This window comes from Ruegeria sp. YTSC199 (assembly GCF_059609725.1).
This window is the reverse complement of the sequence record NZ_JBXWMF010000034.1, coordinates 1-53969: the sequence shown is the minus strand read 5'-3', so window position 1 is coordinate 53969 and position 53969 is coordinate 1. Positions and strand designations below refer to the sequence as shown.

66 protein-coding genes, 1 tRNA gene and 1 pseudogene (1 of these 68 running past the window's edge) are annotated in these 53969 nt (G+C 57.8%); 52 read left to right on the top strand and 16 right to left on the bottom strand.

Annotated elements, in window-relative coordinates:
- From AC2FEE_RS22870 to AC2FEE_RS22795, 16 genes are all read left to right on the top strand, one after another.
- Positions 1-460, top strand: partial view of a cation:proton antiporter domain-containing protein gene (locus AC2FEE_RS22870; protein WP_496867729.1) — the final stretch only. Its footprint begins 785 nt before the window's first position; only the last 460 of its 1245 coding nucleotides appear in the window; the start codon falls outside the window, past its left edge; it ends in the stop codon at positions 458-460.
- A gap of 191 nt (positions 461-651) precedes the next feature.
- Positions 652-1299, top strand: coding sequence for a hypothetical protein (locus AC2FEE_RS22865; RefSeq protein ID WP_496867727.1), 648 nt, complete (start codon positions 652-654; stop codon positions 1297-1299).
- A 198-nt stretch (positions 1300-1497) separates the two neighbouring features.
- Positions 1498-1812 (top strand): 30S ribosomal protein S10, encoded by a 315-nt coding sequence (rpsJ, locus tag AC2FEE_RS22860; RefSeq protein ID WP_008756422.1) that lies wholly within the window; start codon positions 1498-1500, stop codon positions 1810-1812.
- Between the two features lie 18 nt (positions 1813-1830).
- Positions 1831-2556, top strand: a complete 726-nt coding sequence (rplC, locus tag AC2FEE_RS22855) for a 50S ribosomal protein L3 (protein WP_170561482.1) — start codon at positions 1831-1833, stop codon at positions 2554-2556.
- The gene (rplD, locus tag AC2FEE_RS22850) at positions 2553-3170 is read left to right on the top strand and encodes a 50S ribosomal protein L4 (RefSeq protein ID WP_010437039.1); all 618 of its coding nucleotides are present in this window, start codon (positions 2553-2555) and stop codon (positions 3168-3170) included. Before rplC ends, rplD begins: the two co-directional genes overlap by 4 nt.
- A complete protein-coding gene (locus AC2FEE_RS22845) occupies positions 3167-3463 on the top strand; it encodes a 50S ribosomal protein L23 (RefSeq protein WP_058272362.1) in 297 nt (98 codons plus the stop codon). Before rplD ends, AC2FEE_RS22845 begins: the two co-directional genes overlap by 4 nt.
- Positions 3464-3634: 171 nt before the next feature.
- Complete coding sequence (locus AC2FEE_RS22840) at positions 3635-4303, top strand: class I SAM-dependent methyltransferase (RefSeq protein WP_496867725.1); 669 nt, start codon at positions 3635-3637, stop codon at positions 4301-4303.
- Positions 4300-5220, top strand: a complete 921-nt coding sequence (locus AC2FEE_RS22835; RefSeq protein ID WP_496867723.1) for a LicD family protein — start codon at positions 4300-4302, stop codon at positions 5218-5220. Before AC2FEE_RS22840 ends, AC2FEE_RS22835 begins: the two co-directional genes overlap by 4 nt.
- A gap of 312 nt (positions 5221-5532) precedes the next feature.
- Positions 5533-6375, top strand: a complete 843-nt coding sequence (gene rplB / locus AC2FEE_RS22830) for a 50S ribosomal protein L2 (protein ID WP_496867721.1) — start codon at positions 5533-5535, stop codon at positions 6373-6375.
- 3 nt (positions 6376-6378) lie between these two features.
- Positions 6379-6657 (top strand): 30S ribosomal protein S19, encoded by a 279-nt coding sequence (gene rpsS / locus AC2FEE_RS22825; RefSeq protein ID WP_005980699.1) that lies wholly within the window; start codon positions 6379-6381, stop codon positions 6655-6657.
- Between the two features lie 3 nt (positions 6658-6660).
- Positions 6661-7041, top strand: a complete 381-nt coding sequence (rplV, locus tag AC2FEE_RS22820) for a 50S ribosomal protein L22 (protein ID WP_039538267.1) — start codon at positions 6661-6663, stop codon at positions 7039-7041.
- A complete protein-coding gene (rpsC, locus tag AC2FEE_RS22815) occupies positions 7041-7751 on the top strand; it encodes a 30S ribosomal protein S3 (RefSeq protein ID WP_170419366.1) in 711 nt (236 codons plus the stop codon). Before rplV ends, rpsC begins: the two co-directional genes overlap by 1 nt.
- A gap of 12 nt (positions 7752-7763) precedes the next feature.
- On the top strand, positions 7764-8177 hold the full coding sequence (gene rplP, locus AC2FEE_RS22810; protein ID WP_113791489.1) for a 50S ribosomal protein L16: 414 nt from the start codon (positions 7764-7766) through the stop codon (positions 8175-8177).
- A 164-nt stretch (positions 8178-8341) separates the two neighbouring features.
- A complete protein-coding gene (locus AC2FEE_RS22805; RefSeq protein WP_496867718.1) occupies positions 8342-8890 on the top strand; it encodes an amino acid synthesis family protein in 549 nt (182 codons plus the stop codon).
- Between the two features lie 49 nt (positions 8891-8939).
- Positions 8940-9560 carry a 2OG-Fe(II) oxygenase family protein gene (locus tag AC2FEE_RS22800; RefSeq protein ID WP_496867716.1) on the top strand — a complete coding sequence of 207 codons (621 nt, stop codon included), beginning with the start codon at positions 8940-8942 and terminating at the stop codon, positions 9558-9560.
- A 206-nt stretch (positions 9561-9766) separates the two neighbouring features.
- Entirely contained in the window at positions 9767-9973 is a 207-nt protein-coding gene (locus tag AC2FEE_RS22795) for a cold-shock protein (protein WP_010437077.1), read from the top strand.
- A gap of 26 nt (positions 9974-9999) precedes the next feature.
- Here the strand turns inward: AC2FEE_RS22795 and AC2FEE_RS22790 are convergent, their stop codons facing one another.
- The gene (locus AC2FEE_RS22790; RefSeq protein ID WP_496867714.1) at positions 10000-10443 is read right to left on the bottom strand and encodes a GFA family protein; all 444 of its coding nucleotides are present in this window, start codon (positions 10441-10443) and stop codon (positions 10000-10002) included.
- A gap of 341 nt (positions 10444-10784) precedes the next feature.
- Here AC2FEE_RS22790 and rpmC point away from each other — a divergent pair, with 341 nt between their 5' ends.
- The 11 genes from rpmC to rpmD all read left to right on the top strand — a co-directional run bounded on the left by rpmC (position 10785) and on the right by rpmD (position 15064).
- Positions 10785-10991 carry a 50S ribosomal protein L29 gene (gene rpmC / locus AC2FEE_RS22785; RefSeq protein ID WP_010437082.1) on the top strand — a complete coding sequence of 69 codons (207 nt, stop codon included), beginning with the start codon at positions 10785-10787 and terminating at the stop codon, positions 10989-10991.
- Between the two features lie 4 nt (positions 10992-10995).
- The gene (gene rpsQ, locus AC2FEE_RS22780) at positions 10996-11226 is read left to right on the top strand and encodes a 30S ribosomal protein S17 (RefSeq protein WP_039538279.1); all 231 of its coding nucleotides are present in this window, start codon (positions 10996-10998) and stop codon (positions 11224-11226) included.
- A gap of 76 nt (positions 11227-11302) precedes the next feature.
- A complete protein-coding gene (gene rplN / locus AC2FEE_RS22775) occupies positions 11303-11671 on the top strand; it encodes a 50S ribosomal protein L14 (RefSeq protein ID WP_039523372.1) in 369 nt (122 codons plus the stop codon).
- Positions 11672-11673: 2 nt separating this feature from the next.
- Positions 11674-11985: a 50S ribosomal protein L24 gene (rplX, locus tag AC2FEE_RS22770; RefSeq protein WP_010437096.1), complete on the top strand. Its 312-nt coding sequence runs from the start codon at positions 11674-11676 to the stop codon at positions 11983-11985.
- Positions 11978-12538, top strand: a complete 561-nt coding sequence (gene rplE, locus AC2FEE_RS22765) for a 50S ribosomal protein L5 (RefSeq protein ID WP_496867712.1) — start codon at positions 11978-11980, stop codon at positions 12536-12538. The genes rplX and rplE overlap by 8 nt, the downstream gene beginning before the upstream one ends.
- A gap of 19 nt (positions 12539-12557) precedes the next feature.
- A complete protein-coding gene (gene rpsN, locus AC2FEE_RS22760; protein ID WP_010437098.1) occupies positions 12558-12863 on the top strand; it encodes a 30S ribosomal protein S14 in 306 nt (101 codons plus the stop codon).
- 13 nt (positions 12864-12876) lie between these two features.
- Positions 12877-13269, top strand: coding sequence for a 30S ribosomal protein S8 (gene rpsH / locus AC2FEE_RS22755; RefSeq protein WP_496867710.1), 393 nt, complete (start codon positions 12877-12879; stop codon positions 13267-13269).
- 11 nt (positions 13270-13280) lie between these two features.
- Positions 13281-13814 (top strand): 50S ribosomal protein L6, encoded by a 534-nt coding sequence (gene rplF, locus AC2FEE_RS22750; RefSeq protein WP_010437101.1) that lies wholly within the window; start codon positions 13281-13283, stop codon positions 13812-13814.
- A gap of 11 nt (positions 13815-13825) precedes the next feature.
- A complete protein-coding gene (gene rplR / locus AC2FEE_RS22745; RefSeq protein WP_010437103.1) occupies positions 13826-14185 on the top strand; it encodes a 50S ribosomal protein L18 in 360 nt (119 codons plus the stop codon).
- A gap of 114 nt (positions 14186-14299) precedes the next feature.
- Positions 14300-14863, top strand: a complete 564-nt coding sequence (gene rpsE / locus AC2FEE_RS22740) for a 30S ribosomal protein S5 (protein ID WP_496867708.1) — start codon at positions 14300-14302, stop codon at positions 14861-14863.
- 12 nt (positions 14864-14875) lie between these two features.
- Complete coding sequence (rpmD, locus tag AC2FEE_RS22735) at positions 14876-15064, top strand: 50S ribosomal protein L30 (protein ID WP_058283504.1); 189 nt, start codon at positions 14876-14878, stop codon at positions 15062-15064.
- 151 nt (positions 15065-15215) lie between these two features.
- Here the strand turns inward: rpmD and AC2FEE_RS22730 are convergent, their stop codons facing one another.
- A complete protein-coding gene (locus AC2FEE_RS22730; RefSeq protein ID WP_496867706.1) occupies positions 15216-16454 on the bottom strand; it encodes an NADH:flavin oxidoreductase/NADH oxidase family protein in 1239 nt (412 codons plus the stop codon).
- Positions 16455-16834: 380 nt separating this feature from the next.
- On the opposite strand from AC2FEE_RS22730, the gene AC2FEE_RS22725 reads away from it, so the two are divergent.
- The 19 genes from AC2FEE_RS22725 (at position 16835) to AC2FEE_RS22635 (ending at position 34774) form a co-directional block, all read left to right on the top strand.
- Positions 16835-17050, top strand: coding sequence for a DUF1127 domain-containing protein (locus AC2FEE_RS22725; protein WP_496867704.1), 216 nt, complete (start codon positions 16835-16837; stop codon positions 17048-17050).
- Between the two features lie 177 nt (positions 17051-17227).
- Complete coding sequence (locus tag AC2FEE_RS22720) at positions 17228-18085, top strand: hypothetical protein (protein ID WP_496867702.1); 858 nt, start codon at positions 17228-17230, stop codon at positions 18083-18085.
- Positions 18086-18230: 145 nt separating this feature from the next.
- Positions 18231-18704 (top strand): 50S ribosomal protein L15, encoded by a 474-nt coding sequence (gene rplO / locus AC2FEE_RS22715; RefSeq protein ID WP_170387765.1) that lies wholly within the window; start codon positions 18231-18233, stop codon positions 18702-18704.
- Between the two features lie 109 nt (positions 18705-18813).
- Positions 18814-20178, top strand: a complete 1365-nt coding sequence (gene secY, locus AC2FEE_RS22710) for a preprotein translocase subunit SecY (RefSeq protein WP_496867700.1) — start codon at positions 18814-18816, stop codon at positions 20176-20178.
- Positions 20175-20819 (top strand): adenylate kinase, encoded by a 645-nt coding sequence (locus AC2FEE_RS22705; RefSeq protein ID WP_496867698.1) that lies wholly within the window; start codon positions 20175-20177, stop codon positions 20817-20819. Before secY ends, AC2FEE_RS22705 begins: the two co-directional genes overlap by 4 nt.
- A 201-nt stretch (positions 20820-21020) precedes the next feature.
- Positions 21021-21389, top strand: coding sequence for a 30S ribosomal protein S13 (gene rpsM, locus AC2FEE_RS22700; protein WP_008757392.1), 369 nt, complete (start codon positions 21021-21023; stop codon positions 21387-21389).
- A 15-nt stretch (positions 21390-21404) separates the two neighbouring features.
- Positions 21405-21794 (top strand): 30S ribosomal protein S11, encoded by a 390-nt coding sequence (gene rpsK, locus AC2FEE_RS22695; protein ID WP_058283499.1) that lies wholly within the window; start codon positions 21405-21407, stop codon positions 21792-21794.
- A 114-nt stretch (positions 21795-21908) separates the two neighbouring features.
- Positions 21909-22925, top strand: a complete 1017-nt coding sequence (locus AC2FEE_RS22690; RefSeq protein ID WP_068340717.1) for a DNA-directed RNA polymerase subunit alpha — start codon at positions 21909-21911, stop codon at positions 22923-22925.
- A 118-nt stretch (positions 22926-23043) separates the two neighbouring features.
- Positions 23044-23466: a 50S ribosomal protein L17 gene (gene rplQ, locus AC2FEE_RS22685; protein ID WP_039970431.1), complete on the top strand. Its 423-nt coding sequence runs from the start codon at positions 23044-23046 to the stop codon at positions 23464-23466.
- A gap of 155 nt (positions 23467-23621) precedes the next feature.
- Positions 23622-24677 carry a TauD/TfdA family dioxygenase gene (locus tag AC2FEE_RS22680; RefSeq protein ID WP_496867696.1) on the top strand — a complete coding sequence of 352 codons (1056 nt, stop codon included), beginning with the start codon at positions 23622-23624 and terminating at the stop codon, positions 24675-24677.
- A gap of 79 nt (positions 24678-24756) precedes the next feature.
- Positions 24757-26145: a trypsin-like peptidase domain-containing protein gene (locus AC2FEE_RS22675; protein ID WP_496867731.1), complete on the top strand. Its 1389-nt coding sequence runs from the start codon at positions 24757-24759 to the stop codon at positions 26143-26145.
- A gap of 3 nt (positions 26146-26148) precedes the next feature.
- Entirely contained in the window at positions 26149-27462 is a 1314-nt protein-coding gene (locus tag AC2FEE_RS22670; RefSeq protein WP_496867694.1) for a replication-associated recombination protein A, read from the top strand.
- 106 nt (positions 27463-27568) lie between these two features.
- Positions 27569-28612: an RluA family pseudouridine synthase gene (locus AC2FEE_RS22665; protein WP_496867692.1), complete on the top strand. Its 1044-nt coding sequence runs from the start codon at positions 27569-27571 to the stop codon at positions 28610-28612.
- The gene (locus AC2FEE_RS22660) at positions 28609-29280 is read left to right on the top strand and encodes an HAD-IA family hydrolase (RefSeq protein ID WP_496867690.1); all 672 of its coding nucleotides are present in this window, start codon (positions 28609-28611) and stop codon (positions 29278-29280) included. The genes AC2FEE_RS22665 and AC2FEE_RS22660 overlap by 4 nt, the downstream gene beginning before the upstream one ends.
- 4 nt (positions 29281-29284) lie before the next feature.
- Positions 29285-29992: an ATP12 family chaperone protein gene (locus tag AC2FEE_RS22655; RefSeq protein ID WP_496867689.1), complete on the top strand. Its 708-nt coding sequence runs from the start codon at positions 29285-29287 to the stop codon at positions 29990-29992.
- A 207-nt stretch (positions 29993-30199) separates the two neighbouring features.
- Entirely contained in the window at positions 30200-31216 is a 1017-nt protein-coding gene (locus AC2FEE_RS22650) for an amino acid ABC transporter substrate-binding protein (RefSeq protein ID WP_496867687.1), read from the top strand.
- Positions 31217-31344: 128 nt separating this feature from the next.
- A complete protein-coding gene (locus AC2FEE_RS22645) occupies positions 31345-32613 on the top strand; it encodes an amino acid ABC transporter permease (RefSeq protein WP_496867686.1) in 1269 nt (422 codons plus the stop codon).
- A 1-nt stretch (position 32614) separates the two neighbouring features.
- Positions 32615-33970, top strand: a complete 1356-nt coding sequence (locus AC2FEE_RS22640) for an amino acid ABC transporter permease (RefSeq protein WP_496867685.1) — start codon at positions 32615-32617, stop codon at positions 33968-33970.
- A 12-nt stretch (positions 33971-33982) separates the two neighbouring features.
- Positions 33983-34774, top strand: coding sequence for an amino acid ABC transporter ATP-binding protein (locus AC2FEE_RS22635; RefSeq protein ID WP_302477163.1), 792 nt, complete (start codon positions 33983-33985; stop codon positions 34772-34774).
- A 45-nt stretch (positions 34775-34819) separates the two neighbouring features.
- Here the strand turns inward: AC2FEE_RS22635 and AC2FEE_RS22630 are convergent, their stop codons facing one another.
- From AC2FEE_RS22630 to argB, 3 genes are read right to left on the bottom strand one after another with little or no spacing between them, the layout of a single operon-like run.
- A complete protein-coding gene (locus AC2FEE_RS22630) occupies positions 34820-35317 on the bottom strand; it encodes a SixA phosphatase family protein (protein ID WP_496867683.1) in 498 nt (165 codons plus the stop codon).
- Entirely contained in the window at positions 35314-35991 is a 678-nt protein-coding gene (locus AC2FEE_RS22625) for a ferredoxin (protein ID WP_496867681.1), read from the bottom strand. The genes AC2FEE_RS22630 and AC2FEE_RS22625 overlap by 4 nt, the downstream gene beginning before the upstream one ends.
- A gap of 19 nt (positions 35992-36010) precedes the next feature.
- The gene (gene argB, locus AC2FEE_RS22620; RefSeq protein WP_496867680.1) at positions 36011-36874 is read right to left on the bottom strand and encodes an acetylglutamate kinase; all 864 of its coding nucleotides are present in this window, start codon (positions 36872-36874) and stop codon (positions 36011-36013) included.
- 170 nt (positions 36875-37044) lie between these two features.
- Here argB and AC2FEE_RS22615 point away from each other — a divergent pair.
- Positions 37045-37445 (top strand): annotated as a pseudogene (locus AC2FEE_RS22615) (SDR family oxidoreductase).
- A gap of 72 nt (positions 37446-37517) precedes the next feature.
- Here AC2FEE_RS22615 and AC2FEE_RS22610 read toward each other — a convergent pair.
- The 11 genes from AC2FEE_RS22610 to rpmH form a co-directional block, all read right to left on the bottom strand.
- Positions 37518-38921 carry a PepSY-associated TM helix domain-containing protein gene (locus AC2FEE_RS22610; protein WP_496867678.1) on the bottom strand — a complete coding sequence of 468 codons (1404 nt, stop codon included), beginning with the start codon at positions 38919-38921 and terminating at the stop codon, positions 37518-37520.
- 67 nt (positions 38922-38988) lie between these two features.
- Complete coding sequence (locus AC2FEE_RS22605) at positions 38989-39357, bottom strand: DUF2946 family protein (RefSeq protein ID WP_496867676.1); 369 nt, start codon at positions 39355-39357, stop codon at positions 38989-38991.
- Positions 39354-40007, bottom strand: coding sequence for a ribosome biogenesis GTP-binding protein YihA/YsxC (yihA, locus tag AC2FEE_RS22600; RefSeq protein WP_496867675.1), 654 nt, complete (start codon positions 40005-40007; stop codon positions 39354-39356). Before yihA ends, AC2FEE_RS22605 begins: the two co-directional genes overlap by 4 nt.
- A complete protein-coding gene (locus AC2FEE_RS22595; protein WP_496867673.1) occupies positions 40004-40741 on the bottom strand; it encodes an MOSC domain-containing protein in 738 nt (245 codons plus the stop codon). The genes yihA and AC2FEE_RS22595 overlap by 4 nt, the downstream gene beginning before the upstream one ends.
- Positions 40738-42567, bottom strand: coding sequence for a membrane protein insertase YidC (gene yidC, locus AC2FEE_RS22590; protein WP_496867672.1), 1830 nt, complete (start codon positions 42565-42567; stop codon positions 40738-40740). Before yidC ends, AC2FEE_RS22595 begins: the two co-directional genes overlap by 4 nt.
- A 123-nt stretch (positions 42568-42690) precedes the next feature.
- Positions 42691-44235 carry a putative bifunctional diguanylate cyclase/phosphodiesterase gene (locus AC2FEE_RS22585; protein WP_496867670.1) on the bottom strand — a complete coding sequence of 515 codons (1545 nt, stop codon included), beginning with the start codon at positions 44233-44235 and terminating at the stop codon, positions 42691-42693.
- A 72-nt stretch (positions 44236-44307) separates the two neighbouring features.
- Positions 44308-45201, bottom strand: a complete 894-nt coding sequence (gene ttcA, locus AC2FEE_RS22580; protein WP_496867669.1) for a tRNA 2-thiocytidine(32) synthetase TtcA — start codon at positions 45199-45201, stop codon at positions 44308-44310.
- Positions 45202-45245: 44 nt separating this feature from the next.
- Positions 45246-46862 carry an acyl-CoA dehydrogenase family protein gene (locus AC2FEE_RS22575; protein ID WP_496867667.1) on the bottom strand — a complete coding sequence of 539 codons (1617 nt, stop codon included), beginning with the start codon at positions 46860-46862 and terminating at the stop codon, positions 45246-45248.
- A gap of 67 nt (positions 46863-46929) precedes the next feature.
- A complete protein-coding gene (gene yidD, locus AC2FEE_RS22570; RefSeq protein ID WP_496867666.1) occupies positions 46930-47172 on the bottom strand; it encodes a membrane protein insertion efficiency factor YidD in 243 nt (80 codons plus the stop codon).
- Positions 47169-47594 carry a ribonuclease P protein component gene (gene rnpA, locus AC2FEE_RS22565; protein ID WP_496867664.1) on the bottom strand — a complete coding sequence of 142 codons (426 nt, stop codon included), beginning with the start codon at positions 47592-47594 and terminating at the stop codon, positions 47169-47171. The genes yidD and rnpA overlap by 4 nt, the downstream gene beginning before the upstream one ends.
- 25 nt (positions 47595-47619) lie before the next feature.
- On the bottom strand, positions 47620-47754 hold the full coding sequence (gene rpmH, locus AC2FEE_RS22560; protein WP_005980833.1) for a 50S ribosomal protein L34: 135 nt from the start codon (positions 47752-47754) through the stop codon (positions 47620-47622).
- 297 nt (positions 47755-48051) lie between these two features.
- On the opposite strand from rpmH, the gene AC2FEE_RS22555 reads away from it, so the two are divergent.
- The 5 genes from AC2FEE_RS22555 (at position 48052) to AC2FEE_RS22535 (ending at position 53934) form a co-directional block, all read left to right on the top strand.
- Positions 48052-48783, top strand: a complete 732-nt coding sequence (locus AC2FEE_RS22555; protein WP_496867663.1) for a TVP38/TMEM64 family protein — start codon at positions 48052-48054, stop codon at positions 48781-48783.
- A 4-nt stretch (positions 48784-48787) separates the two neighbouring features.
- Positions 48788-50206, top strand: a complete 1419-nt coding sequence (locus AC2FEE_RS22550; RefSeq protein WP_496867661.1) for a dihydrolipoyl dehydrogenase family protein — start codon at positions 48788-48790, stop codon at positions 50204-50206.
- A gap of 18 nt (positions 50207-50224) precedes the next feature.
- Entirely contained in the window at positions 50225-51607 is a 1383-nt protein-coding gene (locus tag AC2FEE_RS22545) for a sensor histidine kinase (RefSeq protein WP_496867659.1), read from the top strand.
- Between the two features lie 64 nt (positions 51608-51671).
- Positions 51672-51748, top strand: a tRNA-Arg gene (locus AC2FEE_RS22540).
- Between the two features lie 452 nt (positions 51749-52200).
- A complete protein-coding gene (locus AC2FEE_RS22535) occupies positions 52201-53934 on the top strand; it encodes an AAA family ATPase (RefSeq protein WP_496867658.1) in 1734 nt (577 codons plus the stop codon).
- The last annotated feature ends 35 nt before the right edge of the window (positions 53935-53969 follow it).

Below are 53969 nucleotides of genomic sequence, written 5' to 3'. Positions count from 1 at the left end.
GTTGGGAGCGTTTATTGCGGGTGTGGTATTGGCCAACAGCGAATATCGCAATGCGCTGGAAAAAGAGATCACCCCGTTCAAGGGTTTGTTTCTGGGGTTGTTTTTTGTCAGCGTCGGAGCCTCGGTGAATTTCCGATTGATGGTTGATAACATAGGGCTGGTTGTCTCGCTGACCCTTGGCGTGATGGCTATTAAGGCCGTGGTTCTTTTTGGGCTTGGCCGATTGTTTGGTGTGACTGGTGCGAACAATTGGCTGTTTGCGCTGGGGATGGCGCAGGCTGGAGAGTTCGGGTTTGTGTTGCTGTCTTTCTCGGTCGCAACCCATGTGCTGAGCGCTGATCTCGCAAACACGCTGATTATTGTCGTAGCGCTGTCGATGGTACTGACGCCGTTGGCCTTTGTGTTTTATGACAAGGTCATTGCGCCCCGATATGCGTCCAAAGAACCGGCGGAGAGCTAACAGTGAGCCATTGGCGCGGAATTTATTCGAAGGATCTCCACTAATTTGCGGTCGGTGGGCGATGGCGCTATTTGATTGATAGCAACTTTCAAAGTTAGATATTAAAGCGCGGCAATTACCTAATGAGCAGAGTCCCAACTTTTAATGAGCGATCCTTGGCCTTAGCTATTCTCCCTTGGTTGGCACAGGAGATGTCTTGGCGTTTGAAGGACAGCTCACCGGGGCCCACACTCTTGCATCACGGGGCACAATCCAATTTTGAACATGGCTTTTGTGCCTTTACTCGTACAGGGTTAATGCGCTCTGAGGGTATCTACGGATTGCTTACCTGGGAAGCCGGTCAGAGCATTGAGCTGCCAACAGATTATCGACGTGATGATCTTGACGAACTGCTAGAAGCTTTCGCTTGTCATTCGCACTACGCCGACGAGTTTGCCGACCATTACGTGTCGGTGGTTCCTAAAGGCAACTCAACGACAAGAATATGCGAGGCCTTTTGTTCTTGCGATTACATGGAAAGGACTTCCCGTGGCTGGGCTTGGACGGACGCATTCGGGCCTTGGTTGGTGTATGAACACTGTTGGAGTTTGTCAGAGTATGAAGTTGCAGATGATGAAAGTATCGCCGCTGCACTCGTAAATCTGCCAGTACAGACGTTGGAAATACTGAAAGGAAGAATGTGCTCGTTTGAGTCAGACTTCCTCAGAATTCTGTTTGCTCAGTGCCGGAACGGCGTTTGGTCAGAAGACAACGAGTGGCGAACGGTACCCTCAGATGATTGGGACATGAATTTGGCCGCTGGTCTTTACGAGGGACTACAAAAGCCCGGTTACAGTTGAAGCGCACTTCTTTGGTGGCAATCGGGTTGCCAAGGACAGCTATTTCCCCCTTGCCAAACCCCACGCACCCCTGTATTTCGCGCGAGTTCTCAATAAGAACATCAAGGCGGGGTGATTCCCGCCTTTTGGGTTCGATGAGGGTTGGCGATGCGCGCTTGTCCTCCTCTCAACCTCAACGCCTGATAAAAGGCTGTTATTATGCAAAGCCAAAATATCCGTATTCGGCTGAAGGCATTTGACTATCGCGTTCTGGATGCCAGCACGCAAGAGATCGTCAACACTGCCAAGCGGACCGGCGCGAACGTGCGCGGCCCGATCCCGCTGCCGAACAAGATTGAGAAGTTCACGGTTCTCCGTGGCCCTCACGTTGACAAGAAATCCCGCGACCAGTTCGAGATCCGCACGCACAAGCGTCTGCTCGACATCGTTGATCCGACCCCCCAGACCGTTGACGCGCTGATGAAGCTCGACCTCGCTGCTGGTGTGGACGTCGAGATCAAGCTGCAGTCGTAAGATCGGAGGGTATTATTCATGCGCTCTGGTATTATCGCAAAAAAAGTTGGCATGACCCGCCTGTTCATGGAAGACGGCAAGCAGATTCCTGTGACCGTTCTTCACCTGGACGGCCTACAGGTCGTTGCACAGCGTACCGCTGACAAAGACGGCTACACCGCCGTTCAGCTGGGCGCAGGTGCTGCCAAGGCAAAACGCACCTCGAAGGCCATGCGCGGTCACTATGCCGCTGCAAAGGTCGAGCCCAAGCGTAAGCTGGCCGAGTTCCGCGTCTCTGAAGATGGCCTGATCGATGTGGGCGCCGAGATTTCGGCAGAACACTTCCTGGAAGGTCAGAAAGTTGACGTTTCTGGTACCTCGATCGGTAAAGGCTTTGCCGGTGCAATGAAGCGCCACAACTTTGGTGGTCTTCGCGCCTCGCACGGTGTTTCGATCAGCCACCGTTCGCACGGTTCGACCGGTCAGTGTCAGGACCCGGGCAAGGTTTTCAAAGGCAAGAAGATGGCCGGTCACATGGGTGCCGCCCGTGTAACCACCCAGAACCTGGAAGTCGTCAAAACCGACGCCGACCGTGGTCTGGTCTTCATCAAAGGCGCCGTTCCCGGACCGAAATCGGGCTGGGTCACCGTCAAGGACGCCGTCAAGAAGAAAGCACCGGAAGGCCTGCCTTTCCCGGCTGCTGTGAAATCGGCTGCAACCGAAGCACCTGCGGAAGAAGCTCCCGCGGAAGGTGGTGAAGCATGAAACTTGATGTAATCAAACTGGACGGCGGCAAAGCCGGCAACATCGAGCTGGATGCAGACCTGTTCGGCCTCGAGCCGCGCGCGGACATCCTGCACCGTGTGGTCCGTTGGCAGCGCAACAACGCGCAAGCCGGCACCCACAAGGTCAAGACCCGCTCGGAAACCAGCTACTCGACCAAGAAGATCTATCGCCAAAAGGGCACCGGTGGCGCACGCCATGGTGACCGTAACGCGCCGATCTTCCGCGGTGGTGGTATCTACAAAGGCCCCGTGGTGCGTTCGCATGGTCATGACCTGCCGAAGAAGTTCCGCAAGCTTGGCCTGCGCCACGCTCTGTCGGCCAAAGCCAAGGCAGGTGAACTGGTCGTGATCGAGAACGCCGAAGCCGAAGGCAAGACCGCGGCTCTGGCCAAACAGGTTGCAAACCTGGGCTGGAAACGTGCTCTGGTCATCGACGGCGCAACCGTGAACGAAGGGTTCCTGAAAGCGTCCAAGAACATCGAAGGTCTGGATATCCTGCCGTCGATGGGCGCAAACGTCTATGACATCCTCAAGCGTGACACCCTGGTGCTCACCAAAGCGGCTGTCGAAGCACTGGAGGCTCGTCTGAAATGAGCGCGAAGGCAGAACACTACGACGTGATCCGCAAGCCGATCATCACCGAAAAGTCGACCATGGCGTCCGAAAATGGCGCGATTGTCTTTGAAGTGGCGATCGACAGCAACAAACCGCAGATCAAAGAAGCGGTTGAATCGCTGTTTGGTGTCAAGGTGAAGGCGGTGAACACCACCATCACCAAAGGCAAGGTAAAGCGGTTCCGCGGCCAGTTGGGCAAGCGGAAAGACGTCAAAAAAGCATATGTGACCCTGGAAGAGGGTAACACCATCGACGTGAGCACCGGTCTCTGATCGGACTCGTCTTTGAAAAGAGATAAAAACCCCCGCGAAAGCGGGGGTTTTTTTGTTTAACGGTCAAAGATAATGTGACCGAAACCGATGCTCGATGAAGCGATTGCAGTTGCGTTGGATGTCTGACAAATTTCGACCCAGTGGCGTCAACTTGCGCGAAAGAAAGAACTAATGTCCCTAAACTCATCTGAACAGGTTCGGTCGGATGGCCGTCTCGCTTTTTGGAACCAGTTTTACGAGAATTCTGCAGAGTCATGGGAGTTGTCGTTACCATCACAGTTTGCAGCGTTTGTGGCCAATGAAATTGATCGGAAAGCGCACGTTATTGACATCGGGTGCGGCAACGCTCGTGACAGTTTTTTCTTTTCACGACATGGATTTCTCGTAACCGGTCTGGATGCATCAGAAGCAGCTGTCGCGTCAGCGACAAAGCACAAAGATACGCAGGGCGGTGATGGTCTTGAATTTGTCAGATCGAACCTCAAGGACGGGATGGTTCGGCAGGTGCTGTTGAATCGACGCGCGAAGGCGGTTTGTGTGTATGCACGTTTCTTTTTACATGCGATCACCGACGACGAACAAGAGGCGCTGATTGATGCCCTCCACAGGGGGTGCGAGCCGGGCGACATTGTCGCGTTTGAATATCGAACGTTAGCGGACCGAGATACAGCAAAAGTAGCTGCGCCACATTTCCGGCGCTATCTTTGCGCGGCAGATTTGGACGAGAAAATGAAGCAGCGCCAGTTCGCGAAACTATATGGTGTTGAGGGGGTAGGGTTCGCGAAATACAAGGCAGAGGATGCGATCGTCGCGCGGGCAATCTACGAAAAAAACTTATGACCGAAGCAGACCTAATCAAACAACTGGCGTCACTGCGCGCTTTGGTTTTCGAACATGCCGTTGCCCAGACCAGACTGCCGCGCCCACGCAAAACTCGGCTGGCCGTTCAAGCGTTGCAAGACCCTGTTCAGCGTTTAAACAATCCGGCACTGTCTGACGATTGGGAAGAAATTGATCTGCTACTTTGCTGCCACCAGAGAATTAGGGCCGCCCGGACCCATGGCAGGCTAAAGCGGATGGAGAAACGCTATGCGCGCATGGGGCAGAAAGACCGTTTCGCGGCGTTTTTCGAATGTATAAAGCAAGCTCTTCATCCTGATTTTATTACGCCACATGGCTACAACAGAACGTTCGGGGAAATGAATGCCGGTGATATCTTCTCTAAACTTGATGCGGAGTTGGCGCCCATTGTCCAACTAGGCAAACCCCTGATCCTTTATGCCGGTGCGTTGCTGGGCTATGTCCGGGATGGCCGGCTGATCGACCATGACGATGATATCGATTTCGCAGTGCATTTGGGTGAGAGCACGCTTGAAGATGTACCAAAGAAATGGGCTCTTTACCAAAAAGCCTTGTTGGAAAATGGCAGTTTGGATGCCACGCCTATGGCTCGCAGCTCTCCGATCTTTAAAGTTAAAAACAGTCTGGGTATTGATATTGACCTATTTCCAGCTTGGACTGAAAACGGGCGCTTCAGTGTCTATCCCTACTCGTTGAACGCGCTGCCTGAGAGCGCTATTTTTCCGCTCAAGACATTCAACGACGGGCAAATCATGCTGCCCCAAGACGAATCCGCCTTGCTGGCCCAGAGCTATGGTGAAAGCTGGCGAATACCCGACCCGCTGTTTCATTTTGACTGGTCACGCGCACGGCGAAGGTTTGCCCCCCTTCTGGAACATGACTTCAGTATCCAGTGACAAGGCCTAGCGGAGAGACCTCAGTTTTTCTTGCCAAAGGTGACCGTGCGCGGACTTGGTTGTCTATCGCGCAATTGGGCGCGGTTTGGGTAATTGCAAACGTTCAAATGTGCGCCAAAAAGAATACACCACGCCCTATAGACACCCACACCCAACACTGCTAAATGCACCCAATCATACGGCCTCGGATTCGTTCCGGGGCCTCTGATATTTTGAACCGGGGACCTTCGGGGCCCTATACCCTTGGCACCTACGGGGGCCTATCACATAGCAGGGAAACCCCCTGCACTTGCTAAACGGAAGACAGAAAGCATGGCACTCAAGTCGTACAAGCCGACGACGCCGGGCCAGCGCGGGCTGGTGCTGATCGACCGTTCGGAGCTTTGGAAAGGACGTCCGGTCAAGTCTCTCACTGAGGGTTTGACCAAATCGGGCGGCCGGAACAACACCGGACGGATCACTTCACGCCGCCGCGGCGGTGGCGCAAAGCGTCTCTACCGGATCGTTGACTTCAAACGGAATAAATTTGATGTCGCGGCAACCGTCGAGCGGATCGAATATGACCCGAACCGGACCGCGTTCATCGCACTGGTAAAATACGAAGACGGCGAGCAGGCATATATCCTGGCTCCGCAGCGTCTGGCTGTTGGTGATAAGATCGTGGCTTCGGCCAAGGCCGACATCAAGCCGGGCAACGCAATGCCGTTCTCGGGCATGCCCATCGGTACCATCGTCCACAACATCGAGATGAAGCCTGGCAAAGGCGGTCAGATCGCACGTGCGGCCGGTACTTACGCTCAGTTCGTTGGTCGCGATGGCGGCTACGCTCAGATCCGTCTGAGCTCGGGCGAGCTGCGCATGGTCCGTCAGGAATGCATGGCCACCGTCGGTGCCGTGTCCAACCCCGACAACTCGAACCAGAACCTCGGTAAAGCCGGTCGTATGCGCCACAAAGGCGTTCGTCCGTCGGTTCGTGGTGTTGCAATGAACCCGATTGATCACCCGCACGGTGGTGGTGAAGGTCGTACCTCGGGTGGCCGTACACCGGTTACGCCTTGGGGTAAGGACACCAAGGGTAAGCGTACCCGCAACAAAAACAAAGCGTCCCAGAAGCTGATCATCCGCTCGCGGCACGCCAAGAAGAAGGGACGTTAATCCATGTCTCGCTCTGTTTGGAAGGGTCCTTTCGTCGATGCTTACGTGCTGAAAAAAGCCGAAGCAGCGCGCGAGTCGGGCCGCAACGAAGTCATCAAAATCTGGTCGCGTCGTTCCACCATTCTGCCCCAGTTCGTGGGTCTGACCTTTGGTGTGTATAACGGCCAGAAGCATATCCCCGTAAACGTCTCGGAAGACATGATCGGTCAGAAGTTCGGTGAGTATTCGCCGACTCGCACCTATTACGGTCACGCCGCTGACAAAAAAGCGAAGCGGAAGTAAGTCATGGGCAAGGAAAAGAACCCCCGCCGCGTGGCTGAAAACGAAGCAATGGCGAAAACGCGCATGCTCCGTACCAGCCCGCAGAAACTGAACCTGGTTGCGCAAATGATCCGCGGCAAGAAAGTTGAGAAGGCTCTGACCGACCTGACTTTCTCGAACAAGCGTGTTGCGCAGGACGTCAAGAAGTGCCTGCAGTCCGCAATCGCCAACGCCGAGAACAACCACAACCTGGACGTTGATGAACTGATCGTCGCCGAAGCATGGGTTGGCAAGAACCTGGTCATGAAGCGCGGTCGTCCGCGTGCCCGTGGCCGTTTTGGCAAGATCATGAAGCCGTTCTCGGAGATCACCATCAAGGTGCGTCAAGTTGAGGAGCAAGCCTAATGGGTCATAAAGTAAATCCGATCGGCATGCGCCTGCAGGTCAACCGCACCTGGGACAGCCGCTGGTACGCCGACACCAAGGACTACGGTGATCTTCTGCTGGAAGATCTCAAGATCCGTGAGTTCATCAACAAAGAGTGCAAGCAAGCCGGAATCGCCCGTGTGATCATCGAACGTCCGCACAAAAAGTGCCGCGTTACGATCCACACTGCACGTCCCGGTGTCATCATCGGCAAGAAAGGTGCAGACATCGAAGTTCTGCGCAAAAAGCTTGCTCGTATGACCGACAGCGAACTGCACCTGAACATCGTCGAAGTGCGCAAGCCCGAGCTTGACGCGCAGCTGGTTGCCGAGTCCATCGCTCAGCAGCTGGAACGTCGTGTTTCGTTCCGTCGCGCCATGAAGCGCTCGGTTCAGAACGCCATGCGCATGGGCGCCCTGGGTATCCGGGTGAACGTCGCTGGCCGTCTGGGCGGCGCCGAAATCGCACGGACCGAGTGGTACCGCGAAGGCCGCGTGCCTCTGCACACTCTGCGTGCCGACATCGATTACGCACATGCCGAAGCGATGACCCCCTACGGGATCATCGGGATCAAGGTCTGGATCTTCAAAGGTGAGATCATGGAGCACGATCCGCAGGCACGTGACCGTAAAGCACAGGAACTCCAGGACGGCCCTGCACCTCGTGGTGCTGGTGGCGGTCGTCGCTAAGGAGGGAAAGATATGCTTCAACCAAAGCGTACTAAATTCCGCAAGATGCACAAAGGCCGGATCAAGGGCGAAGCCAAGGGCGGCTCTGATCTGAACTTTGGCACCTATGGTCTGAAAGCTCTTGAGCCTGAGCGTGTAACTGCACGCCAGATCGAAGCTGCACGTCGTGCCATGACGCGTCACATGAAACGTCAGGGTCGTGTCTGGATCCGCATCTTCCCCGACACTCCGGTCACTGCAAAGCCGATCGAAGTTCGTATGGGTAAAGGTAAGGGTTCGGTCGACCGCTGGGCATGCAAGGTCAAGCCTGGCCGTGTTATGTTCGAGATCGACGGCGTCAATGACGACATCGCCCGCGAGGCCCTGCGCCTGGCCGCGATGAAGCTGCCGATCAAGAGTCGCGTCGTGGTTCGCGAAGACTGGTAAGCGGCCGGGGGAAACCCCGTTCGTGACAAGATTGACCCCCGTCAGGAAACCGGCGGGGGTTTTCTTTTGCATCAGCTTTATGTGACCCTTCCCACCGTTCCGTGAAAAAAGTCGACGTTTGTCCAAAGCCCCCATAGGCTGCCCAAAGTGAATGGGAGGGTCTTATGGTTCAGCTGCGCAAGAAGGTGCTCATCAAGGAGGTCATAACCACCGACCAATTGGGGCAACCATGCGCTCCGATCTGCCGTGTTGCCGCTCTGGCTGTTATACAGAACCCGCTGGTCGGTGGGTTCAGGGAAGACTTGTCCGAGCTGTTCGATATTGGTGGCACTCTCGGGGCAGACCTCGCGGCCGAGGCCGTTTCTCAACTCGACGGTTCTCCGATTTCGTACGGTAAAGCAGCGATAGTCGGCATAAACGGCGATCTCGAACATGGCGGCGCACTGATTCACCCGAAACTCGGCGCTCCTATGCGCGGTGTAGCGGGTGGAGGAGAGGCCGTCATCACATCTAATGCCAAACTTGGAACACCGGGATGTGCGATCGATCTGCCCCTAGGGCACAAGGACAACCCATGGTCCTTTGACCATTTCGACACCATGACGCTGAGCGTTCCGGACGCGCCGAAACCGGACGAGATCGTCTTGTGCCTGGCTTACGCAGATGGTGGACGCCCGATTCCGCGCTGCGGCTTGGGGCCGGTCAAAAACTAAGGGTTAGCTGGGGCTGGCCTCGGATCAGGGCTTGGGTTATGCCCGGCCCATGGCACAGATTGAATCACTCTTCGTTACCCGTCTTTATCGCGCAGCTTTGTCCGAGTTCGATCCCAAGATTGACGCGGAAGAGTTGGAAAGCTCCTGCCTTGTCATCGCCGAGGATGATGAAGCCGGGCAGGAGTGGTGTGAGGAGAACGGCTATCCCGGCTATACCAGCTATGCCTCGTTGACCGATCTGCCGTGGCGGTTCCCTATCTTCTCCGATCTGGTCAAGGTGCTTGACCAGCACGTGGCGGCCTTTGCCAAAGATCTGGAGTTCGATCTGGGGGAGGGCGACCTGAAGTTGGAGGATCTTTGGATCAATATCTTGCCCGAAGGCGGCATGCATTCCAGCCACCTGCACCCGCACAGCGTCATCTCGGGCACGACCTATGTTTCGATGCCAGAAGGGGCGAGCGCTCTGAAACTGGAAGACCCCCGCTCGGGCCGCATGATGGCCGCACCGACACGCCTGAAGGGCGGGCGGCGGGATTTGCAGCCGTTCATCTATATGAAACCTAAGGTGGGTGACGTCCTGCTATGGGAAAGCTGGCTGCGCCATGAGGTGCCGATGAACATGGCCGAGGACGAGCGGATCAGCGTCAGTTTCAACTATCGGTGGGACTAGCGAACTGTCGCCGAAGGTATTCACGTTTCAACCTAATTTAGGAATATGTCTTGCAATATTGCCAGACATGACCCATGTGAGACGCGCTAACGTTTTTCTTTTTCGACCACTGTCTCCCGTTCTTCGGCGTTCAGTCTCTCGATCCAGACCGACCACGCCGCGCTGTCGCAATTCCGCGGACAGCAATTTAATAGGAGACTACGGATATGGCCAATGGCACCGTAAAATGGTTTAACACAACTAAAGGTTTTGGCTTCATCGCACCGGAGACCGGTGGCAAAGACGTGTTTGTACACATCTCTGCTGTCGAGCGCTCGGGTCTGACCGGCCTGGCCGACGACCAGAAAGTAACATTCGACATCGAGCCCGGCCGTGACGGTCGCGAGTCGGCTGTGAACATCGCTCTGGCGTAAGTCACTCAGAATGAACGAAAGCCCTGTCAGGTGGCAGGTGAAGGCCAAGCAAACTCTGGACGGAGCGCTTCAAATACCGGTCGTCCGTCATCAGGCTTGGGGTACCCTTTGCTTTCATCGTAAAACGCGTGGTATGTCGCTGCCGGAAACTTGCTGTCATCATACCCCATAACGTTGGGTACAGCCACGCGTATGCGTTTTTGCTTATCATCCAGCATCAACGCGGCCCCGCACTCAGAACATGTGCAAAGCTCTAAAGGGCCATCGGGATTGTTGGCGTTGAATGGTTGACGGTTCATCTTATCTTCGGGGTCTGCTGACAGATCTGAGTAGTTGAAGAACGCAACATGGGTTGTGTGCTGTCCGGTCACGGACTTACAGACATCACAGTGGCATTCATGGTTGTCTATTGGTTCTGCCGTCGCGACTATCTTGACGTGTTCACATCCTCCTGAATAAGGGCTGGTCATTTTCTTACCTCCTCTGTGAGCTTCAGGCCTTTGTGGGCCTGCTCCATTGGGCGCCGAACGCGGCCCATTGGCAATACAGACCTTGGCCTGAGTTTGGATGAGGATAACTTCGCGGAAGTTTCGTGATTGGTAACCCGTTCGGCGACCGGGAGCATCTAATTCCCTTGCCATCGAGAAGACGTCAAACTTTCCCTTGCCCCCCACTCCCTAAACCCTTATACGGCGGCATCCTGCAAGTCCCCCGGCTGAGTCGGGGGATTCGCATGTCTATCATTCATCCACCAGGTCAAAGGTGACCCGTGTACGGGGCCTTCTGGTGTTTTGAGCAAAGGAAAAAGGCGATGAACGCCCAAGAACTGCGTGACAAGACCCCGGACCAGCTCCGCGAGGAACTGGCCAACCTGAAGAAAGAAAGCTTTAACCTGCGCTTTCAACAGGCAACCGGTCAGCTGGAAAACACTGCTGGTATCAAAGCGGCCCGCCGCAATGCTGCCCGCGTCAAAACCATTCTGAACGAAAAGGCCGCTGCTGCGGCATCGGAGGAGTAATCCTATGCCCAAGCGTATCCTGTCCGGAATCGTAACCAGCGACGCCAACGAGCAAACCGTGACTGTTTCGGTTGAACGCCGTTTCAAGCACCCGCTGCTGCACAAAACCGTTCGTAAGTCCAAGAAATACCGGGCTCATGACGAAAAGAACGCCTTCAAGGTCGGTGACACCGTACGCATCATCGAATGCGCGCCGAAATCGAAGACGAAACGTTGGGAAGTTCTGGAAGCGTAAGCTTCCGGGATTTTTCCATTTGTCGAAACCCTGGGGGATCTAACGAGACCAGCCCCCACAGGTCGGGAGAAACCACATGATCCAGATGCAGACCAATCTGGATGTCGCTGACAACTCCGGCGCACGCCGAGTTCAGTGCATCAAGGTCCTGGGTGGTTCCAAGCGTAAATACGCCTCCGTCGGCGACATCATTGTCGTCTCGGTGAAGGAAGCCATCCCGCGCGGCCGCGTAAAGAAAGGGGACGTCCGTAAGGCCGTCGTCGTGCGCACCGCCAAGGAAGTCCGTCGCGAAGACGGCACCGCGATCCGTTTTGATCGCAACGCCGCCGTCATCCTGAACAACAACAACGAGCCCATAGGTACCCGTATCTTTGGCCCGGTTGTTCGTGAACTGCGCGGCAAGAACTTCATGAAAATCATCTCGCTGGCTCCGGAGGTGCTGTAATCATGGCTGCTAAACTCCGCAAAGGCGACAAGGTCGTCGTGCTGGCCGGCAAGGACAAGGGCAAAGAGGGAACTATCACCTCGGTTGACCCGAAAGCCGGTAAAGCTGTTGTCGATGGCATCAACATCGCCATCCGCCACACCCGTCAGTCGCAAACCTCGCAAGGTGGTCGCCTGCCTCAGGCAAACCCTATCGAGCTGTCGAACCTGGCACTGCTGGACAAAAACGGCAAAGCAACCCGCGTTGGCTTCCGCATGGAAGGTGACAAGAAAGTACGCTTCGCCAAGACCACGGGGGACGTGATCGATGCTTGATAACGCAACCTATACCCCGCGTCTGAAAGCTCAGTACGCTGAAACCATCCGCCCCGCTCTGAAAGAAGAGTTCGGCTACAAGAACGACATGCAGCTGCCCAAGCTGGAAAAAATCGTTCTGAACATCGGCTGTGGTGCCGAAGCTGTCAAAGACTCGAAGAAAGCGAAAGCTGCTGTCGAGGATCTGACTGCAATTGCCGGTCAAAAGGCCGTTGCAACCAAGGCGAAGAAGTCGATCGCGGGTTTCCGCGTCCGTGAAGACATGCCGCTGGGTGCGAAAGTGACCTTGCGCGGCGACCGGATGTACGAATTCCTGGATCGTCTGATCACCATCGCGATGCCGCGTGTTCGTGACTTCCGCGGTGTGAAGCCGTCTTTCGATGGTCAGGGCAACTTTGCCATGGGCATGAAAGAGCACATCGTGTTCCCGGAAATCGATTTCGACAAGGTCGACGAAGTCTGGGGCATGGACATCGTAATTGCCACCACAGCGAAAACCGACGCTGAAGCAAAGGCACTGTTGAAAGCTTTCAACATGCCGTTCAACGCGTAAGCGCCGGGAGGATTGAGACATGGCTAAAAAAGCAATGATCGAACGCGAGAAGAAGCGCGAACGCCTGGTGGCCAAATATGCCGCAAAGCGTGCCGAGCTGAAAGAAATCGCGAATGACGAGAGCAAGCCGATGGAAGAGCGTTTCAAAGCGCGTCTGAAACTGGCGAAACTGCCGCGCAACAGCTCGGCTACTCGTTTGCACAACCGCTGTCAGCTGACCGGTCGTCCCCACGCTTACTACCGTAAGCTGAAGGTCAGCCGTATCGCGCTGCGCGAGCTGGGTTCTGCTGGTCAGATCCCCGGCATGGTGAAATCGAGCTGGTAAGGGAGACATAGATATGAACGATCCTATCGGCGATATGCTCACCCGTATCCGCAACGCGCAAATGCGCGGCAAGTCCACCGTTTCCACCCCGGCTTCCAAGCTGCGTGGTTGGGTTCTGGACGTGCTGGCGGACGAAGGTTACATCCGTGGCTACGAAGCGACGACCGGTTCAAACGGTCATCCGGCCATAGAAATCAGCCTGAAATACTACGAAGGCACCCCTGTTATTCGCGAACTGAAGCGGGTCTCGAAGCCCGGTCGTCGCGTATACATGGGCGTCAATGACATCCCGCAGGTCCGTCAGGGTCTGGGCGTGTCGATTGTCAGCACTCCGAAAGGTGTGATGTCGGACGCAAACGCTCGCTCCAACAATGTTGGTGGCGAAGTGCTCTGCACCGTCTTCTAAGGAGGTCTGCAATGTCTCGTATTGGTAAAAAACCGGTCGAGCTGCCCAGCGGCGTTTCCGCCTCTGTGTCGGGTCAGACCATCGAAGTTAAAGGTCCGAAAGGCACCCGCAGCTTCACTGCAACTGATGACGTAACGCTGTCGGTTGAAGACAATGTTGTGCAGATCAACCCTCGTGGGATGTCCAAGCGCGCACGCCAGCAGTGGGGCATGAGCCGCACTATGGTTGCCAATCTTGTTGAAGGCGTCACCAACGGCTTCAAAAAAGAGCTGGAGATCCAGGGTGTTGGTTACCGGGCGCAGATGCAGGGCAACACCCTGAAGCTGAACCTGGGTTACAGCCACGATGTTGATTTCACTGCTCCGGAAGGTGTCACCATCACCGCGCCGAAGCAGACCGAGATCGTTGTGGAAGGTATCGACCAGCAGCAGGTGGGCGAAGTCGCGGCCAAAATCCGCGAATGGCGCCGCCCCGAGCCCTACAAAGGCAAGGGCATCCGCTATAAGGGCGAGTTCATCTTCCGCAAGGAAGGCAAGAAGAAGTAAGGACGCAAACAATGGCAAACAGCAAAAGAACCCTGTTTCTGAAGCGCCGCCTGCGCGTTCGGAACAAACTTCGCAAGGTCAACGCGGGTCGTCCGCGTCTGTCCGTACACCGTTCGAACAAGAACATCTCTGTTCAGCTGATCGACGACGTGCGTGGCGTGACCCTGGCCTCGGCCTCGACCCTGGAAAAGGATCTGGGCGTTGTTGGCAAGAACAACGTCGAAGCGGCCACCAAAGTGGGCGCGGCTATCGCCGAGCGTGCCAAGAAGGCAGGCGTCGAAGAGGCCTATTTCGATCGTGGCGGCTTCCTGTTCCACGGCAAAGTGAAGGCAGTTGCCGACGCTGCGCGTGAAGGTGGTCTGAAGATCTAAGACTTGCGGGCGGGTTTCGATCCGCCCCGATGATCCGGGGGCCTCGGCAACAGTCGGGGCTCACTTGGATTGAACAAACGGCGCCGATAGCGCCACAGTAAAAGGGATGCCAAAATGGCAGAACGTGAGAACCGCCGGGGACGTGGCCGTGACCGCGACGAAGCTCCGGAATTCGCAGATCGTCTGGTTGCGATCAACCGTGTGTCGAAAACCGTAAAAGGTGGTAAGCGCTTTGGCTTCGCCGCTCTGGTGGTTGTCGGCGATCAGAAAGGCCGCGTCGGCTTTGGCAAAGGTAAAGCAAAAGAAGTACCTGAAGCCATCCGTAAGGCGACCGAACAAGCCAAGCGTCAGATGATCCGCGTGCAACTGCGCGAAGGTCGGACCCTGCACCACGACATCGAGGGCCGTCACGGCGCCGGTAAAGTGGTAATGCGCACCGCACCTGAAGGTACCGGTATCATCGCCGGTGGTCCGATGCGTGCCGTGTTCGAAATGCTGGGCGTCAAGGACGTTGTGTCCAAATCGCTGGGCTCGCAGAACCCGTACAACATGATCCGTGCCACCATCAACGGCCTGCAGAAAGAGCAGAGCCCGCGTTCGGTTGCACAGCGTCGTGGCAAAAAGGTTGCTGACATCCTGCCCAAGCGGGACGAAGCGCCTGCTGCTGCTGAAGCATAAGGAGAGCGAGCAATGGCAAAAACCATCGTCGTCAAGCAGGTCGGTTCCCCGATCCGCCGCCCCGCCGAACAGCGCGCAACCCTGATCGGTCTGGGCCTGAACAAGATGCACAAAACCCGTGAGCTGGAAGACACTCCTTCGGTCCGCGGCATGATCAACAAGATCCCGCATCTGGTAGAGATCGTCGAAGAGCGCGGCTAAGCGCGAGTGCATTGAATGAAATAGAAACGCCCTCGACACGGTCGGGGGCGTTTTTCTTTGCGCCTCGGATTATCCGTTGGCCCGTTTTGAACCCAAAGCTTCGCATTCTGAACTGCGTATGGCTGGCCGCGTATTTGGAAGACGGGAAAGCCTAGCGAGGTCGCGCGAATTTCCGGCGCAGCCCGAGAAGTGTTGTGCGATTGAGGTACAACAAAAAGCAACCGATGGCGTTTTGGCGGGCGTCGGTCTGGGGCATTGAGCCACGTGACATTCGCGTCATTTGCCAAACATAGTACTCGACCCGAGCGACTGTGTTGACCAAATTGATGAACCAGTTCCGGGCATTCACTCCGAACCGCCCACGCCCGATCACCAGACCATCTTCTTCGATACCAATTCGCTCAACTGAACCGTCGAGGATTTTGGCAACCGCATCTGGTTGAACACATAAAGGGCGCGCAAGACCGATCATATCGATCCCATCCTCCGCAATCGCTTGCTCCATCGCGGCGGCGCTGCGAAACCCGCCTGTGACCATAATTGGAACGCTCACCGCCTTGCGCACTTCGCGGGCATAATCCATGAAATACGCCTCGCGTTTGATTGTGCTGTCGCGCTGTTTTTCTTCGGTTCCGTTTACGAAGCTCATCTGTTCGTAGGTTCCGCCGGACAACTCGATAAGATCAATGCCGTCCTGTTCAAGCCATTGCGCAACCTGACAGCTGTCCTTGATGGTAAAGCCACCTTTCTGAAAGTCGGCCGAGTTCAGCTTGACTGCAATGGGAAAGTCACGCCCCACGGCAACGCGCACACCCTCATAGACCTTGCGCAGAAACAGCGCGCGCTTTTCGAGCGAGCCCCCCCATTCGTCAGTGCGCTGATTGGTGATTGGCGACAGAAACTGACTAATAAGATAGCCATGTGCAGCATGTATCTGCACGCCGTCGAACCCTGCCTTTTTTGCGATGGCCGCAGTTTGCGCATAACGTTGAATTGCATACAAAATATCTTCAGATGTCATGGCCTTCGGTTTCCCAAAAAGACCTAGGATGCGCAGCTTCTCGGCTGAGGGGGACAGCGGTCGCTTGTTCACGATAATCTGGCATTGGCGCCCCGGATGGCTGATTTGCATCCAGACCAGGCTGCCACCCGATTTGGCCGCGCGCGCCCAGTCCCTCAGTGCGCCCAGATCGTTTTCGTCTTCGACAACGACATTCCCCGGACGTTCAAGGTAGCGCCTGTCGACCATAACGTTGCCGGTCAACTGCATCGCCATCCCGCCCATTGACCAGCGCTCATACAGCGTTTGATGGCCTGTGTTCGGCCTATCGCAAGGACCGGCAAGCGCTTCCGTCATGGCGCTCCTGGCAAAACGATTTTTCAATCGCATTCCGCAAGGGAGTTCGAGCTCATTTGAATAAACCGGGTCTGCCATCTTCTACCTTATCAATCGTACGACTGAAACCAGCTTCAGTCCGCACAAAGTGCTTCATGATATCTCAAGATGACAAGCTTTTTTACGCCTCTCGAACGGTGATTAAACTGGCTATGATGACATTTGTTCGAAAGGTGGGTCTGTCCAGTAAAACGGACACAAACCACATTTTGCATCAAGTACCAGTTTCGCTCCGCCATTCACCATACGCATACCGGCTAGACCGAAACTTCGGTTGTTAGCGTTACCCAGTGGGCCTATCTGAACCCTGTCTCCAAAAGGACCAGTACAGAAATCATCGGGGAATACGCCCCGATTAGTAAAGGAACTCAGATATGGCTTACACAGCAACAACCACTCATGGCGGCAACAACCTGATCGCACGCATCGCAGAATCTTTCGCGAAGGTGAAAGAGGCCTATGTCCTGCGCGCCGAATACAACCGCACCTATTCAGAATTGCAGCATCTGACTGATCGTGAATTGAACGACATCGGCGTCCGTCGTTGCGATATCAAAGACATCGCGCGCGAACACGTTTACTGCTCGTAAATATCAAGAACACACCACTCACCGAGGGGCGCCGTTTGGCGCCTCTTTTGGTTTCAGGGTCCATCCCGCCACAGGCTGGATATTTTTGGGCGGCAAGCATTGCGACGGCACCCTTATTGGGCCACATGCGGATTGGGTGGCTAATTGAAGCCGGTAGAATTTTGGAAAGACACTTTCATGGCGCGCGAGTACCAGATCGGAATGCTGTGGGTCGATGGACCGTTGAGCTTTCTCGAGCAGTTGTGCATCAAGTCCTATCTGGATGCCGGGCAACATGTACGTCTGTACACCTATGGGACCGTGACAGGTATTCCCGAAGGGGTGGAACACCGGGATGCACGTGAAGTTTTGCCCGACTCCGAGTTTGTGACTCATGGCAGAACCGGAAGCCCTGCGCCGCACTCGGACAAGTTCCGGTATCGCATGCTGGCGCAAGAGAGTGACTTGATCTGGGCGGACACTGACGCCTATTGCCTCAAGCCATTCACTACGGAAAACGGCCACTATTACGGTTATCTCGAAGGCGATGTGGCTATTGGTGTGCTTGCCCTGCCTCAGGATAGCGAAACACTGGCCAAGCTGATCGAGTTCACAAACGATCCGTACTTTATTCCGCCCTGGCTGCCGCCTCGTCATCGCAAACCGCTGAAAGAGGCGCAACAGAACGGCGAGCCTGTGAACGTGCCGGAAAAGCTTTGGGGTGTCTGGGGGCCAAGTGCATTCACATGGGCGTTGAGGCAAACAGGTGAGATCAAACACGCACTGCCCGAGCACGTGTTCTATCCGCTCAATTACACGCGTCGGCGGGCCTTGGCCCGGCCAGGGGCTAAAATCGACCATTTCTTTAAGGACGACACGGTTTCCATCCACCTGTATGGCCGGCGTATGCGGGCGATCATGCGGGAAAAGTATGACGGCAAACCCGATCCTGACAGTTTGGTCGGAAGGCTCGTTGAGAAACATGGCATCGATCCGCTTGCTGCCCCAATTATCAAACAGGGTGAGGATGAAACCGAGGCTCAGCAGGCTGACTGATCTTGCAGCGCACCGCGGGCTTGCCAAGCGGGGGTTAGGGGCCTATACGCCTCCGGTGGGTTTCCGCCCACGAGAATCAAAACCAAGAAATGCCGTGTTTGGCCCATCACGCTTCGGGGGCTATATCCGGCTTAGGAGAAGCGAAATGAAACTGAACGAATTGCGCGACAATCCCGGCGCGAACCCGAAACGAACCCGCGTTGGCCGTGGTCCCGGTTCCGGCAAAGGTAAAATGGGTGGCCGTGGTATCAAAGGCCAGAAATCCCGTTCGGGTGTAGCCATCAATGGCTATGAAGGCGGCCAGATGCCGTTGTACCAACGCCTGCCCAAGCGTGGCTTCAACAAGCCGAACCGCAAAGAATTTGCCGTTATCAACCTGGGCCTGATCCAGAAATTCGTCGACGCCGGAAAGCTGGACGCCAAAGCCGCGATCACCGAGGACGCACTGGTTGCCTCCGGTCTGGTTCGTCGCAAGCTGGACGGTATCCGTGTTCTGGCCAAAGGTGAAATCAGCGCCAAAGTGAACCTGGAAGTAACCGGTGCTTCGAAAGCTGCTGTTGAGGCAGTTGAAAAAGCGGGCGGTTCACTGACGGTCACAAAAGCTGCTGCGGCAGAGTAAGCGCTTGTGAGCGGGCGCAGACCCGCTTACATAGACCTCAGAGTTTTCCAAGACGCCGTCCGAGCCGGAAAACGGTTCCGGGCGGCGTTTCCATAAGAGAGACCGATTTATGGTATCAGCAGCAGAACAAATGGCAGCCAACACAAGCTGGTCTGCCCTTGGCAAAGCCACCGATCTGCGCAACCGCATCCTGTTTACGCTGGGTTTGTTGATCGTTTATCGCCTAGGCACCTTTATTCCGGTGCCGGGTATCGACGGACAGGCTCTGCGTGAGTTCATGGAGCAGGCGGGGCAGGGCATCGGCGGCATGGTTTCGATGTTCACCGGCGGGGCGCTTGGGCGGATGGGTATCTTTGCCCTCGGCATCATGCCCTACATTTCGGCCTCGATCATCGTGCAGCTGCTGACATCGATGGTTCCCGCGCTCGAACAGCTCAAGAAAGAGGGCGAGCAGGGCCGCAAGAAAATCAACCAGTACACCCGTTTCGGCACCGTGGCGCTGGCCACCGTTCAGGCCTATGGTCTGGCTGTTTCGCTGGAATCGGGCGATCTGGCGACCGATCCGGGCATGTTCTTCCGCCTGTCAACCATGATCACTCTGGTCGGCGGCACCATGTTCCTGATGTGGCTGGGTGAGCAGATCACCGCACGCGGCATTGGCAATGGGATCTCTCTTATCATCTTCGTCGGCATCATCGCCGAAGTTCCGGCTGCTCTGGCGCAGTTCTTCGCCTCGGGCCGCTCGGGTGCGATCAGCCCCGCCGTGATCGTCGGTGTGATCGTGATGGTGATCGCCGTGATTACCTTTGTGGTGTTCATGGAGCGCGCACTGCGCAAGATTCACATCCAATACCCGCGCCGCCAGGCCGGTATGAAGATCTATGAGGGCGGCTCGAGCCATCTGCCGGTCAAAGTAAACCCGGCGGGCGTGATCCCGGCGATCTTTGCAAGCTCGCTACTTCTTCTTCCGGTGACGATCTCGACCTTTTCATCGGGCGCGACCAGCGGGCCGATCATGTCGTGGCTGCTAGCCAACTTCGGCCCAGGACAGCCGCTGTACCTGTTGTTCTTTGCCTCGATGATCGTGTTCTTTGCCTACTTCTACACGTTCAACGTGTCGTTCAAGCCGGATGATGTGGCGGACAATCTGAAGAAGCAGAACGGTTTTGTTCCGGGCATCCGTCCGGGCAAGAAAACCGCCGAGTATCTGGAATACGTGGTCAACCGCGTGCTGGTTCTGGGTTCGGCTTATCTGGCGGCTGTCTGTCTGCTGCCTGAGATTCTGCGGAACCAGTTTGCCATTCCGTTCTATTTCGGCGGCACCTCGGTTCTGATTATCGTCTCTGTGACCATGGACACGATCCAACAGGTTCAGAGCCACCTGCTGGCGCATCAATACGAAGGGCTGATCGAAAAGTCCCAACTGCGCGGCAAGGGTAAGAAACGCGGCAGGAAGGGACCCGCTCGTCGATGAACATCATTCTTCTTGGGCCCCCGGGGGCTGGTAAAGGGACGCAAGCACGTCACCTGGTCGAAACACGCGGCATGGTTCAGCTGAGCACCGGCGACATGCTGCGCGAAGCCAAGACCTCGGGTACCGAGATGGGCCAGAAGGTTGCGGCCATCATGGACGCAGGCAAGCTGGTCACCGATGAGATCGTGATCGGCCTGATCGAAGAGAAGCTGACCACGGAAACTGGCGCCGGCTTCATCTTTGACGGCTTCCCGCGGACGCTGGCGCAGGCCGATGCTCTGGCGGCGCTGCTGACCAAGTTGGGCCAGTCGCTGCATACCGTGATCGAGATGCGTGTGGACGACGAAGCGCTGGTGGAGCGCATCACGGCACGTTCGACCTGCGGCGGCTGCGGTGAGGTCTATAACGACATCACCAAGCCGATCCCGGCCGATGGCAAATGCACCAACTGCGGCAAGGAAAATGACTTCCAGCGCCGTGCGGATGACAACGAAGACAGCCTGCGCACGCGCCTGATGGAATACTATAAAAAGACCTCGCCGCTGATCGGTTACTACTATGCCAAGGGCGACCTGCGCCCGGTCAATGGCCTGGCCGACATCAAGGAAGTGACTGCCTCGATCGAGGCGGTTCTGGGCTGACTTCAGGTTGGGGCTTGACGGCCCCACCAAAAGCCCATATCGACCCACATCCCTATGGGAATCACGACCGCGTGCGGGATTCGTTTCGTTCGCAACGACCACCTCGAATAATGCTGGATCCTCTGGCGTCACTGCCAAGATCAAGTGTTGTGAAAAAAGGTTCCGGAGTTACGGAACCGCAACAAAAAAGGAAAGTGACACGTGGCACGTATTGCCGGCGTAAACATCCCGACTGCAAAGCGGGTACCTATCGCCCTCACATATATCACCGGTATCGGTAACACCTCGGCCAAAGCAATCTGCGAAGCCGTAGGCATTGAAGCGCACCGTCGCGTCAATGAACTGTCCGACGCCGAAGTTCTGGCCATCCGCGAGCACATCGATGCGAACTTCACCGTTGAAGGTGACCTGCGTCGCGAAGTTCAGATGAACGTCAAGCGCCTGATGGACCTGGGCTGCTATCGCGGTCTGCGTCACCGCCGCAACCTGCCGGTTCGCGGTCAGCGTACCCACACCAATGCTCGTACCCGCAAAGGCCCCGCAAAGGCCATTGCCGGTAAGAAGAAATAAGGGAGGGTCTGACCGATGGCACGTGACAAGACTCGCGTTAAGCGCAAAGAGCGCAAGAACATCGCATCGGGCGTTGCCCATGTGAACTCGACCTTCAACAACACCAAGATCCTGATCTCGGACGTACAGGGCAACGCCATTGCATGGTCGTCTGCCGGTACCATGGGCTTCAAGGGATCGCGGAAATCGACACCCTACGCCGCTCAGATGGCTGCAGAAGATGCAGGCAAAAAGGCGCAGGATCATGGCGTCAAGACGCTGGAAGTCGAAGTTCAGGGCCCCGGTTCGGGTCGTGAATCGGCTCTGCGTGCGCTGGCTGCTGTGGGCTTCAACATCACGTCGATCCGCGACGTGACTCCGATCGCTCACAACGGCTGCCGTCCGCCGAAGCGTCGTCGCGTCTAAGCGATTTTGAATTGAGCTGGGGCTGTGTTTTTGCACGGCCCCAGCACGTCATTTTGAACCTCGGGCGTCTGCACCTTGTTGGTCATGGGGCGCGGACAGGAATGGAGGGATTACATGATCCATAAGAATTGGGCTGAATTGATCAAGCCGACCCAGCTGGAAGGCAAGCCGGGCAACGACCCTGCGCGTCAGGCAACTCTTGTTGCTGAACCGCTGGAGCGTGGCTTTGGTCTGACTCTGGGCAACGCACTGCGCCGCGTTCTGATGAGCTCGCTGCAAGGCGCGGCCATCACCAGCGTTCAGATCGACAACGTCCTGCACGAGTTTTCCTCGGTCGCAGGCGTTCGTGAAGACGTCACCGACATCATCCTGAACCTCAAGCAGGTCGCCCTGCGCATGGAAGTCGAAGGCCCCAAGCGCCTGTCGATCAATGCCAAAGGTCCCGCAGTTGTTACCGCGGGCGACATCAGCGAAAGCGCTGGCATTGAGGTTCTGAACCGCGATCACGTCATCTGCCACCTGGATGATGGTGCCGATCTGTTCATGGAACTGACCGTCAACACCGGCAAGGGTTACGTCTCGGCTGAAAAGAACAAGCCCGAAGACGCGCCCATCGGCCTGATCCCGATCGACGCGATCTATTCGCCGGTCAAAAAGGTTGCCTATGACGTTCAGCCGACCCGTGAAGGTCAGGTTCTGGACTATGACAAGCTGACCCTGAAGATCGACACCGATGGTTCGATCACGCCGGAAGACGCGCTGGCCTTTGCCGCGCGTATCCTGCAGGACCAGCTTTCGATCTTTGTCAACTTCGACGAGCCGGAATCGGCTGGCCGCCAGGACGAAGACGATGGTCTGGAGTTCAACCCGCTGCTGCTGAAGAAAGTAGACGAGCTGGAACTGTCGGTCCGGTCGGCAAACTGCCTGAAGAACGACAACATCGTTTATATCGGCGACCTGATCCAGAAGACCGAAGCCGAGATGCTGCGCACCCCGAACTTCGGCCGCAAGTCGCTGAACGAGATCAAAGAAGTGCTGTCCGGCATGGGTCTGCACCTCGGCATGGATGTCGAGGACTGGCCGCCCGACAACATTGAAGATCTGGCCAAGAAATTCGAAGACGCGTTCTAAGCGCGTCTTCCCCAATGCCCGGGCTGCCGGGGACTATATGGGCACTTCCGCCCCAAGGAGAGCCGGTGACACGCATCGCCGGCCAGACAAAGCAAAACGCGAAAGAAGGAACTAGAAAATGCGTCACGCACGTGGTTACCGCCGCCTGAACCGTACTCATGAGCACCGCAAGGCGCTGTTTGCGAACATGGCTGGCTCGCTCATCGAACATGAGCAGATCAAAACAACTTTGCCCAAGGCAAAAGAACTGCGCCCGATCATCGAAAAGCTGGTCACTCTGGGCAAGCGCGGCGACTTGCACGCCCGCCGTCAGGCCGCATCGCAGCTGAAGGAAGACAAAGACGTCGCAAAGCTGTTCGAGGTTCTGGGGCCCCGCTACGCCGAGCGTCAGGGTGGTTATGTCCGCATCCTGAAAGCTGGCTTCCGCTATGGCGACATGGCGCCGATGGCGATCATCGAATTCGTTGATCGTGATCTGGACGCCAAAGGCGCGGCCGACAAAGCCCGCGTTGCCGCCGAAGAGGCTGCAGACGAAGAATAAGAAAGCCCGGCTTTCTAATCTGAACCCCTGCGTCCCGGACGCGGGGTTTTTTTTTGTGCCTATGCGTGTCACAAACAAAAAGTTTGTGGTTACTTCCGACGAAGAAGCCCCACCCCGCAGGCTTCGCGTTGTAAGGTGGGCGTGGAGGACGGATGATGGCAATACTAAGGAAACTACCAGGCGAACTCATCGGCCCGTCTGTCTGGACCGGTCAGGACATGCGCATGCGTCAGAGTGAATGGATCATTGATCTAACAGCGGACGATATTGAGGACCTTGAGCAAGCCGCCCGTCGTTACCTGAGCCTGGGAAGAGATATCGGCGAGATCACAAAGGCCGCCTTCCCCCTGCAACGATTTGATCGGCATCTGGCAAGGCTGCGAGAGAAGCTGATCAACGGGATTGGCTTCGAGGTGATACGCGGCCTTCCGGTGCAGGATTACACGCAACAGATGGCGGCTGCGATTTTCTGCGGTGTTGGTGCTCATCTGGGATCGGCCCGTTCGCAGAACGCTCAGGGTCACATTCTGGGGCATGTCCGCGATATCGGGGCGGATGCAAACGATCCGAATACCCGGATTTATCAAACGCACGAGCGTCAGACATTTCACACCGACAGCGCCGATATCGTCGGCCTGCTGTGCCTGCGCGAGGCCAAGGAGGGCGGGGACTCGCTTCTGGTCAGTGCCGAGACGATCTATAACAGGATGCGGTCAGAATGCCCGGAATTGCTGGAACTGTTATTTGATCCCATTGCGACCGACAGACGAGGGGAAGTGCCGGACGGTATGGGGCCCTATATGACGATCCCGCCATTCTCCTGGCACGATGGTAAGCTGACGGTGTTCTACCAAAGGCAGTATATCGACAGTGCGCAACGATTTCCTGAAGCGATGCGGCTTACATCGGATCATGTCGAGGCGTTGGACCGATTTGATGCGCTGGCGAATGATCCTGATCTCTGTCTTTCCATGCGTTTGCAACCCGGGGACATGCAGTTCGTGTACAACCACTCGCAATTGCACGACCGAACTGGATTCGTGGATTGGCCAGACCCGTCTGAGCGCCGACATCTTCTAAGGCTCTGGCTTTCCCCCGAGGGGGATCGGGAGTTGCCCGAAATCTTCAAGCAACGCTACGGAACGATTGAGGTGGGACAGCGCGGCGGGATCATCACGGAAGGCACTCGCCTGCACGCTCCGTTGGATTGAAGGCTCTAACGCACCGATCAGATGCTTGCAATACGATCCATGTAGACGCATATCCGATGGGCGATTAATCGACGGATGGATCATGCGCAAAGTTCTCTGTTCACTGATGCTGGCGACGCTTGCCATGTCAGCCAATGCCGAAACGAAAGTGCCGACTTCGCAGGCCGAAATCAGCCTGGGATTTGCCCCGGTGGTCAAGCAGGCGTCTCCGGCCGTCGTCAACATCTACGCCAAGATCGTAAGGCAGGGTCGGGCCAACCCGTTTTTCTCGGACCCGTTTTTCGAGGAGTTCTTCGGCAGAGGCTTTGCCGAACCGCGGCCGCGGGTTCAGAACTCGCTGGGGTCTGGCGTCATTCTGTCTGCGGACGGCTACGTAGTGTCGAACTATCACGTTGTCGGAACAGCCACCGAAATCCGCGTGGTGACAACGGACCGGCGGGAGTATTCAGCGCAAGTGGTTCTTGGGGATAAGGAAAGCGACATTGCCATCCTGCGTCTGGAAGAGGCCGAAGACCTGCCGCATCTGAATTTCCGCGATTCCGATCGGGTGGAAGTAGGAGAACTGGCGCTTGCCATCGGCAACCCGTTTGGGGTGGGCCAGACTGTGTCGTCAGGTATTATTTCCGGACTGGCACGGACGGGAACGGCCACGGGCAACGCGCGCGGATACTTCATTCAGACAGATGCGGCTATCAACCCGGGGAATTCCGGTGGGGCGCTGATCGACGTGAATGGTGATCTGATCGGGATCAACACCTCAATCCTGACGCGTTCAGGCGGGTCAAATGGTATCGGATTTGCGATTCCGGCCAATCTGGTGGCCGAGTTCCTGCGGCAGGCGCAAGAGGGCAATGGCAGTTTCGTCAGCCCCTGGGCCGGAATGGCAGGCCAGCGCATGAGCGCCGATATTGCCGAGTCGCTGGGTCTGGTGATCCCAATGGGCGTAGTGATTTCTGACCTTCACCCCCTAAGCCCGCTGGTGAACGCAGGGCTGCGCGTCGGCGACGTCGTGACCCATGTGGACGGGGACGAAGTGAACTCTCCGGCCGAGATGAAGTTCCGCATGTCGGTGGCGGGTGTCGGCGGCACGTCGGTTGTGACCCGGCTGCGCGGAGAGGAAAGTGCGGATGTCGAGGTCGCTCTGATCAGGGCGCCCGAAACCCCGGCATCCGATGAGACTACGCTGGGCGACCGGACGGTTATGCCGGGGTTGACGGTCTCGCGCATCAACCCGGCGATCATCTCGCGGATGGGGCTGGTGCTGTCGCAGACCGGCGTGGTTGTGGTGGATGCAGGTCCATATGGCGGACGGTCCGGGTTGCGTGTGGGAGATGTAGTTAACAGCATCAATGGTACGCAGATCGGACTCCCGCAGGATGTTGTGGATGCGCTGACCGATCCAGGGCGCAGGGTGAATTTGGATGTATTGCGTGGCGGCCGTTCGGTTTCCCTGCGGTTCCGGTTGTAGAACGTGAGCGATCTATTCGACACCGGGGCGACTGAGCCTGCACCGCCCGCGCATCGTCCACTGGCAGATCGGTTGCGGCCACAGGCGCTGGCTGAGGTGATCGGGCAGGCGCAGGTTTTGGGTTTGGATGCGCCTTTAGGGGTCATGCTGGCCTCGGGTAGTTTGTCCAGCTTGGTGTTCTGGGGACCTCCGGGCGTCGGTAAAACCACCATTGCAAGGCTGTTGGCGCAAGAGACGGAACTGCATTTCGTTCAGATCAGCGCGATATTCACCGGTGTACCGGACCTCAAAAAAGTTTTCGAAGCCGCCAAGATACGGCGTCAGAATGGGCAGGGCACACTACTGTTCGTGGACGAGATCCACCGTTTCAACAAAGCGCAACAAGACGGGTTCCTGCCGCATATGGAGGATGGGACGATCCTGCTGGTTGGGGCCACGACCGAGAACCCGTCTTTCGAGCTGAACGCTGCGGTGCTCAGCCGGGCGCAGGTGCTGGTGCTGGAACGTCTCAGCCTTGCCGATCTGGAACGCCTGACCCAACGCGCCGAGAAAGATTTGGATCGCGCTTTGCCTCTGACCGGACCAGCGCGCGAAGCGCTGCAGGAGATGGCAGACGGTGACGGACGGGCCTTGTTGAACCTGATCGAGCAAATCGCCGCGTGGAAGGTTGATGCGCCGCTTGACCCGGATGCGCTGTCGACGCGGTTGATGCGCCGGGCGGCGAAATACGACAAGTCGGGCGATGAGCATTACAATCTTATCTCGGCCCTGCACAAATCGGTGCGAGGTTCCGATCCGGATGCCGCGCTTTACTGGTTCGCGCGGATGCTTACGGGGGGCGAGGACCCTCGGTATTTGGCCCGTCGCATCACCCGAATGGCGGTTGAAGATATTGGGCTGGCCGATCCGCAGGCGCAGGCGATCTGTCTGCAATCCTGGCAGACCTATGAACGACTGGGCTCGCCCGAGGGCGAGTTGGCTTTGGCGCAAGCGCTGGTCTATCTGGCGCTGGCTCCGAAATCGAACGGGGCCTATGTGGGTTACAAGGCGGCGATGCGGTTGGCCAGGCAATCGGGAAGTGAGCCGCCACCCAAGCACATCCTGAATGCACCGACCTCGCTGATGAAGGATCAGGGGTATGGCGCGGACTACGCCTATGACCATGATGCCGAGGATGGGTTTTCGGGCCAGAACTATTTTCCCGATGGAATGGAGCGGCCCGCGCTGTATCAGCCTGTTGAACGCGGGTTCGAGCGGGAACTGAAAAAGCGGCTGGATTACTTTGCCAAACTTCGAACCCAGCGGAACAGGTCCTAGCGCTAGCTTGACTCTTGCGATGCGGCACGCCACAGACGCGCATGTTTTTTAAGGCACCTGAGGGCAAACAATCCACGCGGACCCGCCGCGTGAAGGGGATATCGGTATGAGTGGCGTACAAATGATCACCGTGGCAGAAGGGGATAGCGACCAGCGGATCGACCGGTGGCTGCGTCGCCTGTTCCCGCATGTCAGCCAAGGTCGCATCGAAAAGATGTGCCGCAAGGGTGAGTTGCGCGTCGAAGGCGGACGGGTGAAGGCCTCGACACGGCTTGAGGCTGGACAGGTTGTACGTGTGCCGCCGTTGCCGGATGCCGACAAAAAACCAGTCCAGGTCGAGCGGCGCATTTCAGATGCCGATGCCAAGATGATCCAGTCCTGCGTGATCTATCGCGACGATCACGTCTTGGCCTTGAACAAGCCGCATGGCTTGCCGGTTCAGGGCGGTAGCGGTCAAACCCGGCACGTGGATAGCCTGTCCGAAGCGCTGCGGTTCGGATTTGACGAAAACCCCCGCTTAGTGCACCGTTTGGACAAGGACACGTCTGGCGTTCTGCTGCTGGCGCGCACGCGCGAGGCAGCCAAAGGGCTGACGGCTGCCTTCCGTCACCGCGATACGCGCAAGATTTACTGGGCATTGGTGGCTGGTGTACCGACCCCCTATCTGGGTGAGATCAAAACCGGGCTGGTCAAGGCCGCGGGTCATGGCAAGCAGGGCGAGGGCGAAAAGATGATCCCCGTCCATCTGAACGAGATCAACGACACGCCGGGCGCGAAACGGGCACATACACTTTACGCGACGCTCTACCGGGTGGCCGGACGCGCCGCATGGGTGGCGATGGAGCCGATCACCGGCCGCACCCACCAATTGCGAGCGCATATGGCGGCGATTGGGCACCCGATCATCGGCGACGGCAAATACGGTGGTTCGGGGCAGGAGAACCTGGGCGATGGCTGGGGCGCGCAACTGGGCGGAATCATCAGCAAAAAGCTGCACCTGCATGCCCGGCAAGCGACCTTCCAGCATCCTGTGACGCGCAAGACTATCACTGTCACCGCGCCGCTGCCGGATCACATGAAACACAGCTGGGACACGTTCGGCTGGACCGAGGATCTTGCCGCAGACGACCCGTTCGAGGAACTGCAATGAACGCACCGCTGCGTCTGGTGCTGTTCGACGTGGATGGCACCCTGGTCGACAGTCAGGGCAGTATCGTTGCCGCGATGACCGCCTGTTTCGGTGACCAGTCCCTGCCGGTGCCGGAGCGCGAGGCGATCCTGTCCATCGTGGGTCTGTCTCTGCCTAACGCGATGGCGCAACTGGCGTCCGAACATCCCAAAACCGTGCAGCAACGGCTGGTCGAGGGCTATAAGGAAGCCTATCACACGCAGCGACTGGAACAGGGGGCGGCAAGCTCTCCGCTGTATCCGGGGGCACGCGAAACCGTCGAAGCCCTGCATGCGGTGCCCGAGGTTCTGTTGGGCGTGGCCACCGGGAAATCTCAGCGCGGCTTGGACGCATTGATCGAGGCTCACGGGTTAGAGCGCTTTTTTGTTACCCGCCAGGTGGCGGATCATCACCCCTCCAAACCGCACCCGTCGATGATCGACACGGCACGCAGTGAAACCGGGGTGGATGCGGCCAATACGGCCATGGTCGGGGACACTCGGTTCGACATGGACATGGCCCGTGCCGCCGGAGTGGCGGGCATTGGCGTGACTTGGGGTTATCATGACCGATCTGCTCTGGACGGTGCGACCCGCGTAATTGAAACCTTTGACCAGTTGCCCCGCGCGCTGGACGATATCTGGACCTGACAACATGAGCGACTGGAAACCCAAGCGATTTTGGACTGAGAGCGCGGTGGTCGAAGCCGAGGGTGGCTATACCATCGAGCTGGACGGTCGCCGCGTCAAAACCCCGGCCAAGGCCGCTTTGGTCCTGCCGACTCGTGCCATGGCCGGCGAGGTCGCCGCGGAATGGGACGCTCAGGAAAAAGTGATCGACCCGACAGTGATGCCTTTCACCCGCTCGGCAAATGCCGCCATCGACAAAGTCCGCCATCAACACGCCGAGGTTGCAGATATGCTGGCCGATTATGGCGATTCGGACCTGCTATGCTACCGCGCGGTTCACCCGCAGGAGTTGCAGCGGCGTCAGGCGGAACAATGGGACCCGGTGCTGGAGTGGGCGGCCGAAACGCTGTCGGCGCGGCTGTTGCCTGTGGCCGGTGTGCTACACCGCCCCCAATCGGCGGAGGCTCTGACAACGCTCAGGCAGCGTGTGCATGGGCTAAATGACTTTCAACTGGCAGCCTTCCACGATCTGGTCAGCTTGTCGGGCTCTCTCATCCTCGGATTTGCAGCAGCGCAAAACCGGGGTGATGCGGATGAAATCTGGCAGATTTCAAGGCTGGATGAGCAGTGGCAGATCGAGCAATGGGGCCATGATGACGAAGCCCATACGGTTGCCGAGACCAAGAAAGCGGCCTTTTTGCACGCCAAACGGTTCTTTGACCTCTCGAATTGATCCCTCAGGCTCATTTTTTAGAACGTTGGGCAAGTCTTCTCTGGATTGACCCATCGTTTTCCCTGATCCGACCCTTGACGTTTGTTTATGAATGCGCCCAAACTCGTGGCCACTAAAGGGGAGACACCTTTGGGAAACCTTTCTGGTGCCAGAGGTGCCGGACAGAACCGTCCTTTGAACGGGGCGGAAAATCAGGAAGAGGTAAAAATGAAAAAATCCGTATTCTTGGGCGTGGCGACCATCGCCGGCCTGGCTGCTGGTGTAGCGGCAGCGGGGACTATCGATGATGTCAAGGCGCGCGGCAAGCTGAACTGCGGCGTGGCGACCGGGGTTCCCGGCTTTGCCAGCCCGGATGCCAACGGTGAGTGGCAGGGCTTTGACGTAGCGGTTTGTCGTGCAGTCGCAGCCGCCGTTCTGGACGATCCGTCCGCAGTTGAATTCATTCCGACCACCGGTAAAACCCGCTTTACCGCGCTGGCGTCGGGCGAGATCGACATGTTGGCCCGTAACACCACCTGGACCTTCAGCCGCGACGTTGACCTGAAGTTCGAATTCGTCGGCATCAACTACTATGACGGCCAAGGTTTTATGGTTCCCAAGGCTCTGGGCGTCAGCTCGGCCAAGGAACTGGACGGCGCCACCGTCTGCATCCAGACCGGGACCACAACCGAGCTTAACCTGGCGGATTTCTTCCGCATCAACAACATGAGCTACGAGCCGGTTCCGATCGAAACCAACGCCGAAGCGCAGCAGCAGTACTTGGCTGGTGCCTGTGACGTCTACACCACTGACGCATCGGGCCTGGCTGCAACCCGTGCCACCTTTGAAAACGCGGGTGATCACGTGATCCTGCCCGAAATCATCTCGAAAGAGCCGCTGGGACCGCTCGTCCGCCACGGCGACCACGAGTGGGGTGATGTGGTCCGCTGGACCCTGAACGCGCTGATCGCCGCCGAAGAACTGGGCGTGACCTCGGCCAACATCGACGAGATGGCCGCTGGAACCGACAACCCCGAAGTGAACCGTCTGTTGGGCACCGAAGGCACTCTGGGTGAGATGCTGGGCCTGGACGCAACCTGGGCACAGCGCGCGATCAAAGTCGGTGGTAACTATGGCGAAGTCTTCGCCAAGAACATCGGCGAGGAAACTCCGATCGGTCTGGCACGCGGCCTGAACGCACAGTGGACCGATGGCGGCCTGATGTACGCACCGCCATTCCGCTAAAATCCACGGAAAAGGGCGCGGGACATCCCGCGCCCTTTTTCCTTCCATAAGAAACACGCCCGGATCGTTCTGAGCAGAGACCAACTCTGCCAATGAAAAACCGGGATGCACGGGGAAAAACATAGGTCATGACGACACTCACTGACCCGCCGAAGGAGCACTTCCGGCTGTCCATGCTCCTTTACGATACGCGGTACCGTTCTGCGACCATCCAAGTCATTGCATTGATCGGTTTCATGCTTCTGGCAGCCTGGATTATTAACAACACGATTCAGAACCTCGAAACGCTGGGCAGAACAGTCGGGTTCGATTTTTTCGCCGAGCCGTCGAGCTATGACATCAACCAACGTTTGCTGGAATATGACTCGCGCGACACCCATCTGCGTGCGGCCTTCATAGGCCTGCTGAACACGCTGGTTGTCGCGGTTCTGGGATGTATCACTGCAACGATCATCGGCGTCATGGTTGGTGTTCTGCGCCTGTCGAACAACTGGCTGATCGCGCGGATCATGACGGTTTATGTCGAAATGTTCCGCAACGTTCCGGTCCTTCTTTGGATCGTGTTCGCTATGGCGATCCTGATTGAAAGCCTGCCTGCGCCGCGCGCCTTCCGGGGTGAAAATCCAGAAGCCACGATGGATCTGTTCGGCACGGTTGCTGTGACCAATCGCGGGGTCTATATCCCCGAGTTTCTTTTCTCACGCGGTCTGGGCGACATCCACCTGTTCGGTACGTCGAGCCTGCGCTTTGATGTCTCGCTGGACCTGATCGCCTTCCTGATCGTTTTTGGCGGCAGCATCTTCGCCATGCGCAAAGTGTCGGCCTGGGCCAATGCCACGCAGGAAAAGACCGGTGACCGTCCGACCATCTGGTACATCCAATTGGGTCTGCTGTTCGTTCCATCTGCCATTCTGCTGGGCGCACTGGGCTTCCACCTGGGCTATCCTGAACTGAAGGGCTTTAACTTCACCGGCGGTACCCACCTGCGGAACTCGCTGATCGCCCTCTGGCTGGCCCTGTCGCTTTACACTGCGGCTTTCATCGCCGAGATCGTTCGCGCCGGTATTCTGGCCGTCTCTAAAGGCCAGACTGAGGCCGCATCTGCACTGGGGCTGCGCCCGGGTCGGACCATGCGCCTTGTGATCCTGCCGCAAGCTCTGCGGGTGATCATCCCGCCGATGATCTCGAATTATCTGAACCTGACCAAGAACTCGTCACTGGCGATTGCGGTCGGATATATGGACATCACGGGGACCCTAGGTGGCATCACCATGAACCAGACCGGCCGCGAGCTGGAATGCGTTCTGCTGCTGATGCTGGTCTATCTGACCATCTCGCTGAGCATTTCGGCGGTGATGAACTGGTACAACAACCGTGTCAAACTGGTGGAGCGGTAATATGAGTGATGTTTCATTTGTCCGCACGGAAATGTTGCCGGAAAAGGCTCCGCCCGCATCCGAAGTGGGTGTGCTGGGCTGGATCAGGCATAACCTGTTCTCAAGCTGGCTGAACGCCATCCTGACCATCCTCTCGCTGTTCTTCGTCTACTATGTGCTGTCCAACATCCTGGCATGGACGTTCGAATCCGTTTGGAACGCCAATTCCCTGTCGGAATGTCGTGAGATTATGATGGCGACATGGGGCGATACCCATGGTCATGCATGCTGGGGTGTCATCAAGGACCGGTGGCTGCAATTGCTGTACGGTTTTTACCCGCCTTATCCGGCGCATCCGGACGCAACGTGGTCTAACCCGCCCGAAGCCGGCGGCTGGCCCGCCTATTTCCGGCCGAACCTGACCTTCATTCTGTTGCTTGTCGCGATTGCGCCTGTGTTGTTCACCAACGCACCGCGCAAGTTACTGTACGTGACGGCGGCCTATCCGTTCCTTCTGCCTTGGCTTATGTGGGGCGGTAGTATCTGGGGACCGCTGATGGTCGCCGCCGGGCTTGCCATTGGATATCTTGCATACAAGTTTGTGCTCCCCGTCGCGGGTTCACTGACAGCGATAATCCTTGCAGCCGCGCTGCCAATTCTTTGGTGGTTTTTTGCGTCCGGTTCAGTTGCTGACGCGATCAACTCTGTCATTCCGATCGGCATCGCTTCTGTGGAAAGCCGCGACTTTGGTGGCTTCATGCTGGCGATTCTGTTGGGAGTTGTTGCCATTGGTGTCTCGTTGCCCATCGGCATCGTTCTGGCACTCGGCCGGCAGTCGGATCTGATGATCGTTAAGTACCTGTGTGTGGGCTTTATCGAGTTCATCCGCGGCGTCCCACTGATCACTCTGCTGTTCGTGGCCTCGCTGCTGTTGAACCTGTTCCTGCCGCCGGGCACCAATTTTGACATCATCCTGAGGGTGATGATCATGATGACCCTGTTCTCGGCTGCCTATATGGCCGAGGTGATCAGGGGTGGTCTGGCTGCCCTTCCGCGCGGTCAGTACGAAGGGGCTGACAGTCTGGGCCTGAACTACTGGCAGGCGCAGCGGCTGATTATCATGCCACAGGCTCTGAAAATCTCGATCCCGGGCATCGTGTCGACCTTTATCGGCATTTTCAAGGATACCACGCTGGTCTCGATCATCGGTCTGTTCGACGTGATTGGCCTGACCAACGGCATCCGGGCCGATACCGCCTGGAACGGCGTCTACTGGGAACTGTTTGCCTTTATCGGCGTTCTGTTCTTCGTCGTCTGCTTCTCCATGTCCCGTTATTCCATGTATCTGGAGCGCAAGCTTCAGACTGGCCACCGTTAAGGAGTTCAACACATGTCTGAACTTGCAATTGAACGCGAAATTGACCGCTCCAAGATGCAGGTGAGCGACGAGGTCGCCATCGAAATCACCAACATGAACAAGTGGTACGGGTCCTTTCACGTGCTGCGTGACATCAATCTGACCGTCAACCAGGGCGAGCGGATCGTGATCGCGGGCCCGTCGGGGTCGGGCAAATCCACCCTGATCCGCTGCCTGAACGCGCTGGAGGAGCATCAGCAGGGCACGATCATTGTGGATGGGACCGAGCTGTCGAATGACCTGAAAAACATCGACAAGATCCGATCCGAGGTTGGCATGGTGTTCCAGCACTTCAACCTGTTCCCGCATCTGACCATTCTGGAAAATTGCACGCTGGCCCCGATCTGGGTGCGCAAGACGCCGAAGAAAGAGGCCGAAGAGCGCGCGATGCATTTCCTGGAAAAGGTTAAGATCCCCGAGCAGGCCGACAAATATCCCGGTCAGCTTTCCGGTGGTCAGCAGCAGCGTGTGGCTATTGCCCGTTCGCTCTGCATGATGCCGCGGATCATGTTGTTTGATGAACCGACATCGGCGCTGGACCCCGAGATGATCAAAGAGGTGCTCGACACCATGATCGAGTTGGCCGAGGAAGGCATGACCATGCTGTGTGTGACGCACGAGATGGGTTTTGCCCGTCAGGTCGCCAACCGCGTGATCTTCATGGATGCCGGTCAGATCGTGGAACAGAACGAACCGGAAGAGTTCTTCAACAACCCGCAGAGCGAACGGACCAAGCTGTTCCTCAGCCAGATTCTGGGTCACTGATCTCAGTAAATTCGACGAAAAGGCGGGGTTTTGCCCCGCCTTTTTTCATTCCAGCAACTCGCGCGGAATGATAAACCCCTGCACTGTACCGCTGCGCCAACGGACACGCGCCCAATCGTCGATGTCAAACCGGATCACGGTTGTGGCGCAGGTCGGGTAGTCGTGAAACCGGGGGTGCTCCGGGGCTTGCCGGACGATACGGGCGGCAAAGGCAGCAATGCCGGGGTTGTGGCCCAGCATCAGCACCCTGCGCTCTGTGGCACCTGACAGCTCGATCAGGATGTCCTCGGAGTCCGCATGATAGAGCGTGCGGTGGAAGCAAACCTTATCGGCCTGCAGCCCCATTCTGTCCCAGGTTTCGCGCGTACGGGCCGAGGTTGAGCTCAGCACCTCATCCGGCAACCAACCGTTGCTACGTAACCACCCAGCAATCGCCGGGGCCGATTTGCGTCCGCGTTTGTTCAGGGGGCGGTCATGATCATTCAGTGCCGGGCTGTCCCAACTGGATTTCGCGTGGCGGGTCAGGATAAGGGTGCGGGTCATGACGGGTGAAACGCTCTCATGTGGTGGGCGGACTGTTCCGGGTCGCGCCCGGCGCCCGCGCTGAGCGGGCAGGACAGCCGCGCAAGGCAGCCACCGGTCATGCAGGTTTGCCCCGCCTCAGTGGAAAGATGGCCATGACAGGCATCGACGTCATAGAAACTCTGGCTGTTCAACGCACCCACCGGGCAAGTCTGGGTGCAGGGGGCCGGGCAGGAGGTGCAGGGTGAGATACCGGGGGCTTCGGGGATGGTGAATTCCTCGGCGAAATGCAGTGCCCCGCGGTATGAGATCATCATGCCGACCGTGTCATGCACCAGCGCGCCTACCGGGCTGCTAAAGGTACGGCCGGATTTCAGAGCCCAGTCGATAAAGGGCGTGTAGGGTGGGCCGCCAAACGGGAAGTACGCGACAGCTCCCAGTTCATGCGCAAGTTTCCCGATCACGCGCGATGACCAGCGGTCAACCGGGTGGTCTCCGAGCCATTCAGGTGACGCCTTCAATGCCGGCCAAAACTCCGGTCCCGCGCCCAACAGGATCAGTGTGCCCCCGTCCAGTTGTTTGGTTTCGGTCAGACGCGGATGCAGCGCGCCCATGACGATCAGCCCGGCATCCTGAGCGGACCGCTCGACGCGGTCATAGATTTCTGCAGAGGAGGTCAAGGGGTGTCCGGTCATGTCTCCTCCGCCACGATTGTCAGTCTGGCCGGATCAGCGAGCCCGCACCGTGCTCGGTGAACAGCTCCAGCAGCACGGCGTTGGGCGCGCGGCCATCCAGAATTACTACCGCACGAACGCCACTGTGGAGCGCATCCAACGCGGTTTCGGTTTTGGGGATCATGCCGCCCGCAATGGTGCCGTCCATCGTCATTTCGCGGATCTGACCGGCCTTCAATTCAGTCACCACGTCTCCGGCAGCGTTCTTGACGCCTGACACGTCGGTCAGCAGCAGCAGCCGGTCAGCCTTGAGTGCAGATGCGATGGCTCCGGCAGCAGTGTCGCCATTGATGTTGAAGGTTTCACCATTCGTGCCTGCACCCAGGGGCGCGATCACGGGGATCACATCATGCGCGAAAAGGTCGTGCAGGATTTTCGGGTTCATCTTGGACGGAGAGCCGACAAATCCCAACGCAGGATCGGCCTGATCGCAAACCATGAGGTTCGCATCCTTCCCGGACAATCCCACGGCTGTACCGCCCTGACCATTGATCGCCTGCACGATACGCTTGTTCACAAGGCCGGACAGGACCATCTCAACCACTTCAACGGTGGCTTTGTCTGTCACACGCTTGCCGTTCACGAATTCGGACTGGATATCCAGTTGGTCGAGCATTGCGTTGATCATCGGCCCGCCGCCATGCACGATCACCGGGTTCACGCCGACCTGACGCATCAGCACGACGTCGCGGGCAAAGCTCTCCATTGCCTCATCGCTGCCCATGGCGTGACCGCCCAGTTTGATGACGACTATCGCGCCGTCATAGCGCTGCAGGTATGGCAAGGCGCTGTTCAAAGTGGCGGCGGTGGCAATCCAGTCCCGGTTCATATCTCGTGTCTTCATATATTGGTCCTCTTCCCCACGTGTTAGGCGTTTTGGCCGAATAAGCCAAGATCGCTGTTGTGAGTGCAGTCGCCGCTGTTAGTGTGCCCGCTCGCTCTGAACCATGAGACACGTCGTATGGAGCAACGGGCTCTTATTTTGACGGGGCCAGCCGGGGCATATATTTCTCGATGGTGCGACGGTTCCATGCTCAAGGCTGGCGGGTTGTTACATGCCTGCGTGCTCCTGTGCCCAAAGATTGTCAGTGGGAAGGAAAAGAAAACCATGTGCAACCAATTCTGAGCGATCCGGCCGACACGATCAATTCAGTCGGTGTTCTGCAAGAAATGGTCGGAGGGAAACTTCATGCGGTCGTCAACAATGCGGGGTGTACGTGTGAACGCTATCGCGCCCGGAGAGGTTGAAACTTCAATCCTGAGCCCTGGTTCCGAAAAAAATAGTGGAGAAACTGCCGCTGGGCCGATTGGGTCAGTCACAAGTAGTTGCTGCCGCGATCTACTTCGGGTGCTCTCAGGAAAGCTCTTGTATTTCTAGTGCGGAAATCGAGGTGAATGGGGCACAGCACGTTTAGACCTTTGGAAGGTTGTGCCAAGACCGGATCGCGGAAATGGCCGCACCGAATGGAACGGTGCGACCAGTTGCGTCAGTTCATGGCGCGTTTCATCGCCGGGATATTGCTGACCACAAGCAGGTCGAAAACCAGTACGGCCAACAATGTCAGACCGACCAGAGGGAAGGCCATCGCGGTGAAGAGCCCAATCAGGACGGCCCCTTTCCACAAGGGCAACTCCGCTGGCATCGGTGGCGCGGCCAGACGCCCTGCGCGCTGCGGACGGCGCCTGATCCACATCACCACGCCCGAGACACAGACAAAGATCACCGACAGGCAGAACACCAGATTCAGGATAAAGTTCCACATGCCCAACAGGCCCATGTGAAATGGAATGCCAAGGGCCATGGATTTACCCATCAGCGAGTAATCCTGATACCGGACGTCAGCCAGGATCTTTCCAGTGTACTGGTCCACATGGACGGTCCGATCATTGACCGGATCGGTCGAGTCACTGCTCATGCTGTCCCGATTCAGGGTCCAGACACCGGATTCGCCACCGGGATATGCCACGCGGAACCGCCCGGTCATATCCAGCGTGGTTCCCAATGCCACAAGCGCGTCGATATTCACAGGAGTACCCTGCGGAACGCCGTCGATCCCGGCTTCGGAACCCGAGGCAGGCATCGGTGTCTGCTCCAGCGCCCAGGGGACATCGTTCTGGTGGCCGTGGTTCATACTGGCATGGGTCTCGTCCGAGAGGGGCACGTTGTCCCATTTCTCAGCCGGAAAGCTGCTCCAAGGCTGGACGATCATCCCGCCCCAGACGCCCGCCCAGGACAGGCCCGAGATCAGGAAAAACACCAGAAGCAGCGACATCCAAAATCCGGTCACGGCGTGAAGGGATTTCCACAGGGCGCGGCCCCGCGCGCGCAGGTTTGGCACTAAGGCCGACATGGCCTTGTCGCGCGGCCACCACATGTAAAGGCCGGTGAAGATCAGTAGCAGGCTCAGCCCTGCGGCGATCTCAAGGATGCGGTCCCCTGTCGTGCCGATTAGCAGGGTCGAGTGGACGTTGTCCGCCAGATCGTACCACCCTGCGCGGCGATCCCAGACTTGCAGGACCTCTCTGGCATAGGGGTCGACAGCCACAAGGCGCTGGCCTGCCTCGGTCTTGATACGGAAGACGGTGGCCAGATCAGCGGCCTTCGGACCGATCCATTCGACGACGGTGCCCGGAACCTCAGTCAGAGCGACTTCGGCCTGTTGTGAGACGGTCAGGGCCGCGCCCTGAACCTCGACCGCGATCTTTTCGCCGTCTCGACCGTCAAACTGCGTAATGAACATCATCATCAAACCGGTGACGGCCAGAATGAGCAGGAAGGGGATGACGAAAACCCCCGCATAGAAATGCCACCGCCAGGCGGCGAAATAGAATTTTTGCGCAGCAGTGTTCTGCGCCGGGGTTTCCCTCAGGGTTTGGCTACCTAGTGCCATAGTATTCTCCGGATTCAAAAATTTGCCCCGCGCAGCGCCTGCGCAGACTTACATGATTTGAAGTGAATCAGGAGAAGACAGGTGGGGCTCTTGCATCATACCGGGAATGGAACCCGGCACTGCGGTGAGTGAAATCGCGATGTGACCAGCGGGGCTGGATCGAGGTGCCTATAGGCAAGATCGCTCCGACCGGGGGCAGATCTACATCCGCAGTCAGGCCCGCAAAAGGGCACATGATGCGCTGGTCGCCATCGTCATGGATAGGGTCGTCCGGGCCCAGATCGACCCATTGTTCGACCGTCCCTTCGCCGGTACACAGCACCAGCAGCATTCTACCGTCATCGCCCTTTGTTGGCATCCAACCCTGTGGGATCGTGCCGGTCAGCACCACCGCCAGCGTGGTCAACATGGCGAAGAGGCGAACCGGCAGGCTCATTCCAGATGTGCGATGATCGAGCGTAGTGTCGGAATGCCATCGCCCTTTTCAGACGAGGTCAGCACGATCTCCGGGAAGGCCGCAGGGTGTTTAGATAGCGCGCCACGCACCTGTTCCAGCACCTTTTCGCGATCCTTGGCCTTGACCTTGTCCGCCTTGGTCATCACGCATTGAAAAGTCACGGCGCTGGTATCCAGCAGCTTCATGATCTCGGCATCGACCGGCTTCACCCCATGGCGCGAGTCGATCAGAACAAAGGCCCGGCGCAGGGTTTGACGACCGCTCAGATATTGTTTCAGCAGCCGTTGCCACTTTTCCACGACCTTCACCGGGGCGTTGGCATAGCCATAACCGGGCAGGTCGACCAGATAGAGATCGGGGCCTTGGGTGAAGAAGTTGATTTCCTGCGTGCGGCCCGGCGTGTTCGAGGCGCGCGCCAGCCCCTTGGTGCCGGTCAGCGCGTTGATCAGGCTGGATTTGCCCACATTCGAGCGGCCCGCAAAGCAGACCTCCAGCCGGTCGGGTGCGGGCAGGCCGTTCATTGCAACCACGCCTTTGACGAATTCGGACTCGCCAGCGAACAGCTTACGACCACGCTCCGACGCGAATTCGTCCGGGTCTTCAGCCAGGGGGAAGGGGAGGGTGCTCATAGCAATTCTACCTTGTCGCCAACCGAGATTGCGCCGCCTTTGAGAACCTCGGCATAGACACCGAAATCCTTGTGACCCCAGGTTTCCAATGCGCCCAGAGTATCTGCATCGCGCACGCCTGTTTCCGGGTTGGCCGTTGTTGCCAGACAGCGGGTGATGCGTTCACGGACGCGGAAAACCGCCTCGCCGATCTGAACCTCACGGCCCAGCCACTCGAATTCCTCCCACAGCGGCATACCATCGAACCAAATGTTGCCACGCCAGGGGTGGATCGACAGGTCCTGCCCCAACTTTTGTCCAACTGCGCGGTGAGACGACATGTTGCACAGGCTGATTGAGGGGAAATCGCTGTCGGTCATGCCGCGCCCCGGAACCCGGATAATCCGCGCCGAGGCGGCCCGATCTGCAGGCATCAGAGGTTTGACCCAGTCCAGAAATGCCTGCTGCTCGCTGTCCGGGGCAAAGATCAGGTCCGGGCGGTCCGGGTGGGACAACGTCAGGGTTTCACCGTTGGACAGCGTTGAGATTGCCATCAACTGCGGCGCTTTTGCGCCCCGGCTGAAATTGGCGCAAGGAACCCAATCTGAGCCGTCCGCCTTGGACGCCTCATGCGCAATCGCCCAAACACGATCCCCGGGCATGGTCTGCCCGGGGATCGTGTTTACGGTTGCGACAGTTTCCCGACCATGGCTTTTGATCGGGTGCCGGCAAAGCTGGGTCACTTCAGCTGTCATTTATCATCCGTTTTCGGCGTACGCTTGAAGCCGGACTTGATATTGCCGAAAACGTCCGGCTTATAGCCTTGGCTGCGCATGATCAGGTACTGTTGGGTGAAGGTGATCGTGTTGTTCGCGATCCAGTAGACCACCAGCCCGCTGGCAAAGCTGCCCAGCATGAACATGAACACCCACGGCATCCAGGCAAAAATCATCGCCTGTGTCGCATCGGTTGGGGCCGGGTTCAGCTTTTGTTGCAGCCACATCGAGATACCCAGCAGCAGCGGCAGGATGCCGATGAAGATCAGCGCCATGAGGCTGTCGGGCTGCGGACCAGCAAAGGGCAGCAGGCCGAACAGGTTCATGATCGAGGTCGGGTCCGGCGCGCTCAGGTCCTGGAACGGGCCAAACCACGGGGCCTGACGCAGTTCGATGGTGACGAAGATCACCTTGTACAGCGAGAAGAAGATCGGAATCTGCATCAGGATCGGCAGACAGCCTGCGGCGGGGTTCACCTTTTCCTTTTTGTACAGCTCCATCATGCCCTGCTGCATCTTCTGACGGTCGTCACCAGCAGCCTCTTTCAAGGCCTCCATCTGAGGCTGGAGTTCCTTCATCTTCGCCATCGAGACATAGGACTTGAACGCCAGCGGGAACAGGATTGCCTTGATGATCAGGGTCAGGCCGATGATTGACCAGCCCATGTTACCGATCAGGGCATTGATGTTGTGCAGCAACCAGAAGATCGGCTTGGTCAGGAAGAAGAACCAGCCCCAGTCAATGCTGTCGATGAACTTCTGGACACCTTCCGCTTGGTATTCGCGGATAGTTTCCCATTCCTTGGCGCCGGCGAACAGCTGAGTGGTGACCTCTTCGGTCGCACCGGGGGCAACGGTCACCGTCGGCAGAACCGTTTCGGTCTGATAAATCTTGCGGCGTGCGTCATATTTCGCGGCAGCCTTGAACGCGGTCCCGGGTTCGGGGATCAGCGTGGTCATCCAGTAGTGGTCGGTAAAGCCGATCCAGCCGTCTTCCTTGACCTGATAGACCTCGGCCTGCGCCCGTTCGTTGGGGTCGATGTCGAAATCGCGGACATCGCCGTAGTCGATCTCGGCCAGTGTGCCATCGGCCATGCCAATCACGCCTTCATGCAGGATGAAGAAGTTCTTCAGGTCGGGCAGGTCGCCGTCCTCACCAATGCCGTGGCGGGCCAGAATGCCATAGGGGGCCATCCCAACCGCGGCCTGGCTGTTGTTTTCGACGGACTGGTTGACCGTGAACATATAGTCCTGGTCCACCGAGATCGTACGGCGGAAGGTGAGCCCCTTGCCGTTGTCCCATTTCAGGGTGATCGGAGCATCGACACCCAGCGTTTCACCCTGCTCAACGGTCCACAGCGTGTTCGGGCCTGGTACGTCAGCACCAGCCACTCCAGCCCCCGGAGCCCAGCCATAGAGGGCGTAATAAGCCGAATCTGATCCAACCGGGGACAGCAGTTCAACAATCGGCGCGCCGTCAGCGATCGAGACCTTGTAGTCTTTCAGAAGCAACTCGTCGATGCGGCCGCCCGACAGCGACAGACTGCCCTTCAGGCGAGGGGTGTCTATCTCGACCCGCGGGGCCTGTTCTTCGGGCAGGGTTTCTTCGGCGGCAGTTGTCGCTTCACCCACGGTGCTGGTGCCCGCTGCGTTGGGCGTTTGAATCTCACTGCCGTCGACGGCGGTAACTTCGGCCTGATCTGGCGTGGGCTCCTGTTCCGGCGGAGGGAACAGCACGAACCAAACAAGGATCACTAGAAAGCTGAGCGCGGTTGCAAGGATGAGATTCTTGTTCTGATCGTCCATCGGGGACAGCCACCTTAAGCAGTGAAACACACCCGGTGGGTTCAACAGAGTGCTGGCCCAAAGGTCAAGCGGAATCGCCTGTTAATTCGTCACGGATCGCGTTTCTGTGGTGGAAATCTTCGACTACGGGCCAGTTCTGCGCCCGATCTTCGGCATTCCGTTGATCTTGTTCTGATGTGCGGCAACCCAGTCCATCGTCTTTTCAAACGGCATCGGTTTGCCAATCCCGAAGCCCTGAACATGATCGCATCCCAGTTGGGCCATCAAGGCATGCTCGCCCTGAGTTTCAACACCTTCAGCCAGCGTTTCGACATTCAGGCGCTCGGCCATGGTCAGGATGGCGCTGACCAACTGCTGCTGGCTGGCGTCACGATCCGCCTTGGCGACAAAGGACCGGTCAATTTTTATCCGCGAGACATTGAAGCGCTTGATCGACGCAATCGAGGCATGTCCGGTGCCGAAATCATCCAGATCAATGCAGCTTCCAAGTTTAGACATGCTCGTCACGTTGCGGGTGATTACATCGTCCGGTCGCCGCGAGAACACGGTTTCCAGAATCTCAACCGCCAGCCGGTCGGGCGTCAGGTCATTCTGGTCCAGTTCCCATTTCAGTCGGTCGATCAGGGCCGGGTCGCGCAGTTCGTCGGATGAGAAATTCACACCGATCCGCGGCACCTTTATTCCAGCACGATCCCAGTCGCGCATGGCGGCAAAGGCGTGATGTCGCATTGCCTGGCCAAGTTTCTCCATCAACTCGGCCTGTTCGGCGAAAGGCAGGAACACCTGCGGGCTCAACACCCCTTTTTGAGGGTGTTCCCAGCGGGCCAGTGCCTCGAGCCCGATCACGCGCCCGGTATCGGTCGAAATCTGAGGCTGATACCAGGGGCGGATTTCACCGTTGTCCAGCGCCGCTTCGAACTCTTTGCGCAGATTGGCACGAATGCGCGATCGGCGCTGTGTTTCGCTTGAAAAGGCGCGAATGGTCGACGGCCCGTTCCTTTGCGCTTCGCCCAATGCGGCCGAGGCGGTGTCGATCCAGTCTTCGTATTGGCCATCAGCGGCGCTGGACAGCTGGCTGAACCCGATCGAGCAGGACACATACACGCCTGTACCGTTGAGCGTGAAGGGCTCCTCAACAACGGCCTGAATGCGCCCGGCCATCTGAATGCAGGCCTCAAGATCCAGCTGGCGCGAAGGTTGCAGGCCAATTGCGATTTTGTTCTGGTCTAGGCGGGTCACGATATCCTGCGTGCGTATGACCGAGAGGATGCGGCGGCTGAATTGTTCGGTCAGATGATCAGCCGCGGCGTTGCCGTGCAAGTCCAGAAAATCCGAATAGTCATCCAGCGCAATGAGGATGTAGGCTGAATCTACCCCCCCGGGTGCGAATGTCTTGAAAGTGTTTTCAATTTCCGCGGCAAAGGCGTCGATGGCCATCATGCCGCCGGGCGGGTTGCGCCGCTGGCGCTGCTGGTCGGAGCGGGCGTCAAATGCCGCGGCACCCAGGAAAACCAGCGGCAGGCATAAGGCGGCAACCACCAACGCCCGTTCCCCGCCGATCCAGAAAGCCGCCAAGCTGATCGCCGGGACAAAAGCCAAAGCGGCAGGTCCGCTCAGAATGGAAGTTAGAGTATCGAGAACGCGTTCAACGGAGAAACGTTTCCACATCGGTTTTCTGGGCCTCTACGTTTAGGCATAGCACGTACTGGGCAACCGTAGAAAACCAATCTGAGTCAGACGTTAACGCAACTGTGGAATTTCACCCGAATTTTCGTCTTTTTTGCCGGGGTTTAACACGAGCCCCTGGAAATCGAACAGTTTCGGGTCCAGCAAATGCGAGGGTCGCGCGTTGGTCAGCGCCCGAAACATCACCTGACGCCGGCCCGGGCTGTTCTTTTCCCACTGATCCAGAATCTGCTTGACCTGTTGACGCTGCAATCCGTCCTGGCTGCCGCACAGATCGCAGGGGATGATGGGATAGTTCATCGAGGTGGCGAACTTCTCGCAATCGGCCTCGGCCACATGGGCCAGCGGGCGGAAGACAAACAGGTCTCCTTCTTCGTTCACCAGTTTCGGTGGCATCGTCGCCAGACGTCCGCCGTGGAATAGGTTCATGAAGAACGTCTCGAGGATATCGTCCCTGTGATGGCCCAGAATCACGGCGCTGCAGCCTTCCTCGCGCGCGATCCGGTACAGGTTGCCCCGACGCAAGCGGGAACACAGTGCGCAATAGGTGCGGCCCTGCGGAACCTTGTCCATCACAACGGAATAGGTGTCCTGATATTCGATGCGGTGAGATACGCCCATTCGCTCCAGAAACTCGGGCAAGACGGTGGCGGGAAAACCCGGCTGCCCCTGATCCAGATTGCAAGCCAGGAGGTCGACCGGCAGCAAACCGCGCCATTTCAGCTCATGGAGAACTGCCAGCAGGGTATAGCTGTCCTTGCCGCCCGACAGGCAGACCAGCCAACGGGCCGGTTTGCCGTCCTTGTCATGCGCCGACGGGTCCACCATCCCGTATTGCTCAATGGCTTCGCGGGTCTGTCGCACGATGCGTTTGCGCAGCTTCTTGAACTCGGTGGTCGAAGGCGCGCCGGTAAAGAGCGGATGGATATCGTCAGCTTCGTCAAACATGCGCAGCCCCTACAGCAGTCAGCGCAATCGAGCAAGTGGGCGGGTCAGCCGAGGCGGGTCAGCAGGGTTTTCGTGTCCAGCCCGGCCACCGATCCCGGAATGCGCCCGCTGTTGCCTGAAAGGCGCGTAGCGATGAAGCCATCCGCGACCGCGCCGGGCGCGTGACGCAGCAGCTGTGAAGCCGTGAGCAGTAGCGCTGTGCGTTCGGAAAACCAGCGCGCCTCGGCCTCAGGCGGCAGATTGGGCCAACGGTTGCGATGTGCCATCAGGGCTGCGTCATAGGTGCGGTCAGCACCCTTTGCGGCGTCCAGTTCCGTTTGCAATATACCAACGGCCAGCGGCTCACGGGCAAGAGTGCGCAGGATGTCGAGGCAGATTACATTGCCGGACCCCTCCCAGATGCCGTTCAGGGGGGCCTCGCGATAGAGCAAGGGCAGGAGAGTATCCTCGACATAACCCATGCCACCCAGTACTTCCATTGCTTCGGCCACGACCACTGGGCAGCGCTTGTTATTCAGGAACTTGGCCAGAGCGACACTGATCCGGGCAAATGCCTTGTCCTCGGGGGTCTGGCCGTCGAACGCCTGTGCTACGCGCATCCCCAGTGTCAGCGCGCCTTCCCAGTCCAGCACCAGATCCGCCAGAACCGCTCGTATCAGCGGCTGGTCGATCAACCGGCGCTGAAAGGCACTGCGATGGGTGATCCAGTGGTGGGCCTCGGCCAGAGCAGCGCGCATCAGGCCCGCCGGAGCCATGGCCGTATCCAGCCGCGTGTGGTGCACCATTTCGATGATCGTTTGCACGCCAGCGCCCTCGTCGCCCAGTTGATAGGCCAGTGCGTCGTGGTATTCGATTTCAGCCGAGGCATTGGACCTGTTGCCCAGCTTGTCCTTCAGCCGCATCAGGTGAATGGCATTACGCGCGCCCTCCAGCCAGCGGGGGACAAGGAAACAGGTCAGTCCGTCCTGGGTCTGCGCCAGCGTCAGAAACCCGTCCGACATCGGGGCCGAGCAGAACCACTTGTGCCCGCGCAAGCGCCAGTGATCGCCGTCGCGGGTGGCCATGGTGGTGTTGGCGCGCAGGTCCGAGCCGCCCTGTTTCTCGGTCATCGCCATGCCCAGCGTGGCGCTGGTTTTCTGCGTGATTGGCTTTGTCGCCGGGTCGTATGTACGTGCTGTCAGTTTTGGTTGCCAGATTGCCGCTATGTCCGTGTTCACAGCCAGCACCGGATAAGCCGCATAGGTCATGGTCAACGGGCAGCAATGCCCCGGTTCGATCTGACTGGCCATATAGATCATCGCGGCATGAGTGGTATGGCCACCCGGCTGCCCGTCCCATGGCAGGGCGGCGCATCCGGCGGATTGGCTGATCTGCATCATCCGATGGTAGGCGGGGTGAAAGCGAACTTCGTCCAGACGCCTGCCGCCCGGGTCGAACAACATTGGTTCCGGCGGATGCCGGTTTGCGACGCGGCCCAACCCGCGGGTCTCAGCGCGTCCCAATTGCTCACCATATGCCTCCAGAGGCGCGGTGCGGCCTGCGGCGAAGCCAACCGCATTGCGCAGCACCGGGTCGGCGGCCCAAAGGTCGCAATCCCCGCGCGTGGGTGGTTGATTCAGGACCTCATGCGTGGGCAGCTTTTGGTGTGCATCGGATGTCATCTGGACCTCGGGCCGTGTGAGCTCAAGTGTTCAGTGCGGATTTTGATGGGTCAAGTCTGACCGGGGGTCACGCGGAATCTTCGCATTTGCATTCGGGCACCGGATCGTACCCGTCACCGCCCCACGGATGGCAGCGCCCGATCCGCCGGGCCGCCAGCCATGCGCCTTTGATGGCCCCGTGTTTTTCCAGCGCCTCCAGCGCATAGGCCGAGCACGTGGGTTGATAGCGGCAGTTGAATCCGACCCAGGGGCTGAACACCAGCCGATAGGCCCGGACAGGCAAGGCAAGGATATGTGCCAGCAGAGTCATTTCCGCGGCCCGTGCACTTTGCGCAGGGCATATCGCAGGTCATCAAGAAGGACTTCGAACGGGCGTGCTGCGGTGACCTCGGCGCGTCCGATCAGAACGTAGTCCCATCCATCCTGTCCTTGCGCGGGCAGCACGGCGCGGGCGGCCTCGCGCAGACGCCGTTTGGCGCGGTTGCGGGCCACGGCATTGCCGACTTTCTTGGAGCAGGTGAAACCGACACGAATCCCCGCACCCTCATCCGGGGCACGTTTGCGGGCCTGCACCATCATCGACGAAGTTCCCTGCCTGCGCGCACGGGCAGCTTTCAGGAAATCGGACCGTTTCTTCAGCACGGTCAAAGTTTCAGGCGCGCAAACGGACGCCGCCGGGGGCGTTTCCCCGGGCTGGTTCTTACCATCCACAGGGGCCTCCGGCGGCGTCATGTTCATAACCTGATCGGTGAGCGGTTTACGCGCTCAGCGACTTGCGGCCACGTGCGCGGCGCGCGTTCAGGATTTTGCGGCCGGCCTTGGTGGCCATGCGCGCGCGGAAACCGTGGCGGCGTTTGCGAACCAGGTTCGAAGGCTGATAGGTGCGTTTCATCGCTCCGTCTCCAATCTATAGCGGTGGGGTGCGGCGCGGATTCGCCTGGCCCTAGTGTTCGAAGCCCGTCCTCTACTGGGAAGCGGGGGGTAAGTCAAACCCCTAGGTGGGAGTTTTGACGCCTTTTGCAACAATTCTGTAACCGCGTCGGGCAAAAGGTTTCAAAATGACGGTTTTAGCGCCCCAAACTCTCACATTCCCGGCCCTAAACATCAAGGCCGCGTGAAGTCCCTGTTGCGCGGGCCCCGGGCGGCGCATGTTGGGGACAGAATGAAACGAACAAAACCGGACAGCCTCATGAGCGATACAACTCAAGCACCGCGCAGCGGGCTTGCGCGCCATATCCCTTTGCTTGTGATTCTCACTGTTGCTGCAGTGGGGTTTTTCACCTTGAGCGACTACTTTACTTTCGAGACGCTGCGCGACAATCGCGAAGCGTTGCTGGCGTGGCGCGACTCGCACTATTGGGTGATGGCAGCCGTATTCATCACAGTTTATATCTTGATTGTGGCCTTTTCGCTGCCGGGGGCCGCTGTGGCCTCGATGACCGGTGGGTTTTTGTTCGGCCTGTTTGGGGGCACCGTCTTTAATGTCTTTGCCGCCACCATCGGCGCTTCGGCCATTTTTCTGGCGGCGCGTTGGGGCCTGGGCGAATCCCTGACCACACGGTTGGACTCCTCTGAAGGGACGATCAAAAAGCTGAAAGACGGCCTGCGTGAGAATGAAATCTCGGTCCTGTTTCTGCTGCGCCTTGTGCCGGTCGTGCCGTTCTTTGTGGCAAATCTGGTGCCTGCGCTGGTGGGGGTGAAGTTTCGCAACTTCCTGATCACCACCGCGCTGGGTATCATTCCGGGCGGCATCGTCTACACGTGGATCGGCGTCGGGTTGGGCGGTGTGTTCGACCGGGGCGAGACACCGGATGTCTCGCTGCTGTGGGAGCCCTTCGTCATCGGCCCAATCATCGGCTTGTGTGTGCTGGCTGCTCTGCCGATAGCCATCAAAGCCCTGCGTGGCAAAAAGGACGCCTGAACTCATGCAAGACCTGAAAACGGATATCCTGGTTATCGGGGCCGGGTCGGGCGGCCTGTCCGTGGCGGCCGGGGCCAGCCAGATGGGGGCGGATGTCATCTTGCTGGAAGGCCACAGGATGGGTGGCGATTGCCTGAATTTTGGCTGTGTACCGTCTAAGGCCCTGATCGCCAGTGGCAAGGCGGCCTATGGGCAGGCGCATGCCGCGGCGCTGGGCGTGGCGGATGTGGTCCCTCAAGTCGACTACGCTGCCGCAAAGGACCACGTTCACGACGTTATAGCTCAGATCGAGCCGATGGACAGTCAGGAGCGGTTCGAAGAGTTCGGCGTCCGGGTGATCCGGGAATTTGGCAGCTTTGTCTCTCCGACCCAGGTGCAAGCGGGTGAGAGCCTGATCACCGCGCGGCGCGTGGTGATTGCGACGGGCTCGTCGCCTCTGGTTCCACCGATCCCCGGTCTGGATCAGGTGCCGTACTATACCAATGAAACAATCTTTGACCTGCGTGAAAAACCCGAACATCTGCTGATCATAGGCGGCGGCCCCATCGGCATGGAGATGGCGCAAGCCCATATCCGGCTGGGCAGTGAGGTGACGGTGATCGAGGGCCTGCAGGCGCTGGGCAAAGACGATCCCGAGGCGGCCGAGATCGTGTTGGACACCCTACGCGCCGAAGGTGTGGCGATTCACGAAAAAGCCATGGTCGCCCAGATTCGCAACAACAAGGGTCTGGTCGAGGTCGTGACCGACAAAGGCGACATCTATACCGGCTCGCACCTGCTGCTGGCGGCCGGACGCAAGGCCAATACAGACCGCTTGAACCTGACGGCCGCGGGGATTGAACCAACCCGCACCGGGATCAAGGTGGATGAGACGCTGCGGACGACGAACCGGAAGGTCTACGCCATCGGTGACGTTGCAGGTGGAATGCAATTTACCCATGTGGCCGGATATCACGCGGGGATTATCATCCGGTCCGCCCTGTTTGGACTGCCGTCAAAGGCGAAAACGGCACATATCCCCTGGGCCACCTATACCGACCCTGAATTGGCGCAGGTCGGCCTGACCGAGGCGCAGGCACGAGACCGGCACGGTGACAAGGTCGAGATTGCGCGCTTTGACTATCACCATAACGACCGCGCCATTTCGGAACGCAAGACGAACGGCTTCATTAAGGTCATGGTTTTAAAAGGCCGCCCCGTCGGGACCACAATCGTTGGGCATCAGGCGGGCGAATTGATCAACTTGTGGTCGCTGGTCTTGGCCAATAATCTGAAGATGGGGCAGATTGCTGCAATGGTTTCGCCTTATCCGACGATCGGAGAGCTTAACAAAAGAGTGGCGGGCGCCTATTTCTCGCCAAGGCTGTTTGAGAATCAAACGGTTAAACGGGTGGTCCGGTTCGTCCAGCGCTGGATGCCCTGACCGGAAAGGGAGAGCTTAGTGAACTCGCTGTCGGGCCGATTTCTGATCCTGACGACGGTCTTCGTGATGTTGGCCGAGGTTTTGATCTTTGTGCCCTCGATCGCGCGTTTTCGCGAAGATTTCCTGCTGAACCGGCTTGAGCGTGCCCAGATCGCTTCGCTTGCGCTTCTGGCTGATGATATGCTGGCCGATGACCTTGAGGCCGAACTTCTGGCCAATGCTGGCGTCTACAACGTGGTGCTGCGCCGGGACGAGGTGCGCCAGCTGATGTTGTCCTCTCCAATTCCTGAGCCGATCACCAGGACTTATGATCTGCGCGATGCGGGGCCTTGGATATTGATTAGGGATGCCGTGGCGCGCCTGTTCACGCCGGAAAACGAGGTCATTCGCGTGATCGGTGAGCCTGTCAAAGGGGCGGGGTTGCTGATCGAGGTCACCACAGACAGCGAACCCCTGCGCATGGCGATGACGGATTATGGGCTGCGCATCCTGGGCCTGTCATTTGTCATTTCGATCATCACCGCGTTTTTCCTGTTTCTGGCCGTGCGGGTTGTGCTGGTGAAACCCATCAAAGGCGTCGTGGGCTATATGCAACGCTATGCGAGCGCCCCCGAAGACGCGCGGGGAATCATCTCCCCCAACTCCAAGGTGACCGAGTTGCGCGAGGCAGAAGAAGCCCTGCAGCAGTTACAGACCGAACTGACACAGGCTCTGAAGCAACGTGAGCGTCTGGCGCAGCTGGGCGGCGCGGTGGCCAAGGTCAGCCACGATCTGCGCAACATCCTGACCTCGGCACAGCTTTTCACCGACAGGATCGAGGCCAGTGACGACCCGCTGGTGAGGCGCATGGCCCCGAAGCTGGTGAACTCGATCACCCGGGCTGTATCCCTGTGCGAGAGCACGCTGGCCTTTGGTCGCGCCGAGGAACCTGCGCCGACCCTGACCATGGTGCCCCTGCGAGACGTGGCTGAGGATGTGGTCGCCAGCGAAAGACTGGCCGTGGCCGATGCCTGCGTTGAGATCGTCAACGAAGTGCCGGAGGATCTGATCGCCCGCGCAGACCCGGAACAGATGTTCCGCGTGATGATGAACCTTGTGCGCAACGCCCGTCAGGCGTTGGTGGCGTCGGGCAAGCCGGGCAAGATCACGATCGCAGGATGTGTTCACGAGAATGACTGGTGCGTCGAGATTACGGATAACGGCCCGGGCTTGCCGCCCAAAGCGCGCGAAAATCTGTTTACACCATTTCAGGGCGGGGTGCGCAAAGGGGGCTCGGGTCTTGGCCTGGCGATCTCGCAAGAACTGGTGCGCGGACATGGTGGAGACCTTGTTCTGGCCGAGACCGGACCCGAGGGAACAACCTTTGAAATCCGCCTGCCGCAGGGCGACGTGACTTTTTAGAATATTTTTGAAGAATCGACTTGCACGTCCACGGAGGTAGGTCTACACAGCGCCTCACCAACGCGGACCGATAGCTCAGCTGGATAGAGTACTTGACTACGAATCAAGGGGTCGGGGGTTCGAATCCTCCTCGGTCCGCCATTGGTATCCTGTTGGACGTCAGACGAATTTGACCTTTGCGTCATAAACTGACCCAACACCCCCCTTTTTTTCATACTCCCGCAGACTGCTTCGTTTGATCTGACTTCTCCTTTGGAAAATCAGGGCTGATTTGCAGATCAGACGGCGAAGCCGCCTGTTCCTGCTGATCTGCCACGTGGCGAACGCGGGAGGGGGCGAGGCAATGCTATTCGACAGTGGTGGTGCGGCCCGCAGGCGCAGCCGAGGACACGGCGCTGTCTAATAGGGTTGCCCGAGGGGGAGGGCAGCGCCCTCACCCTGGCGGTCAGGGGCGTTTGGCTTGTCCAAATCCCGCTGGTTCAAGAAAGAAATGTAGAGTCTGATCGCCCCACGAAAACCAAGCCATTGCATGTCATCCGTAAAGGTCTGAAACTAATGCAAAGCAGTCAAAGACAAAAAAGCTGGAGTGTCACTTGTCCGAGTTAGACCAAGCTCACGATCGCCTTCAGGCGCTTTTGAAAAGCGTTGATGACCATCGCGAACAGATCGTGTCCGAAGAAGATTCCAAAGTACAAATTATCACAAAAATTCTTGTTGATGTCTTGGGATGGGATACCACCGATATCGGTTCTGAGAGAAAGCATGAGAGTGGGTACTCGGACTACCTCATGAGCATGCTTGGAAACCCGACATTTGTAGTCGAAGCGAAACGGCAGGGTGTCTTTGAAATTGCTGTCGCGGAAATGGCGAAGTATCGCACCTTGCGAGTTTCTGGCCCGGCGTTGAAATCGGCAGCACCAGGCATACAGCAAGCCTTTTCGTACGCGAGCGAAGAGGGGCTACCGTTTGCAGTGCTCACGGATGGCTTTTCATGGATAGTCTTCAAAACGCATGTCCCGGGCAAAAACTACAGAACGGTGGAGGCGTTTGTATTTCCCTCGCTGGAAGCCGTACTTGAAGACTTCGCAGTATTTTTTGATCTCTTAGCGAGAGCTCAGGTAACGAAGCGTGTCTATGTACAGATGTTTGATGAGCTTCATAATCAAAGGAGCGCGTTCGAGCGAAAGCTGGTCAGCCCTTTTGATGAGGCTGAAATTCGTATTGCCCAAAAGTCCGCGCTTGCGTTCGATCTTGATCGCGTTTTTGACGTGTATTTCGGGCGCATGCGAGGTGACGATGACCCAGACTTGCTAATTGAATGCTTTGTCGAGACTCGAGAAAGTAGGGTTGCCGACTTTTCGCTAGAAAAAATGACATCGCGGGTCTTAGGCAACATAAACCCAGCCGCGAGCGACCTAGACGGCCATCTTGAAGATGTTGTGCGAAGTTCTGTGGACGTCGACGAAGGCCAAACAGTATTCATCGTGGGTCCAACCGGGGCAGGAAAGACCACATTTCTGGATCGGTTCTTCAGAAAGACACTGTCAAAGAGCTTGCGAGACCGCTGCGTCGATGTTCGTGTCAGCTGTCTAGATGCATCCGGCGATCAGGATAGCATGGTAGCCTGGATGATCGACAGATTGATCGAAGAGATTGAACGCGAAGTTTTTGATAATGGTACACCCACTTGGGATGACTTGGTCGGGATGTACTTCCGTGAGTACCGCAGGCGTGCTGAAGGGGCTGGCGCAGAACTCTACAAATCAAACAAGGCAGCCTTCAAAATCGAGTTTGGAAAGTTTCTGGAGGACCGTGTAGAAAACGATCGGGAAGGGTATTTGAAGCGGCTGTTGGCTGATATTGTCACCAACCGTGCAAGACTGCCTATTTTGATAATCGATAATATAGATGAGTTCTCTTTCGAGCAAAAAACTGAAATCTTTCAGTTGGCGCAAGCGCTGAGAAGGCACGCAAAGCACGCATTGGTGATCTTTCCCATAATCGACAAGTCAGCGTGGGCGTTTTCAAAATCGGATATTTTTGGCATTTATTCGTCGAAGTCTTTCTTCCTGCCGACACCGTCTCCTAGGGACGTCTTCAGGAAACGCATCGAGTACTTAAGATCAAAAATCGATGTCTTTGACACAGAAGCTGACAGGAAAAACTACTTCACATCAAAGGGCATTAGAGTATCGATTGAAAACCTCGACGGGTTTGCAGCTGTCCTCGAGCAAGTTTTTGTTGATCACGAGTTTACTTCGAAGACTCTTGGAGAGCTTTGCAACTGTCTGACGTCAGCGCCAATGGGACAGTTTAGGTCGATTTGATAAGAGAGGGTTTCTGGCTCATCGTAACCGCCAAG

Coding starts and splice junctions, on each gene's coding strand:
- AC2FEE_RS22865 (WP_496867727.1), top strand. CDS start 652: ATGTCTTGGCGTTTGAAGGACAGCTCACCGGGGCCCACACTCTTGCAT.
- rpsJ (WP_008756422.1), top strand. CDS start 1,498: ATGCAAAGCCAAAATATCCGTATTCGGCTGAAGGCATTTGACTATCGC.
- rplC (WP_170561482.1), top strand. CDS start 1,831: ATGCGCTCTGGTATTATCGCAAAAAAAGTTGGCATGACCCGCCTGTTC.
- rplD (WP_010437039.1), top strand. CDS start 2,553: ATGAAACTTGATGTAATCAAACTGGACGGCGGCAAAGCCGGCAACATC.
- AC2FEE_RS22845 (WP_058272362.1), top strand. CDS start 3,167: ATGAGCGCGAAGGCAGAACACTACGACGTGATCCGCAAGCCGATCATC.
- AC2FEE_RS22840 (WP_496867725.1), top strand. CDS start 3,635: ATGTCCCTAAACTCATCTGAACAGGTTCGGTCGGATGGCCGTCTCGCT.
- AC2FEE_RS22835 (WP_496867723.1), top strand. CDS start 4,300: ATGACCGAAGCAGACCTAATCAAACAACTGGCGTCACTGCGCGCTTTG.
- rplB (WP_496867721.1), top strand. CDS start 5,533: ATGGCACTCAAGTCGTACAAGCCGACGACGCCGGGCCAGCGCGGGCTG.
- rpsS (WP_005980699.1), top strand. CDS start 6,379: ATGTCTCGCTCTGTTTGGAAGGGTCCTTTCGTCGATGCTTACGTGCTG.
- rplV (WP_039538267.1), top strand. CDS start 6,661: ATGGGCAAGGAAAAGAACCCCCGCCGCGTGGCTGAAAACGAAGCAATG.
- rpsC (WP_170419366.1), top strand. CDS start 7,041: ATGGGTCATAAAGTAAATCCGATCGGCATGCGCCTGCAGGTCAACCGC.
- rplP (WP_113791489.1), top strand. CDS start 7,764: ATGCTTCAACCAAAGCGTACTAAATTCCGCAAGATGCACAAAGGCCGG.
- AC2FEE_RS22805 (WP_496867718.1), top strand. CDS start 8,342: ATGGTTCAGCTGCGCAAGAAGGTGCTCATCAAGGAGGTCATAACCACC.
- AC2FEE_RS22800 (WP_496867716.1), top strand. CDS start 8,940: ATGGCACAGATTGAATCACTCTTCGTTACCCGTCTTTATCGCGCAGCT.
- AC2FEE_RS22795 (WP_010437077.1), top strand. CDS start 9,767: ATGGCCAATGGCACCGTAAAATGGTTTAACACAACTAAAGGTTTTGGC.
- AC2FEE_RS22790 (WP_496867714.1), bottom strand. CDS start 10,443: ATGACCAGCCCTTATTCAGGAGGATGTGAACACGTCAAGATAGTCGCG.
- rpmC (WP_010437082.1), top strand. CDS start 10,785: ATGAACGCCCAAGAACTGCGTGACAAGACCCCGGACCAGCTCCGCGAG.
- rpsQ (WP_039538279.1), top strand. CDS start 10,996: ATGCCCAAGCGTATCCTGTCCGGAATCGTAACCAGCGACGCCAACGAG.
- rplN (WP_039523372.1), top strand. CDS start 11,303: ATGATCCAGATGCAGACCAATCTGGATGTCGCTGACAACTCCGGCGCA.
- rplX (WP_010437096.1), top strand. CDS start 11,674: ATGGCTGCTAAACTCCGCAAAGGCGACAAGGTCGTCGTGCTGGCCGGC.
- rplE (WP_496867712.1), top strand. CDS start 11,978: ATGCTTGATAACGCAACCTATACCCCGCGTCTGAAAGCTCAGTACGCT.
- rpsN (WP_010437098.1), top strand. CDS start 12,558: ATGGCTAAAAAAGCAATGATCGAACGCGAGAAGAAGCGCGAACGCCTG.
- rpsH (WP_496867710.1), top strand. CDS start 12,877: ATGAACGATCCTATCGGCGATATGCTCACCCGTATCCGCAACGCGCAA.
- rplF (WP_010437101.1), top strand. CDS start 13,281: ATGTCTCGTATTGGTAAAAAACCGGTCGAGCTGCCCAGCGGCGTTTCC.
- rplR (WP_010437103.1), top strand. CDS start 13,826: ATGGCAAACAGCAAAAGAACCCTGTTTCTGAAGCGCCGCCTGCGCGTT.
- rpsE (WP_496867708.1), top strand. CDS start 14,300: ATGGCAGAACGTGAGAACCGCCGGGGACGTGGCCGTGACCGCGACGAA.
- rpmD (WP_058283504.1), top strand. CDS start 14,876: ATGGCAAAAACCATCGTCGTCAAGCAGGTCGGTTCCCCGATCCGCCGC.
- AC2FEE_RS22730 (WP_496867706.1), bottom strand. CDS start 16,454: ATGCGATTGAAAAATCGTTTTGCCAGGAGCGCCATGACGGAAGCGCTT.
- AC2FEE_RS22725 (WP_496867704.1), top strand. CDS start 16,835: ATGGCTTACACAGCAACAACCACTCATGGCGGCAACAACCTGATCGCA.
- AC2FEE_RS22720 (WP_496867702.1), top strand. CDS start 17,228: ATGGCGCGCGAGTACCAGATCGGAATGCTGTGGGTCGATGGACCGTTG.
- rplO (WP_170387765.1), top strand. CDS start 18,231: ATGAAACTGAACGAATTGCGCGACAATCCCGGCGCGAACCCGAAACGA.
- secY (WP_496867700.1), top strand. CDS start 18,814: ATGGTATCAGCAGCAGAACAAATGGCAGCCAACACAAGCTGGTCTGCC.
- AC2FEE_RS22705 (WP_496867698.1), top strand. CDS start 20,175: ATGAACATCATTCTTCTTGGGCCCCCGGGGGCTGGTAAAGGGACGCAA.
- rpsK (WP_058283499.1), top strand. CDS start 21,405: ATGGCACGTGACAAGACTCGCGTTAAGCGCAAAGAGCGCAAGAACATC.
- AC2FEE_RS22690 (WP_068340717.1), top strand. CDS start 21,909: ATGATCCATAAGAATTGGGCTGAATTGATCAAGCCGACCCAGCTGGAA.
- rplQ (WP_039970431.1), top strand. CDS start 23,044: ATGCGTCACGCACGTGGTTACCGCCGCCTGAACCGTACTCATGAGCAC.
- AC2FEE_RS22680 (WP_496867696.1), top strand. CDS start 23,622: ATGGCAATACTAAGGAAACTACCAGGCGAACTCATCGGCCCGTCTGTC.
- AC2FEE_RS22665 (WP_496867692.1), top strand. CDS start 27,569: ATGAGTGGCGTACAAATGATCACCGTGGCAGAAGGGGATAGCGACCAG.
- AC2FEE_RS22660 (WP_496867690.1), top strand. CDS start 28,609: ATGAACGCACCGCTGCGTCTGGTGCTGTTCGACGTGGATGGCACCCTG.
- AC2FEE_RS22655 (WP_496867689.1), top strand. CDS start 29,285: ATGAGCGACTGGAAACCCAAGCGATTTTGGACTGAGAGCGCGGTGGTC.
- AC2FEE_RS22650 (WP_496867687.1), top strand. CDS start 30,200: ATGAAAAAATCCGTATTCTTGGGCGTGGCGACCATCGCCGGCCTGGCT.
- AC2FEE_RS22645 (WP_496867686.1), top strand. CDS start 31,345: ATGACGACACTCACTGACCCGCCGAAGGAGCACTTCCGGCTGTCCATG.
- AC2FEE_RS22640 (WP_496867685.1), top strand. CDS start 32,615: ATGAGTGATGTTTCATTTGTCCGCACGGAAATGTTGCCGGAAAAGGCT.
- AC2FEE_RS22635 (WP_302477163.1), top strand. CDS start 33,983: ATGTCTGAACTTGCAATTGAACGCGAAATTGACCGCTCCAAGATGCAG.
- AC2FEE_RS22630 (WP_496867683.1), bottom strand. CDS start 35,317: ATGACCCGCACCCTTATCCTGACCCGCCACGCGAAATCCAGTTGGGAC.
- AC2FEE_RS22625 (WP_496867681.1), bottom strand. CDS start 35,991: ATGACCGGACACCCCTTGACCTCCTCTGCAGAAATCTATGACCGCGTC.
- argB (WP_496867680.1), bottom strand. CDS start 36,874: ATGAAGACACGAGATATGAACCGGGACTGGATTGCCACCGCCGCCACT.
- AC2FEE_RS22610 (WP_496867678.1), bottom strand. CDS start 38,921: ATGGCACTAGGTAGCCAAACCCTGAGGGAAACCCCGGCGCAGAACACT.
- AC2FEE_RS22605 (WP_496867676.1), bottom strand. CDS start 39,357: ATGAGCCTGCCGGTTCGCCTCTTCGCCATGTTGACCACGCTGGCGGTG.
- yihA (WP_496867675.1), bottom strand. CDS start 40,007: ATGAGCACCCTCCCCTTCCCCCTGGCTGAAGACCCGGACGAATTCGCG.
- AC2FEE_RS22595 (WP_496867673.1), bottom strand. CDS start 40,741: ATGACAGCTGAAGTGACCCAGCTTTGCCGGCACCCGATCAAAAGCCAT.
- yidC (WP_496867672.1), bottom strand. CDS start 42,567: ATGGACGATCAGAACAAGAATCTCATCCTTGCAACCGCGCTCAGCTTT.
- AC2FEE_RS22585 (WP_496867670.1), bottom strand. CDS start 44,235: ATGTGGAAACGTTTCTCCGTTGAACGCGTTCTCGATACTCTAACTTCC.
- ttcA (WP_496867669.1), bottom strand. CDS start 45,201: ATGTTTGACGAAGCTGACGATATCCATCCGCTCTTTACCGGCGCGCCT.
- AC2FEE_RS22575 (WP_496867667.1), bottom strand. CDS start 46,862: ATGACATCCGATGCACACCAAAAGCTGCCCACGCATGAGGTCCTGAAT.
- yidD (WP_496867666.1), bottom strand. CDS start 47,172: ATGACTCTGCTGGCACATATCCTTGCCTTGCCTGTCCGGGCCTATCGG.
- rnpA (WP_496867664.1), bottom strand. CDS start 47,594: ATGACGCCGCCGGAGGCCCCTGTGGATGGTAAGAACCAGCCCGGGGAA.
- rpmH (WP_005980833.1), bottom strand. CDS start 47,754: ATGAAACGCACCTATCAGCCTTCGAACCTGGTTCGCAAACGCCGCCAC.
- AC2FEE_RS22555 (WP_496867663.1), top strand. CDS start 48,052: ATGAGCGATACAACTCAAGCACCGCGCAGCGGGCTTGCGCGCCATATC.
- AC2FEE_RS22550 (WP_496867661.1), top strand. CDS start 48,788: ATGCAAGACCTGAAAACGGATATCCTGGTTATCGGGGCCGGGTCGGGC.